Raw genomic sequence first — 57,671 nt, 5'->3', positions numbered from 1 at the left:
TTGTTCTCACCCAACCCCTCCAAAGGAGGGGAGCATGCAATTCGTCGCAATCCCTCCCCTTTGGGGAGATTAGGAGGGGATAATGATCTAAAGGAAAGGCATTTGGGAATTCCGTACCGAGGACAGGCATTTTACTTTCTCAAAGGTACTGTGTTGGGTGGCCATAGATCGAGCGATAAAAATAGCCCGTATCCTCAAGAAGACCCGGAAACTTGAAAAATGGGCGGCACTTGAACAAGAGATCCGCGAAGATATCCATGAGAATGCCTGGAACCCCGAAGTGAACGCTTTTGTACTGTCTTATGGTTCGCAGCACCTGGATGCTTCTGTATTACTTATGGAATCTTACGGATTTATTAATGCCAAAGACCCAAAGTTCATAAGTACGGTCAGGGCCATTGAGAAGGAATTGAGCAATGACGGATTGCTGTATCGCTACAAGAACGAGGACGATTTCGGACTACCATCTTCTTCGTTCACGATCTGCACCTTTTGGTTCATCAACAGCCTTTTCAAAATCGGCGAGGAAGAAAAAGCAATGCGCCATTTCGACCGAATGATGGGTTATAGCAACCATTTGGGCTTGTTTAGCGAAGACATTGATTTCAAAAGTAAAAGACTGTTGGGTAATTTTCCTCAGGCATATTCGCATCTTGCCCTTATCGAATGTGCGGTAAACTTTTCGAACAAAGAGACCGAAGAAACAATTTTGGAATCCATGCGGGAATGATTTTAACGAACGGTTCGGGATTAAGGGGGATGATTACACCCTGGAAAGCTCAATTTCTTTCGCCGTCTTTTTGATTTTTTGGAGCAGTTGTGCCAAATGCACTTCCGTCGTAAACGGATTCATTATCGTGCACCGTAAATAGTGTATTCCCTTTAGCGTGGTCTGTACCATATAAAACTCGCCATCTTCCAACAATGCTTTGCGAATGGTTTTATTTAGGATATTTAGTTCGTCATCGCTCAAACTGTCCGTGATATATCGAAAGCAAACAATATTAGATGCCGGGGGTACCGCCAATTCGAAATCGGGATTTTCTTGTATGATTTTCCCGAACCGTTGGCCAAGATCGTATTGATGGGTCACGTATTCATCAAAAATGGCATTACCGTACGTTTTGAATAGGATAAACCAATAGAGGCTCATCATTGTTTTGGTACATTCAAAGGTGCGCTTGGCCAAATTATACCAATCTTCGCCTTCCGCTTGCTCCAATAAATAATCGGCCTTCTGACTGAAGGTCGTGTGCGAATGACCGCCGTTTTTGAAGAGCAATGCCGTGGTGATTATGGGCATCATCATCATTTTGTGACCGTCTATGACAACGGAGTCGGCGCATTCGATTCCCTTTACGGTAGAACTGTATTTTTTTGAAAAAATGGCCGCTCCGCCGTGGGCGCCATCAACATGGAACCACAGGCCATGTTTTTGGGCAAATTTCGCAATCTCGTCGAGATCATCATAAATGCCCGTTGCGGTCGAAGGGGCACTTCCTACAATGGCAAAAATACGGATTCCATCTTCCACGGCTTTTTGATAACACGCTTCAAGCTTTGAAGTGTCCATCGAATAATCGGTTTTAACCGGAACTTTAATGATTCCTTGCTCGCCCAGTCCCATGATCCTTGCCGCACGATCAACACAGTAGTGCGCCTCTTCACTGACCATGACGCCCAGTGGTTCGCCATGGCCACTGATCCAGACGTCATGTTCGACTTGGGCCTTTCTTGCCGAAAGTAGGGCGGTAAGATTGGCAAGGGTGCCACCAGAGGTCAAAAAGCCCCTAGCGCTCGTCGTAAAACCTATTTTTTTGCAAAGCAGATCGGTCACGATCCTCTCAATGGCCGAGCTTGACATACCCATTTCATAGACGGCCATGCCGTTGTTCAGAAAAGAACTTAGTAAGCCCGCAAGCGCGGCCATGGGGGCGGTCGGTGCCACCTGATGCCCCATGTACTTGGGATTATGGACGTGTGTGGTACGCGCGATAACTGTTTGAAAAAAGTTTTGCTCATTACCATTTTCCAGAAAATCGGCCCAGTATTCATGTTCCTTTTCGGGAAGGTTCCATGCAATCGTTTTATTTGACTTACCACTAGAGGTGTCCGTTAAATGATCGGCCAGTAGATCGACCAATCGATGGCCTTGCTCCCTGAACGCTTCCGGGGAATAGGCTTTTTTAAGAAGGCTTGTGTCCATATGATAAATGTAATCGGTATTTTCATTTGTGACAACTTGATTTTTGATTTGTCGTTAAAACTTAATTGTCCCGGCATTTACGGCCTCGAATTTCATAACCTTTTTGTCAGGTGCACATAAAAAAAACCGCTCCAAATTGGAACGGTTCTTTACTTCTGTTTCTGAAGTGATAATCTGAATTAGTCAAAGGTGTAACCGTTGTCAGCAGCCACTTTGTCCGCAATTTGGGTTCGCAAAGCGGCTACGTTCGGGTTATTGGTATACTTTGTGAAACGTTTTAGACCCATGAGCATCATGCGCTGTTCATCACCTTCGGCAAAGGAAACGATGCCTTCCTTGCCTTTTTGAATAATGGTTTCGGTCGCATTGTAGAGATACAGCTTGGCCATTGCTATTTGGGTGGCTTGGGCTTCTTCCCCGAAACGTTTTGCATTTTTTTCAGTTCTAAGGATGGTGCTTTCCGCCATATAGATTTCAATCAAAATATCGGCCGCGGCCAACATCAACTGTTGGTGTTTTTCAAGTTCAGGACCGAATTTTTGAACGGCACTACCGGCGACCATCAGGAGAACCTTTTTGAGTCGGGCGATTAGATCTTTTTCCTCAGCGAACAATTGTGAAAAGTCGGGTGCATCGAATGAAGGTATCCCCATCAATTCTTCGCCTACGGCGGTGGCAGGCCCTAAAAGGTCTACATGGCCTTTCATGGCTTTTTTGATGAGCATACCAACAGACAACATTCTGTTGATCTCGTTGGTGCCCTCATAGATACGTGCTATTCTTGCATCGCGCCAGGCCTTTTCCATAGGGGCTTCGGCACTAAAGCCCATACCTCCGAAAATCTGTAGGCCTTCATCAGTGGTATGCTGAACATCTTCTGAAACGGCAACCTTGAGTATGGAGCATTCAATGGCATATTCTTCGACCCCTTTGAGTTCGGCCTCTTGGTGCGAATTGCCGGCCGCTTCGCGGATCGCTATTCGGTCCTCAATGTTTTTTGCCGCCCTATAGCATGCAGAATCTCCCGCATAGGCATTCGTGGCCATGTTGGCAACTTTTGCCTTTATGGCCCCAAAGTTCATGATAGGGGTCTTGAACTGAATACGTTCATTGGCATATTTTACGGCCTCGTTAATAACGCGGCGTTGTGCTTCCAAACATGCAGCCGCTAGTTTGATGCGACCTATGTTCAAGGCATTCATTGCAATTTTGAAGCCATTGCCACGTTCCGAAAGCATATTCTCGACCGGCACCTTGGTGTCGCTGAAAAATACTTGTCGGGTGGAGGAGGAGTGAATACCGAGCTTTTTTTCCTCGTCCCCTAGGGAAATTCCATTTTCAGGGTCGTTCTCTACGATAAACCCGGTGATGTTCTTGTCATCTTCGATTCTGGCAAAAACGATGAACATATTGCAGAAACCTGCATTGGAAATCCACATTTTTTGTCCTGAAATACTATAGTATTTTCCATCATCGGACAGCACGGCCTTCGTCTTTCCCGAATTCGCGTCGGATCCAGCTCCCGGTTCTGTCAAGCAATAGGCACCGAACCATTCGCCCGAAGCCAATTTGGGGACATATTTTTGTTTTTGTTCTTCGGTACCGTAAAGGGTTATCGGCATGGTTCCGATTCCCGTATGGGCACCGAAAGCCGTGCTGAACGAACCTGTAGCGCCCGAAATATAGTCACACACCAACATGGTCGATACAAAGCCCATGCCCATGCCACCATAGGCCTCGGGTACGGCTACGCTCAATAACCCGAGTTCGCCGGCCTTGCGCATGCATTCTTCAGTGTACGCGTAATCTTTTTTCTCAAAGCGCTCCCAGTGCGCCCAAAGTTCGCGGTCAACAAATTCTTTGGTACTGTCGCGCATCATTTTTTGCTCTTCCGACAAGTCTTCCAAAGTGAATATGTCTTCACATTTGGTTTCCTTTACGAGGAATTGACCACCGCGGAGGATATCTTTTTCTTTTGCTTCCATCTTTTTGATGATTTTGAATTCTAAATTTTAAATGTTGGATTTCATAATTTTTCCTGAGAAGTCTTTACAATTTTTGTTTTGATATTCATGATGGATTCAACTTCTTCTAGCTCATTTGTGCTATCTGTATCTACTAGTTTGAAATGCTTTAAAGTTTGAGCCAATATTTTGTTTCCCTGGCCTCTTTTGAGGCTATGGACATTTTATGGGTAAAATCTTTTTTAGATTGAGCCGCGGTCGCCTCATGAACATTGGCCCCTACGCTAGTTCCACTACTTAATAATTGTTTGGATAGAATGTATTCTTTTTTAAAATTCAGCTCTTTGTACAGTTCAATAAAAGAAAGCGAAAATTCACAAGTCTTTTCTAATATTAAATTGTCTTTCTTCACCGTAGTTCAACATTCAAAATCCATCATTCAAAATTCTCAATTGAGAAACTCAAATATTCCCGCAGCGCCTTGCCCTGTACCCACGCACATGGTGACCATACCGTATTTGCCCTGCATGTTCCGTTTGCGCATCTCATCGAACAATTGTACCGAAAGTTTGGCTCCGGTACATCCCAGCGGATGGCCCAATGCGATGGCCCCTCCATTGACGTTTACAATGTTGTGGTCAAGATCTAGTTCGCGTATAACGGCCAACGATTGTGAAGCAAAGGCTTCATTGAGTTCTATCAATTCAATGTCATCTTGTTTCAATCCGGCTTGTTTCAGCGCTTTTGGTACGGCCGCAACGGGTCCGATTCCCATGATCCTTGGCGGTACTCCTGCCACTGCATAGTTGACCAAGCGGGCAATGGGCTTTAGGTTCAGTTCCTTGACCATGTCTTCGCTCATGATCAATACAAAAGCGGCACCATCGCTGGTCTGTGAGGAATTTCCGGCCGTGACCGAACCGTTGGCGGCGAATACCGGCCTTAATCTGCCAAGTGCCTCCAATGATGTGTCTTTTCGGGGGCCTTCGTCTTTGGTCACCGTATAGTTCTTGGTCGCTTTTTTTCCGTTGCCGTCGACATAGGTCTGTTCCACTTCGATGGGTACGATCTGATCTTGAAACCGATCTTCTGCTTGTGCCCTGAGGGCCTTTTGATGCGATTCGTAAGCGAATTTATCTTGATCTTCGCGCGACACATTGAATTCGTTGGCGACTGCTTCGGCGGTGTTGCCCATGCCCCAATAATAATCCTCATGGCCCGATTTGGCCAGGTCATAGTTCAGTTCGGTCTTAAAGCCTGTCATAGGTACCGAACTCATACTTTCGGCACCCCCTGCGATAATGCAGTCGGCCATACCAAACTGTATCTTGGCCGAGGCCATGCCGATAGTCTCTAATCCCGAGGAGCAAAAACGGTTGACGGTGACCCCGGGCACATCTACAATGTCAAGGCCCATAAGAGAGATAAGCCGTGCCATATTGAGGCCTTGTGATCCTTCGGGCATGGCATTGCCTACCATGACGTCATCGATCCGTTTTTTGTCAAAATCGGGTAGTTCTTTCATCATGTGTTCGATGGTCTCTGCGGCAAGTTCATCCGTTCTCTTGAATCGAAATACGCCTTTTGGGGCTTTTCCGACGGCGGTTCGATATCCTTTTACTATATATGCTGTTCTCATTAATTTTTGCTTTTCGGTTTTGGCTCTTGGCCATTCTTGCTTAAATTTCAGTTAGCCATAAGCTAAATGCTATAGGCCAATAGCTACGTAATTAATTGCGCAAAGGCTTGCCCGTTTTCAACATATGCTGAATTCGTTCCAATGTCTTTTTTTCGGTACATAAGGAAAGGAATGCTTCCCTTTCTAGATCTAACAGATATTGCTCGCTGACCAATGTGGGTTCCGAAAGGTCACCACCTGCCATGACGTAGGCCAATTTGTTCGCTATCTTTTTGTCGTGTTCGCTGATATAGTGGCTTGCTTCCATGGCATCCGTTCCGACCAAGAACATTCCGAGCGCCTGTTTTCCCAGTACTTTGACGTCCTTTCTTTTGGGAGGTTTCGTATAACCCGCTTCGGCCATCAGTTTTGCATGTGCTTTGGCCGTTGCGATCTGTCGGTCTTTATTGACGACCACGATATCTTTTCCGTGTTGAAGAATGCCAAGGTCATAGGCTTCATAGGCCGAGGTCGATACTTTTGCCATACCGATGGTCAGGAAATACTCTTGCAGAACGTTCAATTCTACATCACCTTTTCTGAAGGTATCTTGTGCACGGAGCGCAAATTCCTTGGAGCCTCCACCACCGGGAATGACACCCACGCCGAATTCAACGAGACCGATATAAGTTTCGGCCGCTGCCACGACTTTGTCTGCATGCATGGAGAGTTCGCAGCCCCCACCGAGGGTCATGCCATGGGGAGCGGAAATCGTCGGAATCGACGAATATCGCATGCGCATCATCGTATCTTGGAACATTTTGATGGCCATATTCAATTCGTCGTATTCTTGTTCGACGGCCATCATGAATATCATGCCGATATTGGCACCTACCGAAAAATTGGCTCCTTGGTTGCCGACCACCAATCCCTGAAAGTCTTTTTCGGCGAGATCGATTCCTTTGTTCAACCCGGCCAACACATCGCCGCCGATGGTGTTCATTTTCGACTGGAACTCCACGTTCAAAATTCCATCGCCCAAATCTTCTATGACGACGCCGCTATTCTTGAACACTTCGTTCGATTTACGGATATTGTCCAAAATGATAAAGGCATCTTGGCCGGGGACTTTTTCCATCGATTTCTTCGGAATGTCGTAAAAATAGGTAGCCCCATCTTTTACGGTGTAGAAGGAATCGTTTCCGGCTGCCTGCATTTCAGCAACCCATGCGGCGGCTTCTTGTCCTTCGGCCTTGATGAATTCCAATCCTTTTTCAAGTCCGACCGCGTCCCATATCTGGAAAGGCCCATGCTCCCAACCGAAACCTGCCTTCATGGCATCATCGATTTTATATAGTTCATCGGTTATTTCTGGAATACGATGCGAGACATACGCAAACAATTGCCCGAAACTTTTGCGGTAGAATTCACCGGCCTTGTCCTTTCCATCCGTCAAAACGGCGAAACGGTCAATAACCTTGTCGATGGTCTTGGTCAATTCTAAAGTGGCGAATTTCGCGCTCTTTTTGGAACGATAGTCCATCGTGTCCAAATCCAAAGTAAGGATTTCGGTCTGACCTTTATCATCCTTTGTTTTTTTATAGAAACCTTGTTCGGTCTTGCTGCCCAGCCATTTGTTATCCATCATGGTCGAAATGAAGTCGGGCAGGGCGAAGAGTTCGTGACGTTCATCGTCCTTACAATTTTCCGAGATCCCATTGGCCACATGTACCAAAGTATCCAAACCGACCACATCGACCGTTCTGAAGGTTGCCGATTTTGGGCGGCCTATTACCGGACCGGTCAATTTGTCGACTTCCTCGACGGTCATTCCTAAATCCTTGACCGCATGAAAAAGGCTCTGAATGCTGAAAATTCCGATTCGATTTCCGATGAATGCGGGCGTATCTTTAGCAACGACAGAAGTTTTGCCCAAAAACTTTTCGCCATAACCGTTCAAAAAATCCAATACTTCTTGTGAGGTCTTAGGCCCGGGAATAATTTCAAAAAGCTTCAAATAGCGGGCGGGATTGAAAAAGTGTGTTCCGCAGAAATGTTTTTGGAAATCATCGCTTCTACCTTCAGACATGAATTTAATCGGGATACCTGAAGTGTTCGAAGTAATCAGTGTGCCCGGGGTACGATGTTTTTCTAAATTCTCGAAGACTTGTTTTTTGATATCCAGGCGCTCGACGACCACCTCGATGATCCAATCGACTTTGGCCACCTTGGCGATATCGTCTTCCAAATTTCCGGTAACGATCCGATCCGCAAATTTTTGATGGTAAATAGGAGAGGGCTTTGATTTTAGGGCGGCTGCCAAAGAATCGTTGACCAACCTATTGCGGACCACCTTGTCATTCAAGGTCAATCCCTTGGCTTTTTCCTTGTCATTGAGTTCTCTTGGAACAATATCAAGGAGTAATACTTCTACACCGATATTGGCAAAATGGCAGGCGATACCGCTGCCCATGATTCCAGACCCGATTACGGCTACCTTATTTATATGTCTGCGCATAGGTTATTCGTTCGTTTGTTAAATAGATGTTTTTTCGAATATGTTCTTTTCCGAAATGAGTTTCATGATATTTTGGGTGACTTCGAAAAAGTGCTTCATTTTCTCTTCTTGAATGCTTTCGCGAAGTTCTTCGTTGAACTTTAACACTGCATTTTTTGAGAGTTGTCGTTTTTCGAGCCCAAACTCGGTCAAATGTATCAATACCCCCCTACCATCTTCAGGATTAGGTTTGCGTTGGATCAATCCCTTTTTCTCCATATTTTTCAGAATTCTTGAGAGGCTTGTGGCCTCCATTCCCATTTTGGGCCCCAACGATGTTGAAGGGGTACCTTTTTTAGGGTCGATGCTCAACAACGTAAACCCCGTTGCCATGGTGCTGTCGTATCTTTTGGCTTCTTCATTGTACATTTTTGAAACTGCAAGCCATGTTTCGCGCAAAGCGTAGTCTACGGTAATCTCTTTCATAAAAAACGATAGGAAACCAAAGATATAAAAATTTATTATGCATGCATAATAAATATAATAAAAAAAAGATTTTTAGTCCAAGTTATCGCAGGTACTGACTACGACTTTCGACAGGCACCTAAAAAGTACGCTCGTAGATCTGGTTGTAGAGTTCGATATATTTTTCTTTAATGGCTTTACGCTTGAGTTTCATCGTCGGGGTAAGATGGCCTCCCTCGACCGTCCACGCATCGGGCGTAAGCCGAAACTGTTTTACCTTTTCCCATTTGGCAAAACTTTCATTTGACTTATCGACTTCTTCTTGGTAGCGTGCCAGCACCATGGTATTGCTCAAAAGTTCGCTTCTTTCAATTTCGGATAGGCCATGTCTTTTTGCCCACTCCTGTAAAAAGTCAAAATTAGGCTGAATCAATGCCGCGGGCATTTTTTCGCCTTCACCGACGACCATGGCCTGTTCTATGAAGCGGGATTCTTTCATGGTGTTTTCCAATAATTGGGGCGCCACATATTTTCCACCTGAGGTCTTGAACATTTCCTTCTTGCGGTCAGTGATCATCAAAAATCCGTCTTCATCGATTTCACCGATGTCACCGGTATGAAAGTAATCTCCTGTCATTACCTCGGCCGTTTTTTCGGGGTCTTTGTAATAACCCATCATCACATTGGGACCCTTGCACAAGATTTCGCCGTCCTCGGCAATCTTGACATCCACACCATCCAATATTTTGCCGACCTTACCGATTTTCCAACCAAAGTTCCTCATTTCGCTTACCGAAATGCCAGGGGAGGTTTCGGTAAGGCCGTAGCATTCCATGATCGGCATACCTGCCGCGCCAAAAACGTGACCGAGTCTAGGTTGCAGGGCGGCACTGCCCGATGCCATCATTTTGAGATTACCTCCCAGAGCTTCTTGCCATTTGCTAAAAATAAGCTTTCGGGCAAAGGCCAATTTTTTTTCATACCACCAACCATTTTTTCCATAAGGTTCGAATTTCAAGCCCAATTCCACCGCCCAATAAAAAAGTTTCTTCTTTATTCCCGTTAGATTTGCCCCTTTTGCAATAATGGCATCATAAACCTTTTCTACCAATCTGGGTACCACGGTCATCGCCGCAGGCTTTACTTCTTTTATGTTCTCGCTGATTTTGTCCAACCCTTCGGCAAAATGAATTTCATAGCAAAGATATTGATAGGCGTAAGAAAAGGTGCGTTCGAAAATATGACAGATAGGTAGAAAGCTCAATACCTTGTCACCGGGTTTAAGGGGCAATCTGTTTTTTGCAGAAAGTACGTTCGAAACAATATTGTGGTGCGAAAGCATAACGCCTTTTGGTCTTCCGGTGGTACCCGAGGTATAGATAATGGTTGCCAGGTTTTCAGGTCTGACCTGGTCTTTTCTTTTCTCTACTTCGTTCTGGTTCGATTCGTCTTCGCCCAATTTGACAACTTCTTGCCAGTTGTTGCAATCGCTTAATTGGTCAAAGGAATACACCTCTTTTACGGTCATTAATTTATTCTTGACCTTTAATACTTTTTGCAAGACTTCGTCACAGGAAACGAAAATATACTTTGACTCTGAATGGTTGACGATATATTCGTAATCATCCTCAGAGATCGTCGGATATATTGGTACGGTCTGGGCACCTATCTGAAGTATACCGATATCCATAATATTCCATTCGGTGCGGTTTGTCGATGAGATCAAGGCGATCTTATCATCTACTTGAACGCCCATGCGCAATAGCGCCCTACTGATTGTGTTCGCCTTGGCGATGTACTCCTTGGTCGATGTGGATACCCACTTTCCATCATATTTGGTGACAAAACATTTATCTAGTGGATGGTTTTCAAGTTGATGGAACGGAAAATCGAATAACCTAGTTACTTTTTGCATAGTTAGTTTCTGATAGGTTATTGCAAAATAGGAAAAGGAAGCGGGATTCTAAAATAGCTTTTACAAAATACGCTAACAATTGTTGAGAAATCAACAATTAATAGTGTTCAAAACAACGCCTTTGCCGCGAAATGGCATCATTGGTTTGATCGTTAGCCCAATATTTGTTGACAGCGCGGTTACCCGCTGTTCCGTTCGACCCACTCCCGGGCCTTTACAAAAGCTTCTAACCATGGCGAAACCTTGTCGTTTCTGTCGTTCGGATAATAGGCCCAGTTCCAAGGAAAGATGGAGCGTTCTATATGTGGCATGGTCACCAAATGCCTTCCTGTTCTATCGCATAACATGGCCGTGTTGAAATCACTGCCGTTCGGATTGGCCGGATATGTTTCGTAACCGTATTTGGCGACGATATCGTAGTCGTCTTCGGAAAGCGGTAGGCTGAACTTGCCCTCACCATGGGAGATCCAAACGCCCAGGGTGGTCCCTTCCAACGAAGAAAGCATAACCGAATTGTTCTTCTGGATTTTCACCGAAGTAAAGTTGCTTTCATGTTTGTGCGAATCGTTATAGGTCATTTTACCGTGTCGCCCGCCGTGCTCGGGATTGATAAGATCAAGTTCCATGAACAACTGGCAACCGTTGCAGATGCCTATTGATAGCGTATCGGGCCGCGCAAAGAAATCGTCGATGACTTTTTTTGCCTTTTCATTGTACTTGATGGCACCGGCCCAGCCTTTGGCGCTTCCCAGAACATCTGAATTGGAAAAACCACCAACGGCACCTAAAAATTGAATATCCTCCAACGTTTCTCGGCCCGAGATCAAATCGGTCATGTGCACATCCTTTACATCGAAACCGGCAAGGTACATGGCATTTGCCATTTCACGTTCAGAATTGCTTCCTTTTTCTCGCAGGATGGCCGCTTTGGGTCTCGACTGTGGTCGATCCGACAATCTACCGTCAAAATGTTTTGGAAAAATATACCGTAACGGTTGGTTTTTATAATTGTCAAAACGGTCTTTGGCCAGACCGTTCGAGGTCTGTCTGTCATCCAATAAATAGGAGGTCTTGAACCAAACGTCTCTTAACGAATCAATGTTCAAGCCCATCTCCATACCGCTATTTTCGATGGTCAATGTGGGTGTTGAAACTACGCTACCTATTTTTTTAAAGCCAATTTTTTCATTTTGCAAAAATTCTTCAACGGCAAAGTTGTCTTTTGCCTGAAAAACGATACCGGCATTTTCGGAAAACAATAGTTTTATGGTGTCGGGTTCCCCCAAATCGGACAAATCCAATTCGGCTCCAAGATCACTGTCAGCGAAGCACATTTCCAAAAGGGTTGTAATCAGTCCACCCGAGGCAACATCATGACCTGCAACTATTTGTTCTTTATTGATCAACGCTTGAACCGAATTGAAGGCGGTCTTGAAATATTCGGGATTTTTAACTGTCGGAGCTTCATTTCCAACAGAATTTCGAATCTGTGCGAATGAAGACCCCCCCAGTTTATAACTATCTTTTGACAGATTTATATAATATATGGCTCCGCCCTCTTTTCTAAGTACCGGTTCGACGACTTTGGTGATATCATCGCAATGTGCGGCCGCTGAAATCACGACCGTTCCTGGTGCAATGACTTCACCATCTTCATATTTCTGCTTCATCGAAAGGGAATCCTTACCGGTCGGCACATTGATGCCCAAGGCAATGGCAAAATCAGAAACCGCTTGCACCGCTTCGTATAATCTGGCGTCTTCCCCTTGATTTTTGCAGGGCCACATCCAGTTGGCAGATAGCGAAACGGATTTTAATCCTTCTTTCAATGGCGCCCAAACAATGTTCGTCAAGGCTTCGGCAATGCTGTTCTTGCTTCCTGCCGAGGGATCTATCAGCCCTGAAATAGGGGAGTGGCCGATACTGGTGGCGATTCCTTCCTTCCCTTTGAAATCCAATGCCATGACACCGCAATTGTTCAGGGGCAACTGTAACGGACCGGCACATTGCTGTTTGGCCACGCGACCGCCAACACAGCGGTCCACTTTGTTGGTGAGCCAATCTTTGCATGCCACGGCCTCTAGCTGTAAAACCTGTTCCAAATAGTCATGGAAGAATTCCAGCGAATAATCCGGATCTTTATAATTTCTTTGAACGGTCTCATCGGTCAACACGGTCTTCGGAGAACTGCCGAACATGTCCTCAAGTTCCATATCCATGGGTCTATCTCCATTTTTGGACGACTCGAACGTAAATTTATGGTCGCCGGTCACATCTCCGACCTGGTACATGGGCGAACGTTCGCGATCGGCTATTCTTTGCAGTAGGTCGATGTCTTTTCGGCCGATGACCAGCCCCATGCGCTCCTGCGATTCGTTACCGATAATTTCCTTGGCGGATAGGGTGGGGTCACCAATGGGCAATTGGTCCAAATCGATCTTGCCCCCTGTATCTTCGACCAGTTCGGAAAGGCAATTGAGATGGCCTCCCGCGCCATGATCATGAATAGAGACAATCGGATTTTCTTCACTTTCGACCATACCACGAATGGCATTGGCCGCGCGTTTCTGCATTTCAGGGTTCGAACGTTGTACCGCGTTCAATTCGATGGCCGAACTGAATTCACCTGTATCTGCACTGGAAACGGCAGCACCGCCCATACCGATGCGATAATTGTCTCCGCCGAGAATTACTATTTTATCACCTTCATTCGGAGTTTCCTTTAAGGCCTGTGCTGATTTGCCATAGCCGATTCCTCCGGCCTGCATGATGACCTTGTCATACCCCAATCTTCGTCCAGCTTCATCATGTTCGAACGTCAACACCGATCCGGCGATCAAAGGCTGCCCGAATTTATTGCCGAAATCGGATGCGCCATTGGAAGCTTTTGTAAGAATATCCATAGGCGTTTGATAGAGCCATTTGCGTTCGGGCATGGCAATTTCCCACGGTCGGTCTTGTTCCAATCTCGAATAGGCGGTCATATAAACGGCGGTTCCCGCCAAGGGCAAAGAGCCTTTGCCTCCGGCCAAACGATCACGAATTTCACCTCCCGAACCCGTGGCAGCACCGTTGAACGGTTCAACGGTGGTCGGGAAATTGTGTGTCTCGGCTTTTAAAGAAATGACTGATTCGAATTCTTTTTCTTCGTAATAATCAGGTTTGTCGGCACTTTTTGGCGCGAACTGTACCACGTCTGGACCTTTGAGAAAAGCCACATTGTCCTTATAGGCCGAAACAATATCGTTTGGGTTCTCTTGTGACGTTCTTTTGATGAGTTTGAACAACGACGATGGCATTTCTTTTCCGTCGATAACAAAGGTGCCATTGAATATTTTATGTCTGCAATGTTCCGAATTGACCTGACTGAATCCGAACACTTCAGAGTCGGTCAAGGGGCGACCTATTTTTTCGGAAAGACCTTTCAAATAAGCGACCTCTTCGTCACTTAAAGCCAGTCCTTCCTGTAGATTGTAAGATGAGATATCATCGATTTCCAATATCGGTTCGGGTATTATATCTATTTTAAAAATATCCTGGTTCAACGAAGCGAACTTTTGGGAAAGCATGGGGTCGAATTCGCTGAAATCAGAAGATACCGCACGAAATTGCTCGATTCGAAGAATTCCTGAAATACCCATATTTTGAGTGATTTCGGTAGCGTTGGTACTCCAAGGAGTAATCATGGCTGCCCTTGGACCAATAAAAAAGGCGTCAATTGACGCCGTGTTTATTTTTGGTCGGTTGCCGAACAACCACATGAGCTTGGCCGTATTTTCTTGAGAAAGTTCTTGTTTCGTTTGTACCGCATAAACGCTGGTGCCTGCATCCCCGAAAAAATGAATCATGTACAGTATGAATTGTTAGGTTTTGGAAAGTGCAAATTTACGATTTTGAGTTGGATTTTGATAGACGAAATTGGGGAGTTGTTAACCAAGCATGTTGATATGATCTAAATGGAAACCGTACTGTGAAAATAACATACCTTCTTTATCGCTTCCTTTTCGAAATAGGATTTCACAGAAATAAAAAAAGCCCCAAAATTAGGTTTCCATAAATCAGGTTTTATGTGCTTAAAGAAATATTCCGCCTGCGGCCTCGATACGTTGCCCAGTTGGTATGGTAGGTCAGAACCACGTCGATTCCTTTTTTTTGCCAGATTGAGGGCCATATCTTTTCCAAGTCCGCGACTACCACCTGTTGCCAAGGCTATGTTGCTATTGGTCATTGCTTTTATTTTAAAATATTTGAATATTGCAAAGGTCAGGATTATCTGTAAATTCTAGTGACATTTTTATAGCTACTGGCCGTCAAATTCATGATGACCTTAATCTTGCATAATTGGTCCGAGAGTATTTCGCATTGTTTTTATTACATTAGGAGATAGCTAATTAAAAACCGACCCTATGAAAACCTTTGTTATCAATATCGTGGCCTATTCCCTGCTCTTTTTCGCCATATCGGCAAATGCTCAAAGAAAATACTCCAAAAAACAAATCGAAAAACTGAAAAATGAAGCGGCCGAACTGGTAGATGCCGGTAAAAAGCAATCCCAAGTGATGGTCGATAAGGTGTTCAGCTTTTCTGAATTGGGTTTTCAGGAAGTGGAATCCTCAAAATACCTTACCGAAATCTTGGAAAACAACGGATTCGCCATAGAGAATTCCATTTCCGGTATTCCTACCGCTTGGTTGGCCAAGTGGAGCAATGGCGAGGGTCCGGTTATAGCCTTGGGCAGTGATGTCGATTGTATCCCCAAAGCATCGCAATATCCAGGTGTGGCCTATCACAAACCTATTGTCGAGGGAGCACCAGGTCATGGGGAGGGGCATAATGCGGGAATACCTTTGAATATATCCGCTGTATTGTCGGTAAAGCAAATCATGGAGCGAGAGAATATCGGTGGCACTTTGGTCGTTTGGCCGGGTATTGCGGAAGAATTGGTCGCCGCCAAGGCATGGTATGTGCGTGATGGACTTTTCGACAAGATCGACATGTGTATTTTCACCCATGTGAGCAACAACCTTAGTGTTTCTTATGGCCCCGCGAAGGGTACAGGGCTGATTTCGGTCGAATATTCATTTGAGGGAGAAGCGGCACACTCGGCGGGTTCCCCCTGGCGTGGAAGGAGTGCCTTGGATGCGGCCGAACTGATGAATATCGCATGGAATTATAAAAGAGAGCATCTTCATCCTTTAAAACGTTCACATTCCATTTTTACGGATGCGGGGGATCAGCCGAACGTTGTGCCATCGAAAGCTTCAATCTGGTTCTATTTTCGTGACGTCAAGTATGACGGTATTATGGAAATGTACCATGAGGCCAATGATATTGCAAAGGGAGCCGCCTTGATGACGGGAACTACGGTTAATTCAAAAATATTGGGAGCGGCTTGGCCTAGACATTTTAACAAGGTCATTGCCGAAACCATGTACGAGAATATTAAAGAAGTGGGTTTGCCAGAATGGTCGGAAGCGGATCAAAGTCTGGCCAAAGCCGTTCAGACCGAGGTCGAGTCGGAAAAAATTGAAGGATTGGCCACCAAATTGGATACGATCGGGTTGCCGGTTATCGAACCGATAAGCGGCGGTTCCGATGACATCGGTGATATTTCTTGGAAGACACCTACCGTTACCATGCGTTTTCCGTCGAACATTCCCGGATTACAAGGGCATCACTGGAGTAATGCAATTTCAATGGCTACGCCCATTGCCCATAAAGGTGTGGTCGTGGGGGCGAAGGTAGAGGCGATGACAATCTTGGACTTCCTTTTAAAACCTGAACTTATAAAGGACGCTTGGGATTATTTTAACAATGAACAGACCAAGGAAACAAAATTTGTTCCAATGATCAGTGAGAGCGACATGCCCCCCATATATTTGAACAAAGACAAGCAAGAGATGTTCAGGGCCGACCTGGAAAAGTTTTATTATGATGAGACCAAATACGATACGTATCTTGAGCAGTTAGGGGTAGAATACCCAACCTTGAAGGAATAGTTTATGAATTCGAACCGTCTTCGATTTAAAGATTGGTTGCTGTGACATGTAATTATTTTCGCTCCAACAGCGCCATATAGAATCCGTCGAACCCATGTTGCGAGGCGTATATTTTTTTTTCTTCGATAAGCGAAAAAGGTTCTCCTTCTTCCGACGCCAAGAACGATGTGACTTGGTCGCTATTCTCTTGCGGAAGTATGGAGCAGGTCGCATAGACCATTTTGCCACCGGGTTTTACTATTTTACTGTACTTTCGAATTATATCATGCTGGACTTTCGTAATCTTTTCAAGGAATTCAGGTTCTAATTTCCATTTGGTATCGGGATTTCTACGAATGACCCCAAGTCCGGTACAGGGGGCATCGATCAAAACCCTATCCGCGTTTCCGTAGAGCTTTTTATAAACCTTGCTCGTGGTTATTTCGCGAGGCTCTATGTTGTGCGCTCCGTTTCTTCGGGCACGGCGTTTCAGTTCTTTCAATTTACTGCCATAGATATCCATAGCGATCAGTTGGCCCTTATTTTCCATAAGTGCTGCCAGATGCAATGATTTTCCACCGGCTCCGGCACAGGTGTCGACTACCCGCTGTCCGGGTTCGACATCCAACAATTCGGCGACCAATTGAGAAGAGGCGTCCTGTACCTCAAAAAAGCCCTTTTTGAAAGAATCCGTTACGAAAACATTGGCACGTTCGGGAAGTCGTAAGGCCAACGGATACCCTTTGATCGGCTCGGCAACGATACCTTCGTTCAAAAGGGCCATGCGCAATTGGGCTTTTGTGGTTTTTAAGGTATTGGTGCGCAGAATAACTTCGGCCTGCTGATTTAGGGCTTCGATTTCTTTTGTCCAGAGTTTTTCGCCCAACGCTTTTTCACAGATTTCATCGATCCAATCGGGGACCGATTCGCGGTATTTCCTGATTTTCGAAAGTTCGTCGAACCTGCCTTTTATCCTTCTTTCAGGGGTGGGTTCGATCTGTTTCCAATCGGGTAGTTTTATTCCTTTCAAAACTGCCCAAACTGCCCACATACGAAATAGGTCAGATCGGTCAAAAGGGGCCTTGACCTCGGCAATCTCGGCGTATAATCTTTTGTAACGAACCATTTCATAGGCAGTTTCGGCGATAAAGGCACGGTCGCGGGCACCCCAGCGTTTATCATATTTCAATACTTTCTGGACCACTTTATCGGCGTATTCGTTCTCGTTGAATATCAAATTCAATGCGTCGATAACGGCAAATACCAGATTTCTATGGAGTTTCATTTCAAAAAATTAAGGTTGCAAAGGTATGGTTTTGCCACTGATTCCGATTATTTTTGAGAAACTTTATAGGTATGCGAAATCTGCTATTGGCACTATTAATATCAATTGTTCTCTCATGTTCGGATATTGAAAAGAGACCACCATTCTCTTCAGTAGAAATCGAAACTCTTTATGAAGATTCCCTGAGCATACGCGCGATCGAGCTGATGGGCAATAGTTTGGCGTTTGCGGCCAATAGAGGAACTTTCGGTACGATCGATCTGTCGAGTGGAAAAGTCCGCGCCAATGTCCAGAAATTTGATACCATCGTTCCCGAATATAGGGCCGTCGCCCATAATGCCACTGATTTTTTTATGCTCTCAGTAGCCAACCCAGCCCTTTTGTACAAGACGGGCGAGGACGGTGCCATGGATTTGGTCTATTTTGAGGAGGATGCCCAAGTTTTCTACGACGCCATGACGTTTTGGAACAACCGGGAAGGAATCGCAGTGGGCGACACCATGAACGGCTGTCTTTCGATTATCATCACCCGTGATGGCGGGCATCACTGGACGAAACTTTCTTGTGACGAACTACCAAAAGGAATCGAAGGTGAAGGTGCCTTTGCCGCGAGCAATACGAATATCAAGACTGTCGGCGACCATACCTGGATCGCAACAACGAGCAGCCGGATATATTTTTCGCCCGATAAGGGAAAGACATGGCAGATTCAAAAAACACCCATGCTTTATGAGGAACCGACCCAAGGAATTTATTCCATCGATTTTTACGATAAAAATTTAGGGTTCGCTATAGGTGGCGATTATACAAAGCCCGAAAATACCATGGCTAACAAGGCCATAACAACAGATGGCGGTAATACATGGAAATTGGTCGCCGATGGCCAAGAACCGCGATACAAAAGTTGCGTTCAGTTCGTGCCCGGTTCGAACGGCAAAGAAATCGTTGCCTTGGGCTTTACCGGCATTTCGTATTCCAAGGATGGTGGAGCTACATGGAAGGCGTTGTCGGACGAACCTTTTTACACGATTCGGTTTCAAAATGACTCGATCGCCTATGCCGCGGGCAAGAACCGAATAGCCAGACTTGCGTTCAGGTAAGAACTACCAACTACCTTCATGGTTTCTACGAAATTGCCGGATCAATTGTTTCTTGAAATCTTTTTCGGCCTTTATCAGTAGCAATGTTTTTTTGGCCGAAAGTACCTTTTTCATTTTTAGGGTAAATTCCTTGTCCAGTTCTTCTTCTTCCTTTTCTATTTTCAAATACTTGTCCAATAAGTCACTGGCTTCCTTTTCACTTACATTTTCATCGCCCAATTTGCTGTAAAATTCAGCATGTTCGGTCTTTCCTAAATGAAATCTTGTTTTTTCATATTCGTTATAAATAGGCCAAAAAGTTTCTGCCTCGGCACTTGTCAGGGCCAATCGTTCGGTAAAAAATGCGACTTTTAGCGCCTTTATCTTCTCAAAATTTGGTTTTTGAGGACCTTGCCCGTACGATATACTGGTTACCGCAAGCAAGACGATAATGAAAATTGAAATTTTATTCTTCATCATATACATTGTTTAATTCCTGAACATCTTCTATGGTTTGGTCCAAATAATCTTCGATTCCCTCTTGGTTGATTTCTTGGTTTAAAATATCGTTGATCCTCACCTCTTGCATTGGCAATAACTCGGCCAATTCGTTGTCACTAAAATCTATATCGTGGTTTTCTAGATAATTTTCGATATCATAACTCCCTAAAGTTTCAAAATCAGGTGTTTTCGTTGTTGTCAACTTGACCGATAGTGCAACAACCAATATTGCGGCGACGGAGGCGGCAGCTATGTAATATTGACGATAAGGGTGCAACCGTACTACCTTACTTTTTTCGGCATCAGCCTTCTGCGCAACACGCTCATTCAGCGTTTCAAAATAGTTCTTGGGAACGATAAAGCCGCTATCTCTGTACGCATCTGAAAACGATGGACCGGAATCTTCTTCGTTCAGTTTGGCCATCAACTTGTACTTGAACTCGTCAAAATAGTCCTTAGGGATTTTGAAGTTGTCGTTTTTACCAAAATTGCTCATAGCATTTATTTGACTATCAATGGTTTAAAAAGTTTAATCTTCTTTTAAAAATTCCTCCAATTTCTTTATGGCCAAGTGGTAAGAGGCTTTCAAGCCTCCTACGGTAAGTTGCAAGATTTCAGCGATTTCCTCATATTTGAGTTCCTCATAATACCGCATGTTGAACACCAATTTTTGTTTCTCAGGTAAAATTGAAATCGCTTTTTGCAGTTTGAGCTGTATTTCATCACCTTCAAAATACACATCGGCCTGCAAATTATCGACCATTCTTTCTTGGAGTTCTTCGTTATTTACGCCCAACTTTCTCGATTTGGACTTTAAAAAGCTCAACGATTCGTTGGTGGCGATGCGGTACATCCATGAATAGAGCTTGCTATCGCCCTTGAAGCCATCGATATTTCGATATACTTTGATAAAGGTATTCTGCAATACATCATCGGCATCGTCGTGGTTCAGCACGATTCTACGAATATGCCAATATAACCGTTCTTTATAGGTGTCGACCAAAGTCTCGAAGGCCTTTGCCTGGGTATCGGATTGCTTTAATAGATTTACTAAGGTTTCCTCCGCAATCAATATTTTGGGCTTAAGTTCAAAAATTAGACTCCAATAAAGTTAAAAGGTTTAACCGACACCTTCAACCTCATGCCATAAATTGGCAAGACCTGCCTATTTGTATTGGCGTAGCATATCAAGAGGCACTGGACATTATTTGGAGAGGCTATAATGTTTGCATTTCGACCAATTTTCTATAGATGCCATTTTTTTTCAAAAGCTCATCGTGAGTTCCTTGCTCGACAATTTCACCTTTTTGAAGTACGACAATTTTATTTGCCTTTTGTATCGTGGAAAGACGATGTGCGATGACCAATGACGTCCGGTTGCGCATCATCTTGTCCAAGGCATCCTGCACCAAACGCTCGCTCTCGGTATCGAGGGCAGAGGTAGCTTCGTCCAATATCATGATCGGGGGGTTCTTTAAAACGGCCCGGGCAATGGAAAGTCGCTGTTTTTGTCCGCCGCTCAATTTATTGCCCCCATCTCCGATATTGGTTTCATAACCATCGGGAAGATTGATGATAAACTCATGGGCATTGGCGATCTTGGCGGCCTCGATAATTTCTTCCGAAGTGGCATTTTCTTTCCCTAGGGCGATATTTTTGGCCACGGTATCATTGAACAGAATAGAGTCTTGGGTGACGAGCCCCATTAAATTGCGCAATGATTTTTTGGTCATATTTTTTATGTCGATTCCGTCGATCTTGATTTCCCCTTCGTCTACGTCATAAAAACGGGTGACAAGATTGGCAATGGTACTTTTGCCGCTTCCCGACTGGCCGACCAGGGCCACTGTATCTCCTTTGGGTACTTTCAAATCAAAATTGTGCAATACGTATTCATCTTCGTATTTGAAGGAAATATTCTTTAGCTCGATTCCTGATTCGAACCCCTCTTTTTCTAGGGCATCTTTCTTATCGATTATCGGGTTTTCAGTTTCAAGGATTTCTAATACCCTTTCGGCGGCGGCATTACCTTTTTTTACGCCATAGGAAGCTTTGCTTATCGATTTTGCCGGGGTCAAGATGTTGTAGGCGAGGCCCATATAGGCGATGAACGATGGTGCATCCAAAGTGCCTTCGACGAGAACCATTTTTCCACCGAACCATAGCAAAACACCGATGACCAATATCCCAAGAAATTCCCCCGTCGGCGAGGCGAGGTTCTGTCGGTTGAGCAATTTGTTCGAGAAATCGAAAAAGCGTTTGGTTGAGGCCGAAAAGGTTTTGAAGAACCTTGATTCCGAATTAAAGGCCTTTATCACCCGAAGTCCGCCCAAAGTTTCCTCCACGATCGACAAAAAATGTCCTTGTTCTTTTTGTACATAGTCGGATTGCTTCTTTAAGGATTTACCGATCCAAGAAATAATGCTGCCCGCAATCGGAATAAATATAAAAACGAAGAGTGTTAGCTTACCGCTTATGCTGAACATGACCAAAATGGTAAAAATAATGGTGAGGGGATCTCGAACGATTAGTTCCAGCACCGAAAGAAAGGAGTGCTGTATTTCCAATACATCTGATGTGATCCTTGCGATGACATCACCTTTTCGTTTTTCGGAATAGTATGAAATGGGCAAGTCGGTGATCTTGCGGTACATTTCGTTGCGAATATCCTTGAGTACACCATTGCGCAGAAAGGTGATGAAATACATGGCGAGATAATTGAACAGGTTTTTCAGAAGAAACAAGACCAAGACCAGACCGATGACCATGACCAAACCTTTCATTTTATCATCGCCCGCATATTCGTTCACCTGAAAGGCCAAATAATCCATCACATAATCTTTGGCGCGACGCATGCCTTCAAAAACAGGTTTTTGGGTCACGGGCTCTTCTTGTTCGAACAATACCCGAAGCATCGGAATCAAAGCCGCAAATGATAGGGCGCTAAAAAGTGCATAAAGAATGTTGAAGAATATATTCAGATAACCGTATCTGCTATAAGGTTTGGCGAACCGAAGGATTTTCTTGAAATAATTCATCAATCGAGTTTCAGTTCGCTCAAAATCACCGCAATTTTACTGTCAAGGGCCGCATTGACCTTTTTGAAATCATCGGCTTTTTTCAATTCGGCATTGGTGCTGATATAAAACTTCACCTTGGGCTCGGTGCCGCTGGGCCTTGCAGCAATTCGCGTTCCGTCCTTGGTTTCGTAGATCAGTACATTGCTTTTGGGGATATCTATCGGTATCTCTTCACCGGTCAAGACGTTTTTGATAACAGAGGTATTGTAATCTTCTATAAATTTCACTTTTGAACCGGCAACGGAGTCAACGGGATTTTCCTTGAAATCCTTCAACATCTGTTTGATTTCCTTGGCACCGGAGATTCCTTTTTTTGTTAAGGATACGAGATACTCTTTATAAAAACCGTAATCGACATAGCAATCGATGAGGTCTTGATAAAATGAGCTCCCGTTGGCCTTGGCCTGTGTCGCGATTTCGCATGCCAGTAGGGTAGCGGTTACCGCATCTTTGTCCCTGACGAAGTCGCCCACCATATACCCGAAACTCTCTTCACCACCGCCCAAGAACTTGGATTGTGGAAAATCCTTGATCATCTTGCCGATCCATTTGAATCCGGTCAAGGCGGTCTTGAACTCCACGCCGTAAGCGTTGGCCATTACTTCCATCATCGGAGTGGAAACGATCGTTGTCGCTATAAATTCATTGCCCTGAAACCCATTCTTCCTTTGTTGTTCCAAAAGGAATTTTGTCATCAAGATCATGGCCTGGTTACCGTTGACTATTTCCATCTGGCCATCAAGATTTCTCACGGCGATGCCCAAACGGTCGCTATCGGGATCGGTGCCGACGACCATATCGGCCCCAATTTCCTCCGCTTTTTTTATGGCCATCGAAAGGGCTTCAGACTCTTCGGGGTTGGGCGATTGAACCGTCGGGAAATTTCCGTCGGGTTCTGCCTGCTCTGCGATTACCGTTACGTTTGTATAGCCTGCCCGTTTCAATACTGCCGGTATCGCCGTTATCGAAGTACCGTGCAATGAAGTGAAAACGATCTTAAAATCATCCTTTCCTTCGGCATCGAAATTTCCGTTCGAGACAGAGGCTTCGATAAAAGCTTCATCGACTTCTTTGTCTATCAATTCGATGCGTTCGTCATCCCCATAAAAATTCACATCCTCAAAATCCAATCGATTGATTTCGGCGATGATTTCCCCGTCCTGCGGCGGAACGATCTGTCCGCCATCTGTCCAGTAGACCTTATAACCATTATATTCTGGGGGGTTATGCGATGCGGTCAACACGATTCCGGCATGACATTTTAAATGGCGCACGGCAAACGAAAGTTCAGGGGTGGTGCGTAAGGCCGAGAATAGGTACACTTTGATGCCATTGGCCGAAAACACCTCGGCGACGGTTCGTGCCAAGGTATCGCTGTTATGACGGCAATCGTACGCGATCACCACCTTAAGGTCTTCACCGGGATATACTTTTTTGAGATAGTTGCCGAGTCCCTGGGTGCTTTTTCCCAAGGTATATTTGTTGATGCGATTTGTGCCGACACCCATTACACCGCGCATGCCGCCCGTGCCGAACTCCATTTCCTTATAAAACCGATCTTTGAGTTCTTCGGTATCGGTCGCGATGAGATGTTCGATTTCTTTTTTGGTCTCGGTGTCAAAAAAATCGGTCAGCCAGGCATTGGCGGCGGTCATTATGGCATTCATTGGCAGTATGTCTATTTGAAAAGCAAAATTACGAAGAATATTGTTCTTCCTTTTGCACATGGTCGGTTTCTTCGGAAATGCTGTAGCGCGCTTCATTTTTTCTCGACCGTATCAAAATTTCACCGAGAAAACCGGCCAGAAATAGCTGGGTACCTATTATCATCGCCGTCAAGGACAGGAAAAATTGAGGGCGATCGGTAATCAAGCGCCCTGTAGGGTTTATAAAGAGTTTGTCGATACCAAGATATAGGGCAAAACCAAAACCGATGATGAACATCAATACCCCGAGCGCCCCGAAAAGGTGCATGGGCCTTTTACCGAACTTTGAAACGAACCAAATGGTGATCAAATCTAAAAAGCCGTTTATAAATCGTTCCATACCAAATTTTGTTTTTCCATATTTTCGGGCCTGGTGCAGCACCACTTTTTCGCCGATATTCGAAAATCCTGCGTTTTTGGCCAGTACGGGAATATACCGGTGCATTTCGCCCGACACCTCGATGTTTTTGACCACTTTTCGGTCAAACGCCTTTAACCCGCAGTTAAAATCGTGGAGTTTGACCCCCGAAGTCTTTCGTGCCGCCCAATTGAACAATTTGGAGGGCATATTCTTCGATAGCAACGAATCGTATCTTTTTTTCTTCCAGCCCGACACAAGATCGTAACCTTCTTCGTTAATCATCCGGTATAGTTCTGGAATTTCTTCCGGATTATCCTGTAGATCGGCATCCATGGTAATGATGACTTCTCCTTCGGCCGCCTTGAAACCGGCATGCAGCGCCTGCGATTTTCCGAAATTGCGCAAGAAGCGAATTCCCTTTACGTTGCTGTTTTCGGCCGAAAGGCGCGATATGAGCTGCCATGAGGTATCGGTACTGCCGTCATCGACGAAAAGTATTTCATAGGAAAAACGATTGGATCGCATCACCGATACGATCCAATCGTGGAGTTCTTGTAAAGATTCTTCCTCGTTCAAAAGAGGAATGACAATCGATAAATTCATAAGGTACTTTCGAATGGCTCTTCAAAAGTACAAATTAGTTAAGATTTTTCGGTCTTTTTAAGTATGAGCGCCGGAACAAGCGATAAAATGAAACCACTTATGATTACGTATAGCAAACCGAAAACAATCTGCATCGAAGGGGTCATGAATTTTTGCTGCGCTTCTATTTGGGCATCAATTTGGTCGGGTGTCATGTTGGATGACTGCAACAATTGTCCTTTTTGAAACTCGATCGCCTTTGTCATCATGTCGGGGTCGATTACGTTCATCATCAGTTGATTGAATACCAATCCAATGATTCCTGCGATTAGACAAATACCTACGCCGACTTTCATTCCTTGACCGAACGACATGTATCCGTTGTTGGCTTTTTTGAACTGCATCAGGCCTACGACAATAGCCGCCAAGGTCAGTAAAACGCTGACGCCAAGCACCATCATGCCGCCTTGGTAGTGCATATCCATTGAATATAGCATCAGCGAGAATACAATACCTATGCCACCTAATATACCGCCGTACGTTAGTGCAAATTTTCCTGTTTTAGGTTGGGTTTCTTCCATTTTATAAGGTTTTAAGTTGTTCGTAAGGTTAGTTGAAAAATTACCTTTTTTGTTACAATTAAATTTACGCTTTTTTTACGGTCTTTTTAGGTTTTATAATTGTAGGTTTACAAAAATTGGTTAAATTTGCAGCCTGAATTTTAGTGCCTGTCGGAAATGGGCGCATTAAAGCAAAGCAATGAAAAAAGACATACACCCGGAGAATTATAGAATGGTCGCCTTTAAAGACATGTCAAACGATGATGTGTTTTTGACCAAATCGACCGCCGATACCAAAGAGACCTTGGAAGTCGATGGCGTGGAATACCCTTTGGTAAAATTGGAAATCTCAAGAACATCGCATCCTTTTTATACCGGTAAGGCCAAGTTCTTGGATACCGCCGGACGTATCGATAAGTTCAAGAGCAAGTACGACAAATTTAAAAAGGCCGCTCCTGCTTCTGCAAAGAAGACCGAAACGAGCTCTCAAGAAGAATAAGTACTTTTCAACATACAATATCACGGTGCGCCTTCGTTATAACGGAGGCGTATTTTTTTAAATTTGTTTAATAAACGGCAAATGAACTATATTCTTTTTGATGGTACGGTGCGGGAGAATTTATTGCCTTTTACCTTCACAAGGCCGGTAGCCGATGTTCGTATCGGTATTTTGACCATTCGCGAAAAATGGGAGAAATACCTCGGTCAAACTACAAGTACGATAACCGAGGATTATCTTTCCGAGAAGTATCCGACCGTTAAAAAAGATACCAATATCGTGATCAATGGTTCTTTTTGTCCGAGTGGGGAACTGGTCAAAAGGGTCAAGAACCTAAAGAATAATGAAGCGATTTTCAAGAACAACGAAGTTGTTGCTTTTTATTCGAAAGACGCGGATTTACATTTTGATTTATCGAAATACCAGGCGATCGAATATGATGGGGAATTATTGCAGGTCAAAAACACCTGGGATATTTTTTCAAAGAACGGGGAAGCCCTTCAAGCTGATTTCGACTTTTTGACAAAAGGAAGAAAAAGTGCCCAGATTTCGGATACCAATAGGTTGATCAATGCCGAACATATCTTTTTGGAGGAAGGGGCTAGTGTTGAATACAGTACCTTGAATGCCACCGAAGGACCGATTTATATAGGCAAGAACGCAGAGGTGTGGGAAGGCGCCATGATCAGAGGTGCTTTTGCCCTTTGCAATAACGCAGTGGTCAAAATGGGCGCTAAGATGTACGGGGCGACCACGGTCGGGCCCTACGGAAAGGTTGCGGGTGAAGTTAGCAATGCCGTGATTTTCGGGTATTCGAGCAAGGGCCATGAAGGCTATTTGGGTAATGCCGTGCTTGGTGAATGGTGCAATATCGGGGCCGATTCGAACAACTCCAATTTAAAGAACAATTACGCGAAGGTCCGATTATGGAATTATGCCACGGAGCGTTTTGAACAAACCGGACTGCAATTTTGCGGACTCATGATGGGGGACCATAGCAAGACGGCCATTAACACCATGCTGAATACGGGCACCGTGGTCGGTGTAAACGTCAACTTGTACGTACCCGGTTTTCCAAGAAATTTCATTCCAAGTTTTAGCTGGGGCGGGGCATCGGGTTTTTCGACTTATCTGCCCAAAAAAGCTTTTGAGGCGGCCAAGGTAATGATGGCCCGTAGGGGCGTTGAATTCGATGATAAAGAGGCCCGAATTTTGGAACAAGTCTTTGAACTTACCAAAAAGTGGCGGAATTATTAGGCTCCCAATAATTATTGGATGAATTCAAGGGGTACTGTAATTCCTGATGTCTTCAGGCCAAACCAAAGTAAACAAAAACAAGGGCTATTGTGTCAAAAAAACCGTGCACAGCTACAACAAACCACAAATCGTATTTACGCAGGTAAAATATCAGGGCTAAGAGTGCTCCGATGATTCCCGTTACAAGTTGCCCAGTAATTCCTTGATAACTATGCATAAAACCAAAAAAACAAGCAAGTAGAAGAATATTTAGTGCAATACTGATTTTACTTTCTCCAAAGAATTTTACAAATTGTCTCATAAAATAACCGCGAAAAATAATTTCTTCTCCAAACCCTGCAGTGGCCCATACCAAGGCTAAAGCGATTAAGCAGGCGGGTAGATCACCAACTAATGGATCGAAAGCGGAATAATCAATAGGAGCTCCGGTGAGTTTCGTAATTCCTGGAACCAATACAAGGACATAGAAAGCAAAAAGGCCCAGTGCAAGTAGTGGAGCAAGTACAAAGATGTTTTTGAATGTGAATTTTTCGCGTTGAAATCCAAGTGCTAAAAATGGTTTTCCGTTGTATTCTATATAATTCGCTATAACAATTAATATAGAAATAATGATATTAACTATGTAAGGAATGCGTATCGGCCCAAACCATAAAAGGCAGATGATTGCAGTTGTAATTAATGGAATTGCTATTTGTTTTAGGCTGAGGTCTTTCATTGTTTACTAATCTTAAATTCTCGACGAAATAAGGAACAAAATCTCTGAAAACCCCTTTAAACGGTTACGCTTTTACTGAATGGTCATTAATATATGGCTGAATGGTTGGTTGGTTGGTTGGATATGAAATCTTTTACTGAAACCAATCCATAAATTCTTTTCGTTTGTAGCGACTGATATTGATTTCGGCAATCCGATTATTTTCAATGGCTGTTTTTAACCGAAGCCGCAACTTACCATTTTCAATTTTTTCAATTTGGTCTACGGCATTTTTGTGAATGATAATTTGCCGATTGGCTCTAAAAAACAGTTGGTCGTTTATTTTTTCTTCGAGCTCATTTAACGTAAAATTGGTGGTAATTGTGTTACCATCATTTTGAATCGTATATACAATTTTGTTTTCGCTATAAAAGCAGGCAATATTTTCGTAGGTAAGTTTGGTCAATTTTGCCCCACTTTCAATAGTTATTTCAGCTTCTTTTATGGATAGCTTGTATAAATTGTAAATATCATGTGCATATGCTAAACCTATTAGAATAAAACTTAATATTAGAGTAATTAGTAAGCCAATTAATAAATAATAGAACTCTGTCTCGCCACCTGCAATTAGATTTAATATATTGCTTAGAGGAATGTACATTATGGTAATATAACCTAGAGTGGAAGCCATATACCATGCGATAGAGGCAATTTCTATTTTTTTTGAAAAATACTTTTTCTTGAAAAATTTAAAATTAAGATCTGCAATGATGCCAATCAGAATACATAGAACCATAGAGGACAGAAAACCTTCTATTGGGAATCTATAGGATTCACCACCTGGAAAACTTTCGCGTGTTGCCAAATGATTCACCACTAAAGAGAAAATCGTAAATAAAATTGCTTTCCGAAACCAACCCCATGCAGAACTACTGATAAATCCATGCCATAATGTTTTTACTTTGCTCTTCGTTGATTGTGCAGTGCTCATGAATTAGAGATTCTTTTTGTCGGAATTAAAAGTAAAGAATAATCTCTCTACAGAACTCTTGCCAAGAATATCGCTCGATAATAGTTAGATTCATTGGATGTCAAAAGTTCCTCTAAAATAGACCTTTCAAACCCTTAGCTTTCAAGCCGTAGCAAATTGTTATCTTTGCAGACCTTTTGAAGCATGATGAAAAAGAAAGTCGCGTTTTATACCTTGGGCTGCAAGCTCAACTTTTCGGAGACCTCTACGATTGCCCGAGGTTTTCAAGAGGAAGGTTTTGAACGTGTCGATTTTTCCCAAAAAGCCGACATGTATGTTATCAATACCTGTTCGGTGACCGAGAATGCCGATAAGCGCTTTAAGACCATTGTCAAACAGGCTCAAAGAGCGAATCCCAAGGCATTCGTCGCGGCAATCGGTTGTTATGCCCAATTGAAGCCTGAGCAACTCGCCGCGGTCGACGGGGTCGATTTGGTCTTGGGCGCGACCGAAAAATTCAAGATTACCGATTATATCAATGATCTGACCAAAAACGATTTTGGAGAAATTCATTCTTGCGAAATAACGGAAGCTGATTTTTATGTGGGAAGTTATGCCATAGGGGATAGAACCAGGGCATTTTTAAAAGTTCAGGACGGGTGCGATTATAAGTGCACCTATTGTACGATACCCTTGGCCCGCGGAATTTCGCGAAGCGATACCCTCGAAAATGTGTTGAAGAACGCCGCCGAGATTTCTGCCCAAGGCATTAAGGAAATCGTTCTCACCGGCGTGAACATTGGCGATTATGGCAAAGGGGAGTTCGGCAATAAAAGGCATGAACATACTTTTTTAGACCTCGTAGAAGCATTGGATCAGGTCGAAGGTATAAACAGGCTTCGAATATCATCCATAGAGCCCAATCTTTTGAAAAACGAAACGATCGATTTTGTGGCGCAGAGCAATACTTTTGTGCCCCATTTTCATATTCCGTTGCAAAGTGGAAGCGATGAAATGTTAAGGTTGATGAGGCGTCGCTATATGAGCGATCTGTACATTGATCGGGTAAAAAGAATTAGGGAGGTTATGCCACATGCCTGTATCGGAGTGGATGTTATTGTCGGTTTCCCCGGGGAAACCGATGCACATTTTTTGGAAACCTACCACTTTTTGAACGAACTTGATATTTCGTATCTGCATGTCTTTACCTATTCAGAGAGAGACAACACCCCTGCCGCCGAAATGCGTAACCCCGTACCCAAGAATATACGCCACAAACGCAGCAAGATGCTCAGGGGATTGTCGGTCAAAAAAAGAAGGGCTTTTTATGAAAGTCAAATCGGTTCGACCCGAACGGTGCTTTTTGAGGGAGAGAACAAAGAGGGCTATATTCATGGTTTTACCGAAAACTATGTGAAGGTAAAGGCGCCATGGAACCCCGAACGGGTCAATACCCTGCATAGAGTAAAACTTACCGAGATCGATACCGATGGCTTGGTCCGTTTTGAGTTTGTCCCTGATAAAGTTATGGCATAAAAAATCCCGCGTCAGCGGGATTCAATCTTTTTTGAGGGCGGGTTATATACGAATGCCCACGGGCAACATTTCTTTGTATTGTCTATTTTTTCGCAGAAAACCGGCAATTTGAGGACTGGTAGGTACCACTCGCTGATTGTTCTGTTGAATGACCTGAAGCACCGACTTAATAAAATCTTCCTTGAACCCCTCTTTTTCGATTTCTTCAGGAATGACCAATTTGGTCAAGAATACCTTGCGCTCTTGTGATGAATACTCGATTTTGGCTAGATGTCCATCGACCCTGGTTTCGAATTGGCGCAAGAAACTGTTGTCCTTAATTTCTACTTCATTCATATAGTTTGATTTTAAAATTGGTCTTAGACAAAAAAATTACGATGTTCTCAAATCGTAATTCCATACTTTTATAAAAAAAAGCGAAAAATTAGTAGGTAGTTTCCGCTACTGGTACAAAGGTAATAAAAAAAATGGGATCTTCCTAAGATTACCGTAGGCTTTCGATACATGACCGATAACAAAATACACGTCTACTTCATGCCTGGCATGGCAGCCAACACATCGATATTCAAAAATATAGAACTGTCTTCCGACACTTTTGTATCCCATTTTCTTGAATGGTTCATTCCGCCGAAAAATATGTCCATTTCGGCCTATGCCGCTGAAATGAAAAAAAAGATAAAACATCCGAACCCCGTACTCGTAGGGGTTTCGTTCGGGGGTATGTTGGTACAGGAGATCGCCAAATTAATGCCGGTTAAAAAAGTAATCGTAGTCTCGAGTGTCAAGTTCGGGTCTGAATTGCCTAAAAGAATGGTCTTCGCGAAATACACTAAAATTCATAAACTGCTGCCCACCGGCCTGGTGAACAATGTCGAACTTTTGGCCAAGTATGCCTTTGGTGAAACAGTGACAAAACGCTTGGCCCTTTATGAAGAATATCTTTCGATCCGAGACAAATATTATATTGATTGGTCCATCGATCAAATCGTTAACTGGAAGCAGACCGAATGCCCAGACTGTCTGGTTCACATACACGGTGACAAAGACGCGGTTTTTCCTATAGCAAACATCAAAGATTGCATTACGGTGCGTAACGGAACGCATACGATGATCATTCATCGGGCCAAATGGTTCAATGAACACCTTCCCACAATTATTTTGGAATAAGTGAGTTGTAATACTACCTTTGATTTATAACCAATTTTAGTAGCTATGAAGATTTTAAAGAATGTTTTGATGCTTTTGGGCGTGTTTTTTGTAATAAGCACCTTGATTTTTGCAGTGCAGAATACAACGGAAAGCAATGAAGCGAATGCTTCAGAAAATGAAATAAATGATAAGAATGTGGCCGAAGGCTACCGTATTTCCCCCATTGACATTCCTGAAGATCTGAATTTTGCGGGAGAAAGAGTACCACAAGACGACCCCGAGATCATGGAGCGGGTCGATCGTGAGTTTTTGGTCAATACCTATTGGCAGTCGAACGCATTGCTTTTGATGAAGCGGGCACACAAATACTTTCCGGTGATCGAGCCCATACTGGCCAAAAATGGCATCCCCGATGATTTTAAGTATTTGGCGGTCGCCGAAAGTGGACTTCAAAATGTGGTATCGCATGCCGGTGCAACCGGATTTTGGCAAATTATGAAAGATACGGGTCGGGAATATGGTCTTGAAGTGAACAGTAATGTAGATGAACGCTACCATCTCGAAAAATCTACCGAAGTGGCCTGTAAGTACCTTAATAAATGGAAGGAGAAGTATGGCACTTGGACGTTGACCGCGGCCGCCTATAATGCCGGCCCAGGGTCGATCAACAAATTTTTGGGCATTCAACAGGTCGATGACTATTATGACCTGTTATTGGGCGAGGAGACCGGGCGCTATGTTTTTCGAATAATGGCAATTAAAGAAATTTTGAGCCATCCTGAAAAATATGGTTTCATGGTCGATAAAGAAGATCTTTACAAATCGGTGCCGACTTTTAAGGTCGAAATCGACGAACCCATTTTGAGCTTTGCCGATTTCGCGCAGCAGTACGAAATCAATTATAAGATATTGAAAAGGCACAACCCGTGGTTGCGCGAGCCGCATCTTAACAATAGCTCAAGAAAGAAATACACGATAGAGATTCCGAACAAAGGCTACTACAAGTTGGGCAAATAATGTGGCAATACATAAAAGATAATATTTGGCCGCTGCTGTTGGCAATCAACTACGGGCTGGTCATTATCTTTTCGGTCCACATCCTATTAAAGAACAAAAACCCCGTAAAGACCATTTCTTATCTTTTCGCACTCGCGGTATTCCCTTTTTTAGGGCTTTTGGTCTATTATTTTTTCGGACAGGATTACCGCAAGTCGAAGATTTTCGAAAAAAAATATTTTCTTGACAATGATAAGATCAGGAAGTGGAGCGATAGTTTCAATCTTGACGATGAGGAAAAAGAGGACTTTGAAGAGGATTTCGGGGATGGTGTTTTCAAGATATACAAGTTGTTGAAGAACAATCAACGGGCAGTTCTTACCTTCGACAATGAGGTCGAGATCCTGATCAATGGCGAGATGAAGTTCAAAAGGTTGTTGGAAGATCTGGAAAAGGCCCAAAACCACATACATTTGGAGTACTTCGTATTATTCGATGATGAGGTAGGTAATTTGGTCATCGATAGATTGTGTGCCAAAGCAAAATCAGGGGTTCAGGTACGACTGATTTATGACGATGTTGGTAGCCGCATCTCAAGAAAAACCAAAAAGAAATTGCGTGATAGCGGGGTCAGGTATTATCCCTTCATGCCGGTGTTTTTTTCAAACTCGACGAGTAAGGTCAATTATAGGGATCATCGAAAAATCGTGGTGATCGATGGCAACATTGGATATGTAGGTGGAATCAACCTGGACAAAAAGTATGACAACTCCCTCAAAAATAAAAGATTTTGGCGCGATACCCACTTGCGCATAGAAGGAAGCGCTGCGGGTTCATTACAGGCTGCCTTTTTACTGAGCTGGAATTTCGTTTCAAAACAAGAGGTTGAAATCGAAGAGGTATGGTTCCCTAGGTCTGAACCAAAAACCAAAGCACCCACGGCGGTGCAGATAGCCGCCAGTGGCCCCGATACCGATTGGGCCAATATCATGGAAGCTTTTTTCTGTGCCATTACATCGGCGCGAAAGTGTATTTACATTTCTTCGCCCTATTTCATGCCGAACGCCCAAATTTTGACCGCGCTCACAACCGCTTCACGCAGCGGTGTTGATGTGAGGATCATTATTCCGAAGGTATCCGATTCATGGCCGGCCCAATACGCGACCGATTCCTATATTGAAGAATTGGAACATTCTGGGGTACAAATGTACCGTTATAAAAAGGGATTCGTGCATGCCAAGACTTTGGTCATCGATGATGTTTTTTCGAGTATCGGTACGGCCAATATGGACTATCGAAGCTTTGCCCTGAATTTCGAGATCAATGCGCTTATTTATGATAAGGAAGTCAATAGGCAAATGAAACGTATATTCGAGAAAGATCTTGAGGAGTGTGAAGAAATCGAGTACGAGCGATGGGTGGAAAGGAGTATTGTTAGAAAACTTCAAGAATCGTTCGCCCGGCTTTTGGCGCCCTTGCTATAATGCAAATCGGGCACCTCTGTTCAACTTTCTTAGATTTTCTTCATCTGTTGTTGCATCATCTTTATTTGTTCGGTCAACATGTTGTTCTTGTCCAACTTTTTCGCTTCGTTCAAGAGCGTGGTAGCCTCGCGCTTTCTGCGTTTCTGCATGGCGATGCCCGCCAAGCTTAATTTGGCCATGGCGATATCATAGTCCATGGTCAACCCTAGTTTCAGGGCTTTTTTAAAATACTTTTCGGCCTGGGTAAGGTTTTTTTGTGAATGGAGTATGCCGTGCAGGTAGTTATAGTATCCTTGTTGCTTGGTAACCAGGGCCGCTTCAGGGTTCTTGATTTTATCGAGCCATTTCTGCGTGCCTTCCATATCTTGTTTCCGCATCCGAAGAAAGGCCAACAAGATCATTTCATTTCTAAAATATAGGAAAATAAATATCAGTGAGAGCAAGATAAGCGCGATACCGTTGCCGATATTCCCTTCCACGATTTGATATCCTGCATAGAAGATGATAAGACCGGCAATGATTAGCTTAATGTTTTTGTTGAACATAATTATTCTTTGATTAATTCGTAGGTAATTGTTGATTTAATGGTGGTCGGAATCTCGGTATCGCCCATTTGCGACATCACCGATGTTCCTTTAGACAAACCTGTTACCGTCATTTTTTGAATAAAACCTGATTTACGATCGGCGGTAATAGCGGTTTCTTGGGTGCCGTTAAGTTTCATCGTTGCAACGGCCTCCTCTACGTTCATTGTCACGTTCGCAGTTCCATTTATTCGTACAATGGTATCGTTCATTGAGTCCAAAACCCATTTATTTTTAGCTTCAAGCTTTCCGCTATATTGATTTTCCCATGTACTTCCAGTATCTATCTCTTGAGTTGAATAAATATATGTCATCTGTTTGTAGTTGTTCGACAGTGCCTCTGAACCGAATTCCTTTTTTAGGTTCGATTTCATCATATTGAGTGAAAATTCGTCTTCGATGCCAGAGGCCCTGGCCATCTTGTTTACCAGACTATCCCCTCCTTTAACCTCGAGAATATCGCCGGTCTTGGCCAATATGATCGATACGGGGGTTTCAAGCAAACTATTGAAGATTTGTGACTGCATATCACCTTCTACAACCTCTTTTGCCTTGACATCCATCAATTGCCCTTGGAGACTTGATGCCATTTGCAGGTTCAAGTCCTTGAACGTCAACGATATTTGATAATTGTCATCGACTTCGCCGACTACGCTAAATTCAAGCACGCCATCGATTTTATTAGTTATTTCATGCGTGACCCCATCCAATTCTTGAACAATCAGTTGTTCTGCCCGTTGTTTGATGACAAAAACATCATCTTTTTTCAAATCATATTGCAACTTTGTCTGTGCATTTAGCAAGCTAAAATTGCAAACAATAAAAAAAATAAGTGCCAATTGTCTCATATTACGGGGGTTTTTGACGGTGTAAATCAACTTGGGCAAAAGTAATAAAAACGTGTTATTGTATGTATACACGGTCTCCGGAAATATTTTTTAAATACATTTGCAAGAGCAAAAACTCTTTGTATATTTGCGCCCAGATTTTACGGATTACCCCGTATCATTGCAAATTAAAGAAAAGGATTATAAAATGCCCGGACAAAAAAGAACATACCAGCCCTCAAAGCGCAAGAGAAGAAACAAGCATGGTTTTAGGGAGCGCATGGCTACCGTAAACGGAAGAAAGGTTCTTGCAAGAAGAAGAGCAAAGGGAAGAAAAAAACTAACTGTATCTTCTGAGCCGAGACATAAAAAATAATGACCCGACATTCTCTAAAATATTTAAGGTGTTACTTTGATAGTAGCACCTTTTTTTTGTTTTTGTCACAGGTTACAATGTTCATCAAGTTTAAGGAAAAAATACGAGAATAAAATATGCCAAAAAGAAAGGATTTAAAATCGATTTTAATCATTGGGTCAGGTCCCATAATCATTGGTCAGGCTTGTGAGTTCGATTATTCGGGGTCACAGGCATTAAGAAGTTTAAAGGAAGATGGTATCGAAACGGTGTTGATAAACAGCAATCCGGCCACAATTATGACCGACCCGGTGATGGCCGATCATATCTACCTCAAGCCCTTGACCACAAAATCGATTGTAGAAATTCTCAAGGCGCACCCGCAGATTGATGCCGTTTTGCCCACAATGGGTGGACAAACTGCTCTCAATTTATGTATCGAAGCCGATGAAAAAGGAATTTGGGCCGATTTCGATGTAGAGATCATCGGAGTCGATATCGATGCCATCAACATAACCGAGGATCGTGAGAAATTCCGTGAATTGATGTTGAAGATCGGTATTGGAATGGCGCCCCAAGCAACTGCGACCTCCTTTTTAAAAGGCAAGGAAATTGCCCAGGAGTTTGGCTTTCCATTGGTAATACGGGCTTCTTATACGCTTGGAGGTGCTGGAGCCTCGATCGTATATGACCCTAAGGACTTTGACGAACTTCTCAGCCGCGGTTTGGAAGTTTCCCCGATTCATGAGGTCATGATCGATAAGGCACTTATGGGATGGAAGGAATATGAACTTGAGCTGCTCCGTGACAAAAACGACAATGTAGTCATTATCTGTACCATCGAGAATATGGATCCTATGGGCATCCATACAGGAGATTCGATTACGGTTGCCCCAGCAATGACCCTTAGCGACCGCACTTTTCAGAGAATGCGTGACATGGCCATTCATATGATGCGTAGCATCGGTGATTTTGCCGGAGGATGTAATGTGCAGTTTGCCGTAAGTCCTGATGATGAGGAGAAGATAATTGCCATCGAGATCAATCCACGGGTATCGAGATCTTCGGCCTTGGCTTCCAAAGCTACCGGATATCCAATTGCGAAGATAGCGGCCAAACTGGCCATTGGCTATCATCTTGATGAACTTGACAATCAAATAACAAAGTCTACTTCAGCGCTTTTTGAACCGACTTTGGATTACGTTATCGTAAAAATTCCACGTTGGAATTTCGACAAGTTCGAAGGTTCGGACCGTACCTTGGGATTGCAAATGAAGGCCGTTGGTGAGGTTATGGGTATTGGTCGCTCTTTTCAGGAAGCCTTGCACAAGGCCACCCAATCATTGGAAATCAAGAGAAACGGACTAGGGGCCGACGGCAAAGGGTACACTGATTATGATCAGATTATCGGTAAACTCACCGTGCCAAGTTGGGATAGGGTTTTCGTAATCTACGACGCCATTCAACTGGGCATTCCCTTAAGCAGGATCCACGAAATTACCAAAATCGATATGTGGTTCTTAAAGCAATATGAGGAACTATATAATCTTGAAAAGGAAATTTCGAAATATGCCATAGGAAGTATTTCCCGAGAATTGCTTCTTGAAGCGAAGCAGAAAGGTTTTGCCGATCGCCAGATTGCCCATATGCTTGATTGCTACGAGAGCGAGGTTTACAATAAGCGTACAGAAATGAATATCAACAGGGTCTACAAATTGGTTGATACCTGTGCCGCCGAGTTTAAGGCGATGACTCCATATTACTACTCTACTTTTGAAGCCGAAATCGAAACTTCCGTTGGGGAACGCTACGTGGAGAATGACAGTACTGTGACCGATAGGAAGAAAGTCGTGGTTCTTGGGTCGGGCCCCAATCGTATCGGTCAGGGCATTGAATTTGATTACTGTTGTGTGCATGGGGTACTTGCCGCTGCTGAATGTGGTTATGAGACCATTATGATCAATTGTAATCCTGAAACCGTTTCGACCGACTTTGATACCGCAGATAAGCTCTACTTTGAACCTGTTTTTTGGGAACACATTTATGATATCATCCGTCATGAAAAACCTGAAGGGGTAATTGTTCAGTTAGGGGGTCAGACCGCTCTAAAATTGGCCGAAAAATTATCTAAATACGGAATTAAGATAATCGGTACGAGTTACGAAGCACTCGATTTGGCCGAGGATAGGGGAAGTTTTTCAGAACTCTTAAAAGAAAATGATATTCCGTTTCCGCAATTCGGAGTTGCTGAAACTGCCGATGAGGCCTTGGCATTGGCCGACGAACTCAAATTCCCGTTGTTGGTTAGACCTTCTTATGTTCTGGGAGGGCAGGGAATGAAAATAGTCATTAACAAAGAAGAACTAGAAGAGCATGTCGTGGATCTGCTGCGAAAAATACCGAACAATAAACTTTTGTTGGACCATTATCTTGATGGTGCCATAGAAGCTGAGGCCGATGCCATTTGTGACGGGGAAGATATTTATATAATCGGTATCATGGAACACATCGAACCCTGTGGAATCCATTCCGGTGACTCGAACGCGACATTGCCTCCTTTTAATCTTGGGGAATTCGTAATGCAGCAAATCAAGGATCACACCAAGAAAATTGCCTTGGCCCTGAACACTGTTGGGCTCATTAACATACAGTTTGCGATAAAGGACGATATGGTTTACATCATAGAGGCTAACCCACGTGCATCGCGTACGGTGCCTTTCATTGCGAAAGCATACAAAGAACCTTATGTCAACTACGCCACCAAGGTCATGTTGGGAGAAAAAAAGATAAAGGACTTTGTTTTTAAACCTGAATTGGAAGGCTTTGCTATCAAACAACCCGTTTTTTCGTTCAATAAATTTCCGAACGTTAACAAGAACTTAGGGCCTGAAATGAAGAGTACGGGGGAAAGTATTTTGTTTATCGATAGTTTGAAAGATGATCAATTTTATGAACTGTACCATAGAAGAAAAATGTATCTATCGAAATAATAGGGGTAGGGTAGTAGCCTTAGTTTTTACTCCTTTCGTGTTCTAATTGAACCATACGGCATATCTTTTTCTTCTAAGTTCAAGGGCAAGCTGCTTTTCCATTTTTAAGGCTTCTGATCGCGTGACCATTGGGCCTATATGATTATATAGGCTCGGTCTAAGATAACTGCCATATTTTTTTACGATACTTGAAGAAAGGTTGTGCCCTTTTTTGCTAAGGATGCCTTTTTTGTGCTGCTCAAAACGTTCCTTTGGCGTTTTACTGGTCATACCTACGTACAAGCATTCGAGAACCCCATTAAATTGAAGATTGGCCTCGCGAAACTTGCGATGCTCTGAAAATACCCGTTTCGAAAGTTCGATAACGTAGACCCTGTACTCGACTTTTGGCATGTACTTTTAAAATTGGGTATTTCTTTTTGCCGGAAACTGTTTGGGTATCTCATCGTCGGGCTCACCAAGATTTTGGCGAAGGTCAATTTCGATTCCCCTTGCAATGGTCGATATGGGAACATCATTCGATGTGCCTTCAAACGGATTCTCCCCGGTTCTTCCAATGCGTTCCATAGTATGGAAAATCCACGCGACAATAACGTAAAACGGAATACTGAACCAGACAAACAGGTCTTTGACCCAGGCTGGGCTACTTTCAAGAGCTGCACCTATTTCCGCGAACTGAGGCACCAATGCCAGAGGAAGCAACAATACAAAAACCCACATAAAAAAATGATTAAGGGTGGCGTATTGTCTCGGATAGGGAAAATTCTTAATGCGCTCGCTCTGGCCTTGGAGCGTAAATAATTCTTGGAGAATAGCTTCCAATTCCAGAAAGGAAAATTCCCAGATCATACCTCTTTCCTTGAGTTTTCTCAGGTGATGTGACTGTTCATAAAGTAATGCCGTCTGCTTGTTGTCTTTGCCCATTATTTTCTTCAGTTCATTTTTTGAAATGTAGGGCTTCATATCTTCTTCCAAGGTTGACTCCATCTCGGGCGGAAGCATGCCCCACTCCCTGTTCGTTCTATGGTTTGAAGTGGTTTCCCAAGACTTTGGTGCCCGCATGGCATGGCGCAGGGCGGTCATCCAGGCGATGTGTCTGTAGGTCAACGTTTTGATTTCTAAAAGAAGTTCTGCCTCGGCAACCGGTTTTTTTGCATGTTCATTGGTCAACATATCTTGAACGAACATTCCAAAAGTACGCGAAGTGTTAACAATACCACCCCAGATTTTTCGGGCTTCCCAAATTCTGCCGTAGGCAGAATTGTTCTGAAATCCTATTACAAAGGCCACTGCCGTACCGATCAATGCAAGAGGTGTCCAAGGTATCTTGAACCATTTCAAGTCCAAGAAATAAAATATAGCGACCCAAACGGTTATAATCGCTGTAAAAACCATTGTCTCGTATCTAGTCCATTGCGCCAATTGACGCGCAGAATATATTTTTTGTGTATACATGAATCAGTGTTTAATTATATTGCCAACAATCTTATTTCCTTTTTTAGAAACAAAATAATTACTACAAACTTTGATCTTCTAAAAATACATGGGCTTTGGGACCAAAAATTAATGAAATATTATAAAAAATCAGGCGTTTGTCTAAGTATATGATATTTTTGTCTTGTATCGAACGATATCATATGCCCGATTTACCAAACCTACCTGACCTATGAACCGTTTTAAAATAGTACTTGGATCGGTACTCATGTTATTGCTTCTTGTTGTTTTGATGACATCGAGCGCTACCAGATCTAATTCTACCAACGATGCAGATTCAAAGACCGAGACCTTTAAAGCAAAAAAAAGGGCGATGGTCGCAGAGCACGAAAGAGTATTCGAGAAAAGAAAAGTCGAACTGCGAAAAGCCGTTACCGCTTATTTTGAAAATGCGCTGAAATCTGGTGATATCATTGGGGTAGGGGTAAGTATTGTAAACGGTGATTCTATCTTACTTTCAGAAGGTTTCGGTAAAAGAAATATCAATGGCCGAGATAAGGTTGATGGCAAAACCATCTTTCGATTGGGTTCTTTGTCAAAAGGGTTCACCGGGGTATTGGCGGCGAATCTGATAGAAGAGGATAAATTAAATTGGAATGACAAGGTCAGTGATTACTTGCCACAATTTCGTTTGGGCGATAGAAAGAACACTGACAAGGTTCAGTTGGGCCATATATTATCGCACACTTCGGGAACACCTTATCATAGTTTTACGAATCTTGTGGAAGCCGGATTGCCAATGGGGAAAATCGCGGGTCGTTTCAATGAGGTAAAACCGATCAGTGAGCCCGGTAAAATGTATAGTTATCAGAATGCAATGTTCGCGCTCTCGAGCGAAATCATGAAAAAAGTCACGGGCAAAGAGATCGGGGCTTTGTTGAAGCAGCGGTTTTTTGAACCGTTGGGCATGCATACGGCCAATACCAGTTACCCAACTTTGGTAAAATATAAAAACATCGCCACCCCACACTCAAGACGAAGAACGGGCTGGCAACCAAAAAGACTTACAGACCATTATGACAATGCCGTGGCCGCCGGAGGTATCAATGCAAGTGCTTTGGATATGGCCAAATGGATGCGGTTTTTGCTTGGTCACAACCCTGAAGTAATGGACAAAAATGTTATTTCGGAGGCATTTACACCTCAGGTAGAGATCAATATTGGCCGTAAGTATTACAAACGATGGCCGGGCCATGTTTCGTCACATTATGCCTATGGATGGCGCATTCACAAATTCGAAGATGAAACTGCACAGAATCAAATCACCATGTGGCATCATGGCGGAAGTGTAAACAATTTTAGAAACGAAATCGCAATTTATCCAGACCATGATTTCGGAATTTGCGTGCTTATGAACAGCAATTCTAGATTGGCAAGTACGGTAATTCCGGACCTTCAAAAGATTATCGAAAACATATATGCCGAACAGTCGGTGCAATCGGCTGGATCTTTGGCAGAGGCTGCCTCGGCAAATTTGAGGTAAGTGCTCTTTCCTCTTTCCTATTTAAACGTGGACTAGAGGCCAACATATTGATGTCATGCGCCGATTCGACAATCGCCCCGAACTAGTAAGACCGATAAATTCACTCCGTTGCCAAAAATACCTCGACCTCTGATTCGGTCCCGTTTTGTGATTTGGCTCCATAGATTTCAAAGTCGACCGTATATCTGCGCATCAACTTCTGATCTTCTTCCCATACTTTTTCCCATAGGTTGACGATTGCTTCGGGCATTTCTCCTTTTGCGACCAGTTTTGTGTATTTTCCACCCTTGAATTCCCGCCCGATCAATCCATCGGGTACAACTTGTAGTGATTTTACCTTATGGCCTATGATTGCGGTGTATTTTCCGGTATAGTCGCTTTCATAATCGGTATACATAGCATAGATTTCATCGGAGTCTTTATTTGGTATTTTAGCTGAAATTCTTTCCGAATAGAATGTTCCCCAAAGTTCACCCAATACTTTTGCGGACTCGCCATTTTCATTTGTCGTTCTAGTAGAAATGCCGATGATTTTAAAGTCCGCTATATTTGTTTTCATGTGGTTTGTCTTTATGTGCCGCGGTTAGTGTATGGTTATCGGTTCTTGTTTATATTGAAAATTTTCGCCTTTTGTTCATTTGACATTGAAGAAATTGCTATCCGCTAATTTTCAATACCACATTTCCTTTTTTTCGTTCCGTGTCGACGTAACGATGTGCCTCAACCACTTTGTCCATCGGAAAAACCCTGTCTATTGTGGCATCGTATTCTCCTTTTTCAAACAGTGCTTTGAGCATTTCCAGTTGTTTTTTGTTCTCGGCGGCAACTTCCATACCTCCGACAGTTTTATAAACGCCTCCTTTTTTCAATAACTTTTTGCATTGGCTTTTCGAGGTTTTGCCCACGGCATCGAATATTATGTCGAATTTTGATTTGCTTTGTGTAAAGTCTTCCTTGTCATAAAGAATTAACCTCGAGACCCCTAGGCTTTTCACAAGTTCAGCACCTTTTGTACTACAGACCGCGGTTATTTCGGCATTATGATATTTTGCTATCTGCAGGGCGGCAGTACCGACAGCCCCGGTCGCGCCAATGATTAAAACTTCAGGATTCGATATTTTTTCTATACCTGCTTTTTCCAAAAAGTAAATCGCCGTTTGGCCGCCAAAGGGTAATGCCGCGGCTTCCTCAAATGTTGCATTTTCGGGTTTTAAGATTACCTTATCGTTGTGGTTTAATACAATGTATTCAGCGTATGTTCCGAATTTAAGTCCCGTCATGCCGAATACCTCGTCGCCAACTTTGAATCGGGTCGTATTATCACCTATTGTTTCTACAATACCCGAAAACACCGTTCCGAGAACGGGCTTGCGAGGTTTCGTGAAGCCGAACATCAAACGCATCACGATTTTCAGAAAACCGTTGACCTTAAGGCCTCTGACCCTTACATCACCTGAGTTTATGGCCGATGCCATTATCTTGATTAGTATTTCGTCATTTTTTGGATTCGGTTTGGGTATTTCTTGTATTTTCAATACCTCTGGAGGTCCATATCTTGTGCAAATAATTGCCTTCATAATCTTTAATTCTCTGAAATTAATGTACGTATTTTTATAGATTCAATAACTTGAATCGTTTTAAATAAAGGCCAGAGCGAGTTACGAATAATGTAACTTACTATTTTATTTCTCGATGAGTTCTTTCAGCATTTTTAGAACAGGATTTTCTTCGCCTTGTACCGCTTCTTGTTTGGCCCCAGGGCGATTGTCTTCTTGCACAATCAACAATTCAGTTCCATTTTCTTTTTCGACTAGTTCATAGGCCATTTCAAAATAATTTTCGGGCTTGTCGTCGAGGTCAGGTCTTGGGGCGAATAGATTATATTTTAATTTATGGTTGGGTTCAAATTCCAATACTGTTCCCCACTGTTCAAAAATTTGTCCTTCCCATTCCGATTTAAAACGAATTTCATTACCGACTTTCCAATCCGTTGTCAATTCACTTCCATATTGCCACGCCTTCACTTTTTCAGGAATCGTTAGTGCATCCCAAACTTTGTCCTTAGAAGCGTTTATCATCAATTTTGAGATATTTGTTGCCATTTTTTTGAATTTAATTATTATTTTTTTACCTGTTCTTAAAGGGTACTTTCTATTTTATTGATCAATTACAAACTTACCTTTTATATCTTCTAAAATAAGTTTCGGGTCATACCCATAGCCATCCTTAAAAACCAGTGCTACATTTCGTATTGAATTTTCAATTTGTCCATCGATTACGACGAAATCCGCTTTCTTGCCAACTACGATAGACCCGATATTGCGATTTGAAAGTACTTTTGCCCCATTGGTGGTCATGACCTTCAAGGCCTCTTGGTTGGTAAAACCCGCTTCTTTCAACAATTCGAAATTTCGTTGGTCGCCAAAACCCGGAAGAACATGTCTGCCGGCATCGACTCCTGCGGTCAAGGTACCTCCCATTTCATAGAATTGACGTTCAAATTGCATAATGCGTTTTAACCTTTTTTCTCTGACCCCGTCTTTTGAATCCATACTATCAAAGTTTTTCCTGCGGTCGGTATACTCTGAAATTTGCATAGGGGACATGATGGCCAAAGTGCGTTCATCGGCAAAAGCTCTTTCGGGAACACTTGCCTCGAAAATGGAGAGAGTAGAAGTCAAAAAAACATCATTATCGATCATCAGACTTTGCAGGGCTTTTACCTCATTACTATTGATTTCAAGTTGATCCATATATTCCCGTGAACCGTCGCATATACCGAATGTCTTGTTATTTCTGAAGTCACTGGCACTGTTGAGTCCGTGTTCGATTCCGTCGATACCTATTTTAACGGCCTGCTCAAAAGTAATCGAACATAGATGTCCGGTTACTTTGGCGCCCTGCTTATGGGCCTCATCGACTATGGTTTCTAAATCTTTAGGGGAAGTATTGCGATATACCTTAAACCAACGAACTCCTTTTTTGGCCCAATATCGTATTGTGTCCCTTATTTGTTGGTCGCTCTCGGGAATAATCATATTCAGATTACCTCCATTACCTGTAAAATATGGGCCGCTAGTTACAATGTTGGGGCCGATAACCTGGCCTTGTTCAATTTTCTTTGACAAATCGATTTCCTGTTGTGGCGAAGCGGCGCCGCACGTTTGGATCGTTGTTACCCCCGATGCCAAATAAAGTTTTGAAGCGATCTCTCCTACAAACGGAAATCGGGGGATATGAAGATGGTTATGAACGCCTACGATTCCCGGAATGACCGTTTTTCCCCTTAGATCTATTACGGTTGCCTTTTCGGGTATGTCAATTTCGGAATTTTGCCCAATTGCTTCAAAATAACCGTTTTTGACAATAATCGTTTGATCTTCTTTCGCAGGGTTTCCTTTTCCGTCGAAAACGGTCGCATGGGTCAGGGCAATACTGTTGGAATCGTATTTTACATACTTTAATACATTTCGGTCTAGTGCAATCCTATTTTTTACAGTATCGATTCTTGAATTCAAAGCGATTAAACCCGATTTGGAATTTGGCTTGCAACCTAGAATGATGACCGATAAAAGAAAGGGTATTAATTGTCTCAATGCCATCGCCATAAAGTTTTAGACCGGCTACTCTTGCTATCCTTCATAATTAACCGTAATGAAATAAAGAATCAGCCCATTCCCCGGACTATTATGGGGCTTTTCTATCGTAGGGTGGTCATATGCCCCCCACTTATGGAGACCAAGGACCACTTCGTCATTGTCTGAGACCAATATGTCAAATTCAGGACCACCGTGCCTGCTTCTGCATCCAAAAACGGATCGATACCGTTTTGAACTTTTTACAACGTCATTTACCGCTATGATCGGATCTAGTTTTGTCATTGGTCATTATTTATTCGTGATAGCCCTTGTTCACCAGCCGCTTTGAGATCCACCAATAGTTTCCGCTAGGATCGATAATGCCCGATTGGCGATCTCCATACGGCATATCGGCTGGGTTGAATTCTACTTTGGCACCATATGTAATGGCTCTTTCGTGTATTTCGTCAACATTGTCAACATAAAGATAGAATGCCGCCCGCATATTCAGAAATTGGTCTCTTGCCTGACTGATCATAAAACAAGAATCCCCTATTTTTAGGATGACATTGGAAATATCTCCAGTTTTTGGGTTTAGCGATCGATCGATTTCCGTTGCATAGAACGCATTCTTTAAAAATTCGATCAGTTCTTTTGGGTTCTCGGCGAACAAATATGCGTTTACCGTTCCAAAGCCTTTCGGTCGATAGGTCTCAAATATTTTGTTCATTGTTTTTCTAGTTATTCGGTGTCGCTGTATTTTTTGTTTGGCGTTCAATTGTGCAATTCGGTCAACTCGCTATAAGTTCGATTTCGCCAGGGTTATTGAAACAGCACGTATCTCGGTGGAACAATTCCGTTCAGCCTCATATAAACAAGCATCTGCCCTCTGTGGTGGGTTATATGGTCGGCCAGCAATAAAAAAATTTGTCGTTTCGTTCTGTTTAGCCCAAAATAGTCCAATTCTTCGTCAAGTTCAATTGGGTCAAACTGCTCGATCAATTTTATGGTTTCATCAAATGTTTTTTCGATTGTCGAAATCATTTCTTTTTTGGATTTTTTACCGACTTTGTAAACCGTATCAGTCTCCCAATTTCTTGATTCACGCCCACCCAGCAATGACTGACAGTGCCAATCCATTGCGTATCCGATATGCATCAGGTTTTCGGCAAAGGTCAACGACTCGGGCGAAGCCTTGAATTCATACTGCTCTTCGGGCATCGTTTCGGCCACAAGGACCAAATACTTACGGGAGTTTTCAAATCGCTCCAAATAATCTTTGATGAAATCATTCCGCTGGGCGGACAGTGGTGCCGTGAATGAAAAAAACAATATTGTCGCTGTTAGGATAAATAGTTGTTTCATGGTCTTGTATTTTGTTAAGATTTTTAATTTTCGATGGGCAGGTAAAAAAAGCTAATATTAATTACCATAGTCGTTCTGGTTTCTAGCCGTTGAGATGTCTATCGGTATGATTTTTGGTTGATAACTTATGCCTTATACATGCCCCGTTAATTTGCATACGACTTCTACGGTATTCTTTTAAGGATTTTTAAACAAAGATTATAAATCACCCTCCTATTGCGCCATATGCCTTAACGCTTTACTTATAACCTTGTAAGTTACTACTTTTGATTAAACACGGACTTCAATAATTCCGACTTGCCTACCGGCAGGCAGGCGGGGTGGATTCTAGCCTGCCCCGAGCAAAGTCGACAGGAAGTCGAATCTGCCGCGATTATGATCGTACGTTGTCGGCAAACATCATTTATTCTACTGTTCGTAAATCAGTTCACCTTTTAGGTAGGTTTCTAAGACTTGCGTTTGGTTGATTTGATTGGTTGGTATGTCAAAAAGATTTTGGCTTAAAACAATGAAATCAGCCTCTTTGCCAACTTCTAAAGTTCCTACTTTATTTTCTTGTCGCATTACATAAGCAGAATTTATGGTGTAAGCCTTAATTGGATAAGCCGGCTAAAGTGACCCACCTTCGCCGGATGAAACTGACCATGGCAAATGGACTGCCCAGATTTGATCTATCCGTGGGTTAAACTTAGTTTTTATTATCTAGTTAAAGGTTAAAACCCTGCAATTTCATTGCAGTTACTTTAGTTTCTATAAATATTTTAGATTTACCGAATGACCGAATACCGCAGGAATTCAATTCGATAATCTCTGAAAATCTACTATTTTTCAAACTGTCAATATCTATTATCACTCATTTATTTGCTTTATGACATAATCCAATTGACTGTCTCTGCCTTTTATTAAGTCTTGAACTGTTAAAGGAACTCGAGTATCAGGCAATATTCCACTACCACTTTTAATCGTTTCATCTTTTACATAACGACTTATTCTAACAAATGAAATCAGTATTTTAATTTTTGAATTAGGCAATGTATAAAGCATTGGATACCCGCCTGTTTGGGTGTAATAATTGCCGCCTGTTTCTTCTCCAATTAACGTAATGCCTTGATTTTTGCAGAATAACGCGAAACTTGAACCTGCTGAAAAGGTTTTTCCCCCGATCAATACGTAGGTTTTTCCTTTAAATCCGTATTTATCTGGTACCATAAAGGGTTCGTTCTCATCGGTTGTCGATACCCATTCGTTTCCTTTCTTCGAAGCATTCTGGTAGTATTTTTTGAAAAATGTTTTATAGGTATATCCATTCACTAAATTTTGACTGTGGTTTTCTTCCGGCAAACTGGCAGTAATGACGCACGTTGCAGCTCTTTGTTTAAATGGTTCCCGTGCTATATAAGAAAAAGCTTTAATGCTGTTCAATGGATAACCGCCATCATTTTGTCTGATATCAACAATTAGATTTTCAACCTTTTTTCGATTTATGTCTTTAAAAATAGTCTTTAGTTCCGTTTGAAATCTTTCAACATCCAACTGGAAGGTATTCATTGTCAATACGGCCGTATTGACCGAATCAATAAAATATAAAAACGGCTCTTTTTTACCTACTGTGTTCTTAACAAATTCCGATGTATTGGTAGCCCTATGATATATTGAAAAATAGGAGTTTCTATTTACGAACCTGCCACCGATACTTTCAAAAGGTTGGCTTTCTAAATTCTTTGTGAACACTTCATTAGAAGGTGTTTTGTACTCTATCTGGTAGAAATCTTTAGCGCCAAACTCGTAAAAGTGTAAAATGCCAAATTCACGTTCTATTTGTCTATCTTTTTTTGTTGTATTAAAACCATCTGAAGGTGCGTATTTCATAAGTTTTTGCCTTAATTCTATCGCACTTGTATTGTCTATGGAAATTATTTCGGAACCAATTGGAATGCCAAAATCATCTGTATCTGTATATAATCTACCGTCGATTATTTTTACCAATAAGGGAAATAATTTTGGTATTGAAGTGAGTTGCGGCCGCATAACTATTAGGTGCCCGTCCCTGGCATAGTTCGTTAGCTCTGCAATGGATTTGAACAATTCACTGGTAGTTTTAATGGTTGTCAATTTTTTCTTTTCAAAGTTTGTAAATAGGCTATCCCATTGGAGCTGGGAGGTATACTCATATAAGCTTGGGTAGCCGTTGGTCAAAACATTCTTTAGAATGGTATAGTCTTCCGTTACTTGTTTTTCAGTCAATGTTTCTTGTCCTAAAAGGAGCAAAGGGTAAAAGATAAATGCAAATAATAGGGATTTTGGTTTCATCTTATGAGTGAAAATGGTTTTGTTTATGGCTTGTAACTTGCATATTATGTAATTATTTTTCCGTTTAGAATAAGCCAAATTTTTAAACTTTGACGATTTTCCAAATATATTTTAACCTCCATTAAGCAACTAATTAGTTATGTGCTTTGAGATATTTTGTTGCCAACAACTATTTTAATTTTTCCACTATTGTTAGTTGCTGAGTGTGTATTTTAACGAATAATGTAATTTTAATACGTGATTTATTCCAAGTAAGACTGAAAAAAGTACCACTGCGAATAGTTTTGTGCGATGAACACCACCAACAATTTCTAATTCTGAAAGAAATTTAAAATCAACACAAAAAAGTAGCGCTGACGCTAACACTACAACTAAAGTTATTATTGATAAAACTCTTTTTACCGAAGGGAAACCGGGTTGAATATGATTGATGGATTTGGCGTCGATTTGCACCATTAAACTATCCGTAAAATCTTCTGTTGTTTTCAAAGCACTTTTCTTTAAAAGTACTTTGGCCTGATCTTCGTTCATAATAATTGCGTTATTTCGTTACCTAACATTTTTTGAAGTTGTAGCTCCATATTTTCTCGCCCCCGATGTAAATCGACTTTAATTTTTGACTTGCTAAAACCTGTAATTTCTTTAATCTCAATGATTGTATGTTCGTATAAATAGAACAAGCGTAATATCAACGCTTCATCCGGTCTTATTCTATTTAGCGCTAGATTGATGTACTTTCTTTGCTCTTGTTCCGTTAATGCTTTTGCTTCCGATTTTCCATCCGTTTCAACAGCCAAATTGGAAAGAACGTCCATTTGGTGGTGGTTTTTCTGCTGTTTCAAAAGATTATACGCTGTATTGATGACAATGCGGTACAGCCAAGTCGAAAATTTTGAGTCCTGTCTAAACGTATTCAATTTTTCATACACTTTTATAAATGCCGTTTGAACCGCATCTTGAGCAAGGTCTGTGTCTTTCAACACAGAACAGGCCAAGGTAAGAGACACATCTTTATAGGCATTCACTAAATCTCTAAATGCCAATGTGTCTCCGGCCTTGCTCCTGTTTACGAGTTCGATATCAAAAGCGCTGTTTTGACTCACTTTGTTCTTTTGCGTAACCAATGGGCAACCAGAAGTCCGATCGCTCCAAATATGAGAATAGTTCCCCAGATCAATAAATCGGCCGTGTCTTCAGTAAGTTCCATTGTGGTAAAAATGGTTGAGGCCATAAGGCCTAAACCAAGAGATAGTGTAATACAACCAATATCGAGATATTGCATTTTGTTTGGCGTATTTGGATTTGCCAAGCCCTTTTCGATCATCGCTTTTTTAACAAGGTAGTTATAGCGCGCAACAATGTAAACTACCGCAACTACACCTGCCATTAAAAATAGTGCCCCCAAAGCTTCTTCTATATGGTCCATAATATTTGGTTTTTGGATTGTGATTATTATCGAGTTTGTACTTGATCAGGTTAGAATTGTTCTCCCAAAGTTTTAGAAATTGCTTTTATGAAAGGTAACATATTCCCACAATTGGCAAATAGTACCAATCCGTACCCTTGTTCAGGAACAAACATTGCGTATGCCTGAAAATCATGATTGTTCCCCGTATGCAAATGCATTGTACCATTTGTGGTAGGCTTTTGGGCAAAGCCTAATCCCCAACCAGTTTGGCCTGTTTCCAACTTCATGGGATTGTCGTCCTTGAACTTTGTTTGTTCTTTTAACATTTCTGCAAAAGATTCATCACTTAAACCTTCTTTTTTGAGCATAGCGATAATGAATTTTGAAAACTCGGCAGCTTCGCTGTGAACACTCGAGAATGCATTGAAGGTTTTTCCGCTCCATCGGCCTTCTCCGGGTTTGTTTTGAGTCGGATGTCCTTGACTATCATGACCAAATACTTTATGAGCTTCTAGATAATCGTCCCAAATAAATGTGGTATGCGGCATATTGAGAGGTTGTGTCACTTCTTTTTGAAACAATTGATTTAACCCTTCTTTAAACCCTACGCCCAGTTTTATACCGATTACTGCTGCCAAATATTGATAGGCTTCTCCCGAATACATAAAGTCGGTTCCCGGTTTAAATGCCAATTTTATAGGTTCGTTATTGGCATGATTTGGAAAGCCTGTTTGGTGCGCCAACACCATTCGTGCAGTTATCAATTTATAATCTTCTTGTGATTCAGGTGAAATACCAGGATGCGGCAGATATTCGTGCAACGGTTTATCTAATTCAATGGTACCGTTTTCGACCATTTTCATCACAAAGTATGCAAAAATGGGTTTAGATAACGAGGCACCTTCAAACATACTTTGTTTGTTCAAGGGTTCTTTTGTTTCTGAATTGGTTACCCCAAAAGCTTGGTGATAAACCATTTCTTTTTTATTGACGATGGCAACGGAAAGCCCAGGAAGATTATGCTTCTTCATTGCCTTTTCAATTGCCGTGTTCAATTTCTCAATTGATAGGCTTTTGCCATCTATTGTTTTGATAGTTTTGGTTTGTGTATAAGCGGTTATTGTCGTAGCGGCAAATAGTGCAATAGTTATGTTTCTTATAACGGATTTTAAATAATTCATCTTGTTTCGTTTAATTAATGCATGTGTTTTGGTGAATTCACATCCATTGGACAAGATGACTGTTTGAAAGGTTACAATTTTTTAATCGGAGAGAATTACCCGATGCTCCGCGTCGGGGTTCCTATGAAATGTCATTGCCGTGAGGGCGGGAATCTAAATGACAGAATTTCGGTTTTCTATGGCAATCGGGAAGAAACGGGCGAAATACCTATACGGCTCTGCCTCAATGATGGTTCGCTTCGAAAAATTCTTTTTTTTTGGCAACTTTTTTTCTAGACGGGTAACCATTGAATACTTGTTCGGGGTCGTTAAAATGCGTGGAAAATTAGCTTTGCGCATCTGGCCGATAACACAAAAGCCACTTAAAGAGGCTTTATGGATCTATTTTTTGCCGAACTAACAGGCTGTGCAACGGTTACTCGTGTTGGCAAACGTATTTATTTCAAAACTCCCAAGTAATTAGAAAATACAAGGTATTGGATTTCAAGTTGTACTGCGAACCAGAATCGACAAGGTTTTTCAAGCCTAGATTGTCCCTTAGTTCTAAGACAAACTTATTATTTTGGTTGATTGATATTTTTTTTGCAATTCCAAATGAGAATCCATAGTCAACCTTCTCTGTCCAGGGAGTTGCCAATAGATTAGTTGGGATATTTTCCTCAGATAGTTTGGTATTTAAGAGATAACTAAAGAAGGCCCCACCGTTAATGTAAAACTCACTTTGTGAAATGATCTCGTATCGAATCGTCATAGGTAATTCTATATAATCAAATGACATTTTCAAATAGTCGTTCTCTTGATTTATTGGATAATTAGGAAGTGTATTATATCCACGTCTAACATTTTTTCTAGAATAAAGAAGGTTCAGGTTAAGAGATGTTCTCTCGCTGATTTCTTGTTCAAAATTGATTCCTAGTGTATAACCTATATCCGAAGATAAATTGGTTGTTTCACTTGCACTACCCGTCATGTTGGTCAGTGCCAAACCTAACGATGCACCAAAAATAGAGTCGTCTTGTCCGATAGCTATTCTTGGCAATGAAATAGATACAATTATGATTACGGCTAATCTAATATTGTTAATGGTCATTTCGGTGTTTTATAAGTTTGCCTAAGTTCTGGCTGGGCAAGTAGGGCAGGGCAGGGCAGGGAACTTTTGGTTTCCGTCTGCGCATGCGGCCAAAACTTTTTGTTTTGTTTTCATCTTTTTCATTTCAAGAGCCAAATCCAAAAGATTCGGCGGACTTCGCAAGCATAAGTACAATGGTCGTAATAATCAACGGCACTGCATATTTCATCATTTATTCTAAAAATCAGCGTCGGTAATGACCAAAATGTACCCGTGATTTGCAACTGCTCTTTGGTTATCTACGTCAGAAGTCCAATTAGATAACAATCTGTAATCTTTTGTCAGAGTGTCACCTGAGGCATTTGTGATTATTAAGTTATCTCCAAACATAGAAGTTGGCTCAAAATAATCCGTCTCTTTTCCAAGTTTGCTCCAATTGGCGACATCCTTTTTTTTATTCTGTTCTATGGTTTCGTCGATGCTGAAAGAGTTAATAATGTCTGAACCTACAATTCTGATAAAACTGGAGGATTGGTTTTCCACAGAGTATATCACAAAGGTTTCCTTTTCACAGGAACTAAAAAGAATAATTGTCAAGAATAGAATTGGTAATTGTCTCATATTTTTATCTAACGTTATTTCGCTCTCTGGTTTATTGCAATGCCCTGCAGTTGAAGGGCCATGCGCAGTTCTGCGAAATTTACGGAAATATAGTGAAATCGCGTAACTATGGTTCGGCAATAGGTCTCCCGTTACCGTGTTCGACTCCCTTACATAGTTCATGGGGCTGGGGAAGGTAAACACCATCGGGATCGCTCGGGCGAACAAGCGCATACACCTATCGGCCATCGCCAACAATACCTTGACATGCTCGGTACAGGCCCGAAAAAGCACCTGAAATTCACCGAAAAACATGTCAAGAGCGGGGCGGGGCACCTTGCTTCGGCGGCCTTGGCCAAAAAGTGTGCTCCAAAACCCGTTTCAAGCTTGCATGACGCATCGAAATTTGGCATTCCGTTTCTTGACGAACAATAAAAAAGCCCCGCGAAAGGGCTCATATTTACCCGTTCCGTGGTCGGTCAGGGGCTTGGGCAACGGTCATCATTGTTGTATGCAGTGCTTTATTTTAGAAAATCTAAGGTATTGACCATTTCAAATTTAGGGCTTCTTTTTATAAATTCTCTAAGCATTGCAGTATGTGCAGTGCCCATTAATATAAGTACTCGGTCATTTTTGGTCATTTTAATACGGTTTAGATTCGAATAAATTCTCATATTTCTTTGATAGAAAATTGCTGCTTGGTCAGCACCATTAAATTCATTTTCTATACCTACATAAAAGAGCTTATCGGCATTAGTGTTCAAAAAATAGTCTAACATTATTGGGTCGTTGTACAATTTTATTTTTTCCAATAGCGGCAAATTATCAAAATCGTTATTTAGTTTCTCTATTTCAGGATATCCTTTGAATGGGTTGTTTGTGAGTTCAACGTACGTTTCAGGGTCTATAGAATTGGTCAGTTCCTCACTATTTTCTATAAAATCACCCACACTATAATTGTAATCCATATGATTATCAATTCCATATACTTTATTTAAACCACTCATTCTAGCCACATCAAAACCCACCATGCTTAATTCGCCGTATTTAGTGTTGAGTTCCTTGGGGTTTTGTAAGAAGTTTTGAAATGCTTGATTTATTTTCTCATCCATTTCAGGAATATATTCAAGGCAGATAATTGTGGGTTTAAACCTTGTTATTAATTGTGATAGTTTGCGAACTTCTTCTTGGCGTTTAGCATCATTCTCATCAAAATCAACACTTGTAGCATCGCTTGTGTACCCAAAATGAAAAAATCCCATATTGAGGACTTGTATTTTTCCTGAATCGATATTTTCTCTTTGAATAGTTTTCTGACGCACCGAATTTTGACTGATACAACCTAGAAATACAATAGAAAAAAGGATGATTATTATTCTCACGGATTCTATTTTTAATGCTATTATATATTTTTCTTAATATCTAGCGACTTTTGTTTTAACCAATTTACGGCAATAGAAATTAACTTTGGAAATTTACGCCACAATATCAACTATAGAACACTTTGTTAGTTACTGGCTTTTTCTTCAAATTCTGGGCAATCCAATCGAATTTCAGTCGTTTTTAATTCTTTTTCAAGTAAGTTGCAGTAATCTGTTCTGCCGTTTTTTTGGTAAAACGTACAACCATAGCAAGTCCGTTGTACAGTCAATATTCCACTTCGGTTTAATTGATAAATTAGTTGGCTCATTGTATCGAACAGGCTTCCTAATTCACTTTCATCGAATTTGTCTATCTGCTTTTTGAGAGGTTTAGCGAAATCATTTGTTTCCGTTACCAATTTTTTTCCCATTTCGGTCAGCTCTAGTGAGTAGCTGCGACTGTCTGAATTTGAAAAGTCTTTTGAAACCATTCCTTTTTTGTCCAAAACCTTGACCGCATCGCTAATAGTTGGCTTGGTTACATTAAACTCTTTCGCTAAATGGCTTACATTACACAATTCCTGTTTGTGAAAAGCAATGAAAATCAATATTTGAATTTGGATCGGACTTAAACCGACTAATTTTGCTTTTTCCCATAGCAATACCTTGAACACTTCCGAAACTCGTTCTAATCCCGCAACGATTTTGCTCGAAATATTCTGTTCTTGCCGTATTGGGTTAAATAAGCTGTCATCCATAAAAAAAAGTCCCGTTAAACAAACGGGACAAAGTTAGTAATCCTAATTAAATTAATTGCAATTTTCCATTTCAATGATATGAAAGCCAACATTTTGAATGGACGAAATTATCTGTTCGGTAGCTTCTTCGATATGGCAAAATCTGCATTCTCTTGCCGTAAGATGTTTTGTGCCAAAAGGTTTTGTCTTTAAAAATTGTTTGCCGAAGTCTAAAATAGTTTCTTCGTCTGTAACTTGATTTGGCACGAGAATGTCAAAATGCATCACTTTTGCATCTTCTCGCTCAACGTAGGTATCCCAAACTGAAACTTTCATTCTATTGTTGTTTTACGGTATAAGGCAATGATAAATCGCCACTTGCAACGCTATACACTTCGTAGACGCCCAACATTGGCATATTCTCTTTGCTCGTGTTCACTTGCATAAGTGCTGTAACACCATCGTAATTGAAATTTGATTGATTGTTCATTCTGTAATTCGGCACGAGAACCCTTATCGTTTTTTCCGAAGTTGTTACAGGAAACCCTGGCGAGTCCATATACATCGGCATTCCTGGGTTTGTTGGTGGCAATACGACGGTGTCATCTGCTTTTTTAAATTGTTTTACAGCAAGTCTGCCTGCAACTCTTTCATCTTTGGTCAAAATAACCCAATGCGGATGCCAAACAAGTCCGTCATTGTCAAACATTCTGTCGTTGTTCTCGTCCCAAAGCGGTGTGTCGTCAAAATCGGGATGTGATGTAAGTGCAAGAGCAAGAATTCCGTCAGTTTCCCCAAACCCGACATCGGTCGGTTTCAAAGTGGTAGGAAAGACATAGCCCAAAACAGGCGCGCCGTCTAATTGCCCTGCTTTTTTAGGTGTTGTTTTTCCGGCCGTTCCAATGACGTCAATTTCCCAAACCATTACCCCTAAATCTGATTTATCGGTAATTCGAACTTCTTTTATGGCAAAGTCATCATTTTTGTATGTGCCGTCTTGAGCACGCGACTTCGATGTGCTGAAAAGCATTATTGCCAAAAGTAATATTAGCATTGATTTCATAATTTCATTGATTTAAGAAGCTAGGATTCCCAATAATAATTCGGAATCCTAACTACGTAGTTTAAAAAATTTAGCCTTTTACGTCTTCCATTGACGCACCAAAGTTGATATGAAGCGTATTACCGTTAGGCGTTACCAAAGCTGGTACTGATTTTACACCTGCGTTTTCAGCTTCGGAAATTCTCGCCTTATTTTCTCCAAGGTGTACAACTTCCACGTTGTCAGCTCCGATTAAGTTTACAATGTCCTTTTCTGCACTTGTGCAAACAGGACAACCTGCGTGATAAAAAATTGATTTTCTCATTTTCTGAATGAATTTAAACTGTGATCGCATTATTGCCCTGCAAATATAGTAAGGAATCCTAACAATAAAAAATATTCTATGGTTTTTCTAATCTTCGCCAAGGAGTTCAACGATCACCTCATGGGTACGAAGAAGAAGGAATACAGGGGGAGGAAAGGATGTCTGCGCCAATTGTCCCATAATAAGTGCCTGTCTTGGCAAGTCGGCATGGGAGAAGAAGTTCAGCATTACCTATTATCGCGAGGAATACGAACGGAACATTGCAAGGGTGGAGAGCCCACAGGGCCGTTACATGAAGGGCAAAAGGCAGAGCACCGTGGAGCCTGTTTTCGGGACGCTGACCCAGTTCATGGGGCTAAGGAAGATAAATACCATAGGGCTCGCACAGGCGAACAAGGTGATGCACCTCTCGGCCATTGCCTACAATACTTCCATATGCTCAGTACAGGCCTGAAAAAGTACCTGAAATTCGACCAAAAACGGGCAAAAAGCGGGGCGGGGAAACTTGCTTTGGAAACAACGTTCAAAAGCGTCCTTCAATACCTGTTCGGTCCTTCGATAGGGCCTCGAATATCGGACT

At 42.2% G+C, this 57,671-nt stretch carries 54 protein-coding genes and 3 pseudogenes; 13 read left to right on the top strand and 44 right to left on the bottom strand.

What is annotated here, in order from left to right; genetic code table 11:
* Window positions 1-94 precede the first annotated feature (94 nt).
* Window positions 95-730 (top strand): annotated as a pseudogene (locus tag ACEZ3G_RS16695) (glycoside hydrolase family 15 protein); the annotation flags it as partial.
* A 33-nt stretch (window positions 731-763) separates the two neighbouring features.
* Here ACEZ3G_RS16695 and ACEZ3G_RS16690 read toward each other — a convergent pair.
* From ACEZ3G_RS16690 to ACEZ3G_RS16650, 9 genes and pseudogenes are all read right to left on the bottom strand, one after another.
* A complete protein-coding gene (locus ACEZ3G_RS16690) occupies window positions 764-2,206 on the bottom strand; it encodes a pyridoxal phosphate-dependent decarboxylase family protein (protein ID WP_432426663.1) in 1,443 nt (480 codons plus the stop codon).
* Window positions 2,207-2,385: 179 nt separating this feature from the next.
* Entirely contained in the window at window positions 2,386-4,191 is a 1,806-nt protein-coding gene (locus ACEZ3G_RS16685; RefSeq protein ID WP_432426662.1) for an acyl-CoA dehydrogenase family protein, read from the bottom strand.
* Between the two features lie 148 nt (window positions 4,192-4,339).
* The gene (locus tag ACEZ3G_RS16680) at window positions 4,340-4,582 is read right to left on the bottom strand and encodes a four helix bundle protein (RefSeq protein ID WP_432426661.1); all 243 of its coding nucleotides are present in this window, start codon (window positions 4,580-4,582) and stop codon (window positions 4,340-4,342) included.
* 36 nt (window positions 4,583-4,618) lie between these two features.
* Entirely contained in the window at window positions 4,619-5,809 is a 1,191-nt protein-coding gene (locus ACEZ3G_RS16675) for an acetyl-CoA C-acyltransferase (RefSeq protein WP_432426660.1), read from the bottom strand.
* 91 nt (window positions 5,810-5,900) lie between these two features.
* A complete protein-coding gene (locus ACEZ3G_RS16670; RefSeq protein ID WP_432426659.1) occupies window positions 5,901-8,306 on the bottom strand; it encodes a 3-hydroxyacyl-CoA dehydrogenase/enoyl-CoA hydratase family protein in 2,406 nt (801 codons plus the stop codon).
* Between the two features lie 18 nt (window positions 8,307-8,324).
* A complete protein-coding gene (locus ACEZ3G_RS16665) occupies window positions 8,325-8,771 on the bottom strand; it encodes a MarR family winged helix-turn-helix transcriptional regulator (protein WP_432426658.1) in 447 nt (148 codons plus the stop codon).
* Window positions 8,772-8,889: 118 nt separating this feature from the next.
* On the bottom strand, window positions 8,890-10,665 hold the full coding sequence (locus tag ACEZ3G_RS16660) for an AMP-dependent synthetase/ligase (protein ID WP_432426657.1): 1,776 nt from the start codon (window positions 10,663-10,665) through the stop codon (window positions 8,890-8,892).
* Between the two features lie 179 nt (window positions 10,666-10,844).
* The gene (purL, locus tag ACEZ3G_RS16655) at window positions 10,845-14,513 is read right to left on the bottom strand and encodes a phosphoribosylformylglycinamidine synthase (RefSeq protein WP_432426656.1); all 3,669 of its coding nucleotides are present in this window, start codon (window positions 14,511-14,513) and stop codon (window positions 10,845-10,847) included.
* 268 nt (window positions 14,514-14,781) lie between these two features.
* A pseudogene (locus ACEZ3G_RS16650) lies at window positions 14,782-14,893 on the bottom strand (short-chain dehydrogenase); the annotation flags it as partial.
* A gap of 178 nt (window positions 14,894-15,071) precedes the next feature.
* Here ACEZ3G_RS16650 and ACEZ3G_RS16645 point away from each other — a divergent pair.
* Entirely contained in the window at window positions 15,072-16,664 is a 1,593-nt protein-coding gene (locus ACEZ3G_RS16645; RefSeq protein ID WP_432426655.1) for an amidohydrolase, read from the top strand.
* Between the two features lie 52 nt (window positions 16,665-16,716).
* Here the strand turns inward: ACEZ3G_RS16645 and ACEZ3G_RS16640 are convergent, their stop codons facing one another.
* Window positions 16,717-17,928 carry an RsmB/NOP family class I SAM-dependent RNA methyltransferase gene (locus ACEZ3G_RS16640; protein ID WP_432426654.1) on the bottom strand — a complete coding sequence of 404 codons (1,212 nt, stop codon included), beginning with the start codon at window positions 17,926-17,928 and terminating at the stop codon, window positions 16,717-16,719.
* A gap of 71 nt (window positions 17,929-17,999) precedes the next feature.
* Between ACEZ3G_RS16640 and ACEZ3G_RS16635 the strand changes: the two genes are divergently transcribed.
* Window positions 18,000-19,028 carry a WD40/YVTN/BNR-like repeat-containing protein gene (locus tag ACEZ3G_RS16635; protein ID WP_432426653.1) on the top strand — a complete coding sequence of 343 codons (1,029 nt, stop codon included), beginning with the start codon at window positions 18,000-18,002 and terminating at the stop codon, window positions 19,026-19,028.
* A 3-nt stretch (window positions 19,029-19,031) separates the two neighbouring features.
* On the opposite strand, the gene ACEZ3G_RS16630 is transcribed toward ACEZ3G_RS16635, so the two are convergent.
* From ACEZ3G_RS16630 to ACEZ3G_RS16600, 7 genes are all read right to left on the bottom strand, one after another.
* Entirely contained in the window at window positions 19,032-19,487 is a 456-nt protein-coding gene (locus ACEZ3G_RS16630) for a hypothetical protein (RefSeq protein WP_432426652.1), read from the bottom strand.
* The gene (locus ACEZ3G_RS16625; protein ID WP_432426651.1) at window positions 19,474-20,004 is read right to left on the bottom strand and encodes a hypothetical protein; all 531 of its coding nucleotides are present in this window, start codon (window positions 20,002-20,004) and stop codon (window positions 19,474-19,476) included. The genes ACEZ3G_RS16630 and ACEZ3G_RS16625 overlap by 14 nt, the downstream gene beginning before the upstream one ends.
* 33 nt (window positions 20,005-20,037) lie before the next feature.
* The gene (locus ACEZ3G_RS16620) at window positions 20,038-20,580 is read right to left on the bottom strand and encodes an RNA polymerase sigma factor (protein WP_432426650.1); all 543 of its coding nucleotides are present in this window, start codon (window positions 20,578-20,580) and stop codon (window positions 20,038-20,040) included.
* Window positions 20,581-20,725: 145 nt separating this feature from the next.
* On the bottom strand, window positions 20,726-22,546 hold the full coding sequence (locus ACEZ3G_RS16615) for an ABC transporter ATP-binding protein (RefSeq protein WP_432426649.1): 1,821 nt from the start codon (window positions 22,544-22,546) through the stop codon (window positions 20,726-20,728).
* Window positions 22,546-24,255: a phospho-sugar mutase gene (locus ACEZ3G_RS16610; RefSeq protein WP_432426672.1), complete on the bottom strand. Its 1,710-nt coding sequence runs from the start codon at window positions 24,253-24,255 to the stop codon at window positions 22,546-22,548. Before ACEZ3G_RS16610 ends, ACEZ3G_RS16615 begins: the two co-directional genes overlap by 1 nt.
* Before the next feature lie 28 nt (window positions 24,256-24,283).
* Entirely contained in the window at window positions 24,284-25,258 is a 975-nt protein-coding gene (locus ACEZ3G_RS16605) for a glycosyltransferase family 2 protein (RefSeq protein WP_432426648.1), read from the bottom strand.
* A gap of 38 nt (window positions 25,259-25,296) precedes the next feature.
* Window positions 25,297-25,818 carry a DUF4199 domain-containing protein gene (locus ACEZ3G_RS16600; protein WP_432426647.1) on the bottom strand — a complete coding sequence of 174 codons (522 nt, stop codon included), beginning with the start codon at window positions 25,816-25,818 and terminating at the stop codon, window positions 25,297-25,299.
* Between the two features lie 178 nt (window positions 25,819-25,996).
* Here ACEZ3G_RS16600 and ACEZ3G_RS16595 point away from each other — a divergent pair, with 178 nt between their 5' ends.
* Both ACEZ3G_RS16595 and ACEZ3G_RS16590 read left to right on the top strand, forming a co-directional pair.
* Complete coding sequence (locus ACEZ3G_RS16595) at window positions 25,997-26,296, top strand: type B 50S ribosomal protein L31 (RefSeq protein ID WP_432426646.1); 300 nt, start codon at window positions 25,997-25,999, stop codon at window positions 26,294-26,296.
* Between the two features lie 81 nt (window positions 26,297-26,377).
* Window positions 26,378-27,553, top strand: a complete 1,176-nt coding sequence (locus ACEZ3G_RS16590; protein ID WP_432426645.1) for a GlmU family protein — start codon at window positions 26,378-26,380, stop codon at window positions 27,551-27,553.
* A gap of 52 nt (window positions 27,554-27,605) precedes the next feature.
* Here ACEZ3G_RS16590 and ACEZ3G_RS16585 read toward each other — a convergent pair whose 3' ends face one another.
* Entirely contained in the window at window positions 27,606-28,268 is a 663-nt protein-coding gene (locus tag ACEZ3G_RS16585) for a CPBP family intramembrane glutamic endopeptidase (RefSeq protein ID WP_432426644.1), read from the bottom strand.
* A gap of 133 nt (window positions 28,269-28,401) precedes the next feature.
* On the bottom strand, window positions 28,402-29,238 hold the full coding sequence (locus tag ACEZ3G_RS16580; protein ID WP_432426643.1) for a LytR/AlgR family response regulator transcription factor: 837 nt from the start codon (window positions 29,236-29,238) through the stop codon (window positions 28,402-28,404).
* A 186-nt stretch (window positions 29,239-29,424) separates the two neighbouring features.
* Between ACEZ3G_RS16580 and mtaB the strand changes: the two genes are divergently transcribed.
* On the top strand, window positions 29,425-30,753 hold the full coding sequence (mtaB, locus tag ACEZ3G_RS16575) for a tRNA (N(6)-L-threonylcarbamoyladenosine(37)-C(2))-methylthiotransferase MtaB (protein WP_432426671.1): 1,329 nt from the start codon (window positions 29,425-29,427) through the stop codon (window positions 30,751-30,753).
* Window positions 30,754-30,795: 42 nt separating this feature from the next.
* Here the strand turns inward: mtaB and ACEZ3G_RS16570 are convergent, their stop codons facing one another.
* A complete protein-coding gene (locus ACEZ3G_RS16570; RefSeq protein WP_432426642.1) occupies window positions 30,796-31,089 on the bottom strand; it encodes a GNAT family N-acetyltransferase in 294 nt (97 codons plus the stop codon).
* Window positions 31,090-31,257: 168 nt separating this feature from the next.
* On the opposite strand from ACEZ3G_RS16570, the gene ACEZ3G_RS16565 reads away from it, so the two are divergent.
* From ACEZ3G_RS16565 to cls, 3 genes are read left to right on the top strand one after another with little or no spacing between them, the layout of a single operon-like run.
* Window positions 31,258-31,920, top strand: coding sequence for an alpha/beta fold hydrolase (locus tag ACEZ3G_RS16565; protein WP_432426641.1), 663 nt, complete (start codon window positions 31,258-31,260; stop codon window positions 31,918-31,920).
* Between the two features lie 45 nt (window positions 31,921-31,965).
* Window positions 31,966-32,919: a lytic transglycosylase domain-containing protein gene (locus ACEZ3G_RS16560; RefSeq protein ID WP_432426640.1), complete on the top strand. Its 954-nt coding sequence runs from the start codon at window positions 31,966-31,968 to the stop codon at window positions 32,917-32,919.
* Complete coding sequence (gene cls / locus ACEZ3G_RS16555) at window positions 32,919-34,382, top strand: cardiolipin synthase (protein ID WP_432426639.1); 1,464 nt, start codon at window positions 32,919-32,921, stop codon at window positions 34,380-34,382. Before ACEZ3G_RS16560 ends, cls begins: the two co-directional genes overlap by 1 nt.
* A gap of 29 nt (window positions 34,383-34,411) precedes the next feature.
* Here the strand turns inward: cls and ACEZ3G_RS16550 are convergent, their stop codons facing one another.
* Together ACEZ3G_RS16550 and ACEZ3G_RS16545 are read right to left on the bottom strand one after the other, a co-directional pair.
* Window positions 34,412-34,927: a DUF2892 domain-containing protein gene (locus ACEZ3G_RS16550; protein WP_432426638.1), complete on the bottom strand. Its 516-nt coding sequence runs from the start codon at window positions 34,925-34,927 to the stop codon at window positions 34,412-34,414.
* A 2-nt stretch (window positions 34,928-34,929) separates the two neighbouring features.
* On the bottom strand, window positions 34,930-35,814 hold the full coding sequence (locus tag ACEZ3G_RS16545) for a DUF6263 family protein (RefSeq protein ID WP_432426637.1): 885 nt from the start codon (window positions 35,812-35,814) through the stop codon (window positions 34,930-34,932).
* Window positions 35,815-36,001: 187 nt separating this feature from the next.
* Here ACEZ3G_RS16545 and rpmH point away from each other — a divergent pair, with 187 nt between their 5' ends.
* Together rpmH and carB are read left to right on the top strand one after the other, a co-directional pair.
* Window positions 36,002-36,169: a 50S ribosomal protein L34 gene (gene rpmH, locus ACEZ3G_RS16540; protein ID WP_432426636.1), complete on the top strand. Its 168-nt coding sequence runs from the start codon at window positions 36,002-36,004 to the stop codon at window positions 36,167-36,169.
* Between the two features lie 116 nt (window positions 36,170-36,285).
* On the top strand, window positions 36,286-39,138 hold the full coding sequence (gene carB / locus ACEZ3G_RS16535; protein ID WP_432426635.1) for a carbamoyl-phosphate synthase large subunit: 2,853 nt from the start codon (window positions 36,286-36,288) through the stop codon (window positions 39,136-39,138).
* A gap of 42 nt (window positions 39,139-39,180) precedes the next feature.
* Here carB and ACEZ3G_RS16530 read toward each other — a convergent pair whose 3' ends face one another.
* A complete protein-coding gene (locus ACEZ3G_RS16530) occupies window positions 39,181-39,531 on the bottom strand; it encodes a ribose-5-phosphate isomerase (protein ID WP_432426634.1) in 351 nt (116 codons plus the stop codon).
* Window positions 39,532-39,537: 6 nt separating this feature from the next.
* On the bottom strand, window positions 39,538-40,593 hold the full coding sequence (locus ACEZ3G_RS16525; RefSeq protein WP_432426633.1) for a bestrophin family protein: 1,056 nt from the start codon (window positions 40,591-40,593) through the stop codon (window positions 39,538-39,540).
* A gap of 211 nt (window positions 40,594-40,804) precedes the next feature.
* Between ACEZ3G_RS16525 and ACEZ3G_RS16520 the strand changes: the two genes are divergently transcribed.
* On the top strand, window positions 40,805-42,115 hold the full coding sequence (locus tag ACEZ3G_RS16520) for a serine hydrolase domain-containing protein (protein ID WP_432426632.1): 1,311 nt from the start codon (window positions 40,805-40,807) through the stop codon (window positions 42,113-42,115).
* A gap of 100 nt (window positions 42,116-42,215) precedes the next feature.
* Here the strand turns inward: ACEZ3G_RS16520 and ACEZ3G_RS16515 are convergent, their stop codons facing one another.
* The 20 genes from ACEZ3G_RS16515 to ACEZ3G_RS16420 all read right to left on the bottom strand — a co-directional run bounded on the left by ACEZ3G_RS16515 (window position 42,216) and on the right by ACEZ3G_RS16420 (window position 57,091).
* Window positions 42,216-42,674 (bottom strand): GyrI-like domain-containing protein, encoded by a 459-nt coding sequence (locus ACEZ3G_RS16515; protein ID WP_432426631.1) that lies wholly within the window; start codon window positions 42,672-42,674, stop codon window positions 42,216-42,218.
* Window positions 42,675-42,771: 97 nt separating this feature from the next.
* Window positions 42,772-43,692 (bottom strand): NAD(P)-dependent alcohol dehydrogenase, encoded by a 921-nt coding sequence (locus ACEZ3G_RS16510; RefSeq protein WP_432426630.1) that lies wholly within the window; start codon window positions 43,690-43,692, stop codon window positions 42,772-42,774.
* Window positions 43,693-43,797: 105 nt separating this feature from the next.
* Window positions 43,798-44,217, bottom strand: coding sequence for an SRPBCC domain-containing protein (locus ACEZ3G_RS16505; protein WP_432426629.1), 420 nt, complete (start codon window positions 44,215-44,217; stop codon window positions 43,798-43,800).
* A gap of 54 nt (window positions 44,218-44,271) precedes the next feature.
* Window positions 44,272-45,717 carry an amidohydrolase family protein gene (locus tag ACEZ3G_RS16500; protein ID WP_432426628.1) on the bottom strand — a complete coding sequence of 482 codons (1,446 nt, stop codon included), beginning with the start codon at window positions 45,715-45,717 and terminating at the stop codon, window positions 44,272-44,274.
* 30 nt (window positions 45,718-45,747) lie between these two features.
* Window positions 45,748-45,996, bottom strand: coding sequence for a hypothetical protein (locus ACEZ3G_RS16495; RefSeq protein WP_432426627.1), 249 nt, complete (start codon window positions 45,994-45,996; stop codon window positions 45,748-45,750).
* A gap of 10 nt (window positions 45,997-46,006) precedes the next feature.
* A complete protein-coding gene (locus tag ACEZ3G_RS16490) occupies window positions 46,007-46,423 on the bottom strand; it encodes a VOC family protein (protein WP_432426626.1) in 417 nt (138 codons plus the stop codon).
* 92 nt (window positions 46,424-46,515) lie between these two features.
* A complete protein-coding gene (locus ACEZ3G_RS16485) occupies window positions 46,516-47,058 on the bottom strand; it encodes a DinB family protein (protein ID WP_432426625.1) in 543 nt (180 codons plus the stop codon).
* A 408-nt stretch (window positions 47,059-47,466) separates the two neighbouring features.
* Complete coding sequence (locus ACEZ3G_RS16480) at window positions 47,467-47,655, bottom strand: amidohydrolase family protein (RefSeq protein ID WP_432426670.1); 189 nt, start codon at window positions 47,653-47,655, stop codon at window positions 47,467-47,469.
* 252 nt (window positions 47,656-47,907) lie between these two features.
* The gene (locus ACEZ3G_RS16475) at window positions 47,908-49,368 is read right to left on the bottom strand and encodes a S41 family peptidase (protein ID WP_432426624.1); all 1,461 of its coding nucleotides are present in this window, start codon (window positions 49,366-49,368) and stop codon (window positions 47,908-47,910) included.
* Between the two features lie 192 nt (window positions 49,369-49,560).
* Window positions 49,561-49,899: a hypothetical protein gene (locus ACEZ3G_RS16470; protein ID WP_432426623.1), complete on the bottom strand. Its 339-nt coding sequence runs from the start codon at window positions 49,897-49,899 to the stop codon at window positions 49,561-49,563.
* Window positions 49,896-50,471 carry an RNA polymerase sigma factor gene (locus ACEZ3G_RS16465; RefSeq protein ID WP_432426622.1) on the bottom strand — a complete coding sequence of 192 codons (576 nt, stop codon included), beginning with the start codon at window positions 50,469-50,471 and terminating at the stop codon, window positions 49,896-49,898. Before ACEZ3G_RS16465 ends, ACEZ3G_RS16470 begins: the two co-directional genes overlap by 4 nt.
* Window positions 50,468-50,794: a DUF6249 domain-containing protein gene (locus tag ACEZ3G_RS16460; protein WP_432426621.1), complete on the bottom strand. Its 327-nt coding sequence runs from the start codon at window positions 50,792-50,794 to the stop codon at window positions 50,468-50,470. The genes ACEZ3G_RS16465 and ACEZ3G_RS16460 overlap by 4 nt, the downstream gene beginning before the upstream one ends.
* 50 nt (window positions 50,795-50,844) lie before the next feature.
* Window positions 50,845-51,957: a serine hydrolase domain-containing protein gene (locus ACEZ3G_RS16455; RefSeq protein ID WP_432426620.1), complete on the bottom strand. Its 1,113-nt coding sequence runs from the start codon at window positions 51,955-51,957 to the stop codon at window positions 50,845-50,847.
* 442 nt (window positions 51,958-52,399) lie between these two features.
* Entirely contained in the window at window positions 52,400-53,047 is a 648-nt protein-coding gene (locus ACEZ3G_RS16450; protein WP_432426619.1) for a porin family protein, read from the bottom strand.
* A 216-nt stretch (window positions 53,048-53,263) separates the two neighbouring features.
* A complete protein-coding gene (locus ACEZ3G_RS16445; protein ID WP_432426618.1) occupies window positions 53,264-53,941 on the bottom strand; it encodes a hypothetical protein in 678 nt (225 codons plus the stop codon).
* 206 nt (window positions 53,942-54,147) lie between these two features.
* Window positions 54,148-55,008 carry a DUF5694 domain-containing protein gene (locus ACEZ3G_RS16440; protein ID WP_432426617.1) on the bottom strand — a complete coding sequence of 287 codons (861 nt, stop codon included), beginning with the start codon at window positions 55,006-55,008 and terminating at the stop codon, window positions 54,148-54,150.
* A gap of 125 nt (window positions 55,009-55,133) precedes the next feature.
* Window positions 55,134-55,661 carry a MarR family winged helix-turn-helix transcriptional regulator gene (locus ACEZ3G_RS16435; RefSeq protein ID WP_432426616.1) on the bottom strand — a complete coding sequence of 176 codons (528 nt, stop codon included), beginning with the start codon at window positions 55,659-55,661 and terminating at the stop codon, window positions 55,134-55,136.
* A gap of 135 nt (window positions 55,662-55,796) precedes the next feature.
* A complete protein-coding gene (locus tag ACEZ3G_RS16430) occupies window positions 55,797-56,060 on the bottom strand; it encodes a DUF2024 family protein (protein ID WP_432426615.1) in 264 nt (87 codons plus the stop codon).
* Between the two features lies 1 nt (window position 56,061).
* Entirely contained in the window at window positions 56,062-56,787 is a 726-nt protein-coding gene (locus ACEZ3G_RS16425; protein WP_432426614.1) for a hypothetical protein, read from the bottom strand.
* Between the two features lie 70 nt (window positions 56,788-56,857).
* Window positions 56,858-57,091 (bottom strand): thioredoxin family protein, encoded by a 234-nt coding sequence (locus tag ACEZ3G_RS16420; protein WP_432426613.1) that lies wholly within the window; start codon window positions 57,089-57,091, stop codon window positions 56,858-56,860.
* 163 nt (window positions 57,092-57,254) lie between these two features.
* On the opposite strand from ACEZ3G_RS16420, the pseudogene ACEZ3G_RS16415 reads away from it, so the two are divergent.
* Window positions 57,255-57,671, top strand: a pseudogene (locus tag ACEZ3G_RS16415) (transposase); the annotation flags it as partial.

Source organism: Meishania litoralis (genome assembly GCF_042611095.1).
GTDB lineage: Bacteria > Bacteroidota > Bacteroidia > Flavobacteriales > Flavobacteriaceae > Meishania > Meishania litoralis.
Note: the sequence above shows the minus strand (reverse complement) of the source record. Positions and strands in the feature narration are given on the sequence as shown.

Bases quoted from the DNA above. Each gene is read 5' to 3' on its own strand.
- ACEZ3G_RS16605 (WP_432426648.1), bottom strand. From the start codon at position 25,258: ATGAATTTATCGATTGTCATTCCTCTTTTGAACGAGGAAGAATCTTTA.
- ACEZ3G_RS16425 (WP_432426614.1), bottom strand. From the start codon at position 56,787: ATGAAATCAATGCTAATATTACTTTTGGCAATAATGCTTTTCAGCACA.
- ACEZ3G_RS16565 (WP_432426641.1), top strand. From the start codon at position 31,258: ATGACCGATAACAAAATACACGTCTACTTCATGCCTGGCATGGCAGCC.
- ACEZ3G_RS16675 (WP_432426660.1), bottom strand. From the start codon at position 5,809: ATGAGAACAGCATATATAGTAAAAGGATATCGAACCGCCGTCGGAAAA.
- ACEZ3G_RS16595 (WP_432426646.1), top strand. From the start codon at position 25,997: ATGAAAAAAGACATACACCCGGAGAATTATAGAATGGTCGCCTTTAAA.
- ACEZ3G_RS16630 (WP_432426652.1), bottom strand. From the start codon at position 19,487: ATGATGAAGAATAAAATTTCAATTTTCATTATCGTCTTGCTTGCGGTA.
- ACEZ3G_RS16625 (WP_432426651.1), bottom strand. From the start codon at position 20,004: ATGAGCAATTTTGGTAAAAACGACAACTTCAAAATCCCTAAGGACTAT.
- ACEZ3G_RS16550 (WP_432426638.1), bottom strand. From the start codon at position 34,927: ATGTTCAACAAAAACATTAAGCTAATCATTGCCGGTCTTATCATCTTC.
- ACEZ3G_RS16490 (WP_432426626.1), bottom strand. From the start codon at position 46,423: ATGAACAAAATATTTGAGACCTATCGACCGAAAGGCTTTGGAACGGTA.
- ACEZ3G_RS16635 (WP_432426653.1), top strand. From the start codon at position 18,000: ATGCGAAATCTGCTATTGGCACTATTAATATCAATTGTTCTCTCATGT.
- ACEZ3G_RS16510 (WP_432426630.1), bottom strand. From the start codon at position 43,692: ATGAAGGCAATTATTTGCACAAGATATGGACCTCCAGAGGTATTGAAA.
- ACEZ3G_RS16515 (WP_432426631.1), bottom strand. From the start codon at position 42,674: ATGAAAACAAATATAGCGGACTTTAAAATCATCGGCATTTCTACTAGA.
- ACEZ3G_RS16590 (WP_432426645.1), top strand. From the start codon at position 26,378: ATGAACTATATTCTTTTTGATGGTACGGTGCGGGAGAATTTATTGCCT.
- ACEZ3G_RS16560 (WP_432426640.1), top strand. From the start codon at position 31,966: ATGAAGATTTTAAAGAATGTTTTGATGCTTTTGGGCGTGTTTTTTGTA.
- ACEZ3G_RS16450 (WP_432426619.1), bottom strand. From the start codon at position 53,047: ATGACCATTAACAATATTAGATTAGCCGTAATCATAATTGTATCTATT.
- ACEZ3G_RS16600 (WP_432426647.1), bottom strand. From the start codon at position 25,818: ATGGAAGAAACCCAACCTAAAACAGGAAAATTTGCACTAACGTACGGC.
- ACEZ3G_RS16585 (WP_432426644.1), bottom strand. From the start codon at position 28,268: ATGAAAGACCTCAGCCTAAAACAAATAGCAATTCCATTAATTACAACT.
- ACEZ3G_RS16505 (WP_432426629.1), bottom strand. From the start codon at position 44,217: ATGGCAACAAATATCTCAAAATTGATGATAAACGCTTCTAAGGACAAA.
- ACEZ3G_RS16665 (WP_432426658.1), bottom strand. From the start codon at position 8,771: ATGAAAGAGATTACCGTAGACTACGCTTTGCGCGAAACATGGCTTGCA.
- purL (WP_432426656.1), bottom strand. From the start codon at position 14,513: ATGATTCATTTTTTCGGGGATGCAGGCACCAGCGTTTATGCGGTACAA.
- ACEZ3G_RS16420 (WP_432426613.1), bottom strand. From the start codon at position 57,091: ATGAGAAAATCAATTTTTTATCACGCAGGTTGTCCTGTTTGCACAAGT.
- ACEZ3G_RS16520 (WP_432426632.1), top strand. From the start codon at position 40,805: ATGAACCGTTTTAAAATAGTACTTGGATCGGTACTCATGTTATTGCTT.
- ACEZ3G_RS16685 (WP_432426662.1), bottom strand. From the start codon at position 4,191: ATGGAAGCAAAAGAAAAAGATATCCTCCGCGGTGGTCAATTCCTCGTA.
- ACEZ3G_RS16495 (WP_432426627.1), bottom strand. From the start codon at position 45,996: ATGACAAAACTAGATCCGATCATAGCGGTAAATGACGTTGTAAAAAGT.
- cls (WP_432426639.1), top strand. From the start codon at position 32,919: ATGTGGCAATACATAAAAGATAATATTTGGCCGCTGCTGTTGGCAATC.
- ACEZ3G_RS16640 (WP_432426654.1), bottom strand. From the start codon at position 17,928: ATGAAACTCCATAGAAATCTGGTATTTGCCGTTATCGACGCATTGAAT.
- ACEZ3G_RS16430 (WP_432426615.1), bottom strand. From the start codon at position 56,060: ATGAAAGTTTCAGTTTGGGATACCTACGTTGAGCGAGAAGATGCAAAA.
- carB (WP_432426635.1), top strand. From the start codon at position 36,286: ATGCCAAAAAGAAAGGATTTAAAATCGATTTTAATCATTGGGTCAGGT.
- ACEZ3G_RS16530 (WP_432426634.1), bottom strand. From the start codon at position 39,531: ATGCCAAAAGTCGAGTACAGGGTCTACGTTATCGAACTTTCGAAACGG.
- ACEZ3G_RS16615 (WP_432426649.1), bottom strand. From the start codon at position 22,546: ATGAATTATTTCAAGAAAATCCTTCGGTTCGCCAAACCTTATAGCAGA.
- rpmH (WP_432426636.1), top strand. From the start codon at position 36,002: ATGCCCGGACAAAAAAGAACATACCAGCCCTCAAAGCGCAAGAGAAGA.
- ACEZ3G_RS16445 (WP_432426618.1), bottom strand. From the start codon at position 53,941: ATGTTTTTCGGTGAATTTCAGGTGCTTTTTCGGGCCTGTACCGAGCAT.
- mtaB (WP_432426671.1), top strand. From the start codon at position 29,425: ATGAAAAAGAAAGTCGCGTTTTATACCTTGGGCTGCAAGCTCAACTTT.
- ACEZ3G_RS16670 (WP_432426659.1), bottom strand. From the start codon at position 8,306: ATGCGCAGACATATAAATAAGGTAGCCGTAATCGGGTCTGGAATCATG.
- ACEZ3G_RS16660 (WP_432426657.1), bottom strand. From the start codon at position 10,665: ATGCAAAAAGTAACTAGGTTATTCGATTTTCCGTTCCATCAACTTGAA.
- ACEZ3G_RS16645 (WP_432426655.1), top strand. From the start codon at position 15,072: ATGAAAACCTTTGTTATCAATATCGTGGCCTATTCCCTGCTCTTTTTC.
- ACEZ3G_RS16475 (WP_432426624.1), bottom strand. From the start codon at position 49,368: ATGAAACCAAAATCCCTATTATTTGCATTTATCTTTTACCCTTTGCTC.
- ACEZ3G_RS16610 (WP_432426672.1), bottom strand. From the start codon at position 24,255: ATGAATGCCATAATGACCGCCGCCAATGCCTGGCTGACCGATTTTTTT.
- ACEZ3G_RS16460 (WP_432426621.1), bottom strand. From the start codon at position 50,794: ATGGACCATATAGAAGAAGCTTTGGGGGCACTATTTTTAATGGCAGGT.
- ACEZ3G_RS16470 (WP_432426623.1), bottom strand. From the start codon at position 49,899: ATGAACGAAGATCAGGCCAAAGTACTTTTAAAGAAAAGTGCTTTGAAA.
- ACEZ3G_RS16580 (WP_432426643.1), bottom strand. From the start codon at position 29,238: ATGAGCACTGCACAATCAACGAAGAGCAAAGTAAAAACATTATGGCAT.
- ACEZ3G_RS16545 (WP_432426637.1), bottom strand. From the start codon at position 35,814: ATGAGACAATTGGCACTTATTTTTTTTATTGTTTGCAATTTTAGCTTG.
- ACEZ3G_RS16570 (WP_432426642.1), bottom strand. From the start codon at position 31,089: ATGAATGAAGTAGAAATTAAGGACAACAGTTTCTTGCGCCAATTCGAA.
- ACEZ3G_RS16485 (WP_432426625.1), bottom strand. From the start codon at position 47,058: ATGAAACAACTATTTATCCTAACAGCGACAATATTGTTTTTTTCATTC.
- ACEZ3G_RS16525 (WP_432426633.1), bottom strand. From the start codon at position 40,593: ATGTATACACAAAAAATATATTCTGCGCGTCAATTGGCGCAATGGACT.
- ACEZ3G_RS16455 (WP_432426620.1), bottom strand. From the start codon at position 51,957: ATGAATTATTTAAAATCCGTTATAAGAAACATAACTATTGCACTATTT.
- ACEZ3G_RS16690 (WP_432426663.1), bottom strand. From the start codon at position 2,206: ATGGACACAAGCCTTCTTAAAAAAGCCTATTCCCCGGAAGCGTTCAGG.
- ACEZ3G_RS16500 (WP_432426628.1), bottom strand. From the start codon at position 45,717: ATGGCATTGAGACAATTAATACCCTTTCTTTTATCGGTCATCATTCTA.